Source organism: Methanococcoides sp. AM1, from assembly GCF_900774055.1.
In the GTDB taxonomy this organism is placed as follows: Archaea; Halobacteriota; Methanosarcinia; order Methanosarcinales; family Methanosarcinaceae; genus Methanococcoides.
Genome location: NZ_CAAGSW010000005.1, coordinates 113,619 through 170,965, shown reverse-complemented (window position 1 = coordinate 170,965; position 57,347 = coordinate 113,619). Strand labels below are relative to the sequence as shown.

At 42.9% G+C, this 57,347-nt stretch carries 60 protein-coding genes, 1 tRNA gene and 1 pseudogene (2 of these 62 cut by a window edge); 22 read left to right on the top strand and 40 right to left on the bottom strand.

Features of this window, described 5'->3' with window-relative positions; translation table 11 throughout:
• Positions 1-1,956, top strand: partial view of a NosD domain-containing protein gene (locus E7X57_RS10095; RefSeq protein ID WP_167880978.1) — the 3' portion only. It extends 600 nt beyond the left edge of the window; the window shows 1,956 of its 2,556 coding nt (coding positions 601-2,556); the start codon falls outside the window, past its left edge; its stop codon occupies positions 1,954-1,956.
• A 186-nt stretch (positions 1,957-2,142) separates the two neighbouring features.
• Entirely contained in the window at positions 2,143-2,325 is a 183-nt protein-coding gene (locus tag E7X57_RS10090; protein ID WP_135612842.1) for a DUF2769 domain-containing protein, read from the top strand.
• A gap of 28 nt (positions 2,326-2,353) precedes the next feature.
• Here E7X57_RS10090 and E7X57_RS10085 read toward each other — a convergent pair whose 3' ends face one another.
• Positions 2,354-3,334 carry a radical SAM protein gene (locus tag E7X57_RS10085; protein WP_135612841.1) on the bottom strand — a complete coding sequence of 327 codons (981 nt, stop codon included), beginning with the start codon at positions 3,332-3,334 and terminating at the stop codon, positions 2,354-2,356.
• Positions 3,335-3,401: 67 nt separating this feature from the next.
• Entirely contained in the window at positions 3,402-3,923 is a 522-nt protein-coding gene (locus E7X57_RS10080; protein WP_135612840.1) for a DUF134 domain-containing protein, read from the bottom strand.
• A 219-nt stretch (positions 3,924-4,142) separates the two neighbouring features.
• On the opposite strand from E7X57_RS10080, the gene E7X57_RS10075 reads away from it, so the two are divergent.
• The gene (locus tag E7X57_RS10075; RefSeq protein ID WP_135612839.1) at positions 4,143-5,243 is read left to right on the top strand and encodes a hypothetical protein; all 1,101 of its coding nucleotides are present in this window, start codon (positions 4,143-4,145) and stop codon (positions 5,241-5,243) included.
• A 55-nt stretch (positions 5,244-5,298) separates the two neighbouring features.
• On the opposite strand, the gene E7X57_RS10070 is transcribed toward E7X57_RS10075, so the two are convergent.
• The 5 genes from E7X57_RS10070 to E7X57_RS10050 form a co-directional block, all read right to left on the bottom strand.
• Positions 5,299-5,529: a hypothetical protein gene (locus tag E7X57_RS10070; protein ID WP_135612838.1), complete on the bottom strand. Its 231-nt coding sequence runs from the start codon at positions 5,527-5,529 to the stop codon at positions 5,299-5,301.
• 116 nt (positions 5,530-5,645) lie between these two features.
• Positions 5,646-7,367: a hypothetical protein gene (locus tag E7X57_RS10065; RefSeq protein WP_135612837.1), complete on the bottom strand. Its 1,722-nt coding sequence runs from the start codon at positions 7,365-7,367 to the stop codon at positions 5,646-5,648.
• 262 nt (positions 7,368-7,629) lie between these two features.
• On the bottom strand, positions 7,630-8,205 hold the full coding sequence (locus tag E7X57_RS10060; RefSeq protein ID WP_135612836.1) for a flavodoxin family protein: 576 nt from the start codon (positions 8,203-8,205) through the stop codon (positions 7,630-7,632).
• A gap of 130 nt (positions 8,206-8,335) precedes the next feature.
• Positions 8,336-8,677, bottom strand: coding sequence for a hypothetical protein (locus E7X57_RS10055; RefSeq protein WP_135612835.1), 342 nt, complete (start codon positions 8,675-8,677; stop codon positions 8,336-8,338).
• A gap of 417 nt (positions 8,678-9,094) precedes the next feature.
• Positions 9,095-9,628: a J domain-containing protein gene (locus tag E7X57_RS10050; RefSeq protein WP_135612834.1), complete on the bottom strand. Its 534-nt coding sequence runs from the start codon at positions 9,626-9,628 to the stop codon at positions 9,095-9,097.
• A gap of 435 nt (positions 9,629-10,063) precedes the next feature.
• Between E7X57_RS10050 and E7X57_RS12895 the strand changes: the two genes are divergently transcribed.
• Positions 10,064-10,186, top strand: a complete 123-nt coding sequence (locus E7X57_RS12895; RefSeq protein WP_256369419.1) for a hypothetical protein — start codon at positions 10,064-10,066, stop codon at positions 10,184-10,186.
• A 237-nt stretch (positions 10,187-10,423) separates the two neighbouring features.
• On the opposite strand, the gene E7X57_RS10045 is transcribed toward E7X57_RS12895, so the two are convergent.
• The 4 genes from E7X57_RS10045 to purD form a co-directional block, all read right to left on the bottom strand.
• A tRNA-Leu gene (locus tag E7X57_RS10045) sits at positions 10,424-10,511 on the bottom strand.
• 190 nt (positions 10,512-10,701) lie between these two features.
• Positions 10,702-10,908 (bottom strand): hypothetical protein, encoded by a 207-nt coding sequence (locus E7X57_RS10040; RefSeq protein WP_244603674.1) that lies wholly within the window; start codon positions 10,906-10,908, stop codon positions 10,702-10,704.
• A gap of 382 nt (positions 10,909-11,290) precedes the next feature.
• Entirely contained in the window at positions 11,291-12,196 is a 906-nt protein-coding gene (gene argF / locus E7X57_RS10035) for an ornithine carbamoyltransferase (protein ID WP_135612833.1), read from the bottom strand.
• Positions 12,197-12,218: 22 nt separating this feature from the next.
• The gene (gene purD / locus E7X57_RS10030) at positions 12,219-13,520 is read right to left on the bottom strand and encodes a phosphoribosylamine--glycine ligase (protein WP_135612832.1); all 1,302 of its coding nucleotides are present in this window, start codon (positions 13,518-13,520) and stop codon (positions 12,219-12,221) included.
• Between the two features lie 281 nt (positions 13,521-13,801).
• On the opposite strand from purD, the gene E7X57_RS10025 reads away from it, so the two are divergent.
• The gene (locus E7X57_RS10025) at positions 13,802-14,206 is read left to right on the top strand and encodes a hypothetical protein (RefSeq protein ID WP_135612831.1); all 405 of its coding nucleotides are present in this window, start codon (positions 13,802-13,804) and stop codon (positions 14,204-14,206) included.
• A gap of 98 nt (positions 14,207-14,304) precedes the next feature.
• On the opposite strand, the gene E7X57_RS10020 is transcribed toward E7X57_RS10025, so the two are convergent.
• The 3 genes from E7X57_RS10020 to E7X57_RS10010 all read right to left on the bottom strand — a co-directional run bounded on the left by E7X57_RS10020 (position 14,305) and on the right by E7X57_RS10010 (position 16,776).
• Positions 14,305-14,619 carry a cupin domain-containing protein gene (locus E7X57_RS10020; protein ID WP_135612830.1) on the bottom strand — a complete coding sequence of 105 codons (315 nt, stop codon included), beginning with the start codon at positions 14,617-14,619 and terminating at the stop codon, positions 14,305-14,307.
• 27 nt (positions 14,620-14,646) lie between these two features.
• Positions 14,647-16,266 (bottom strand): hydroxylamine reductase, encoded by a 1,620-nt coding sequence (gene hcp, locus E7X57_RS10015; protein WP_135612829.1) that lies wholly within the window; start codon positions 16,264-16,266, stop codon positions 14,647-14,649.
• A gap of 267 nt (positions 16,267-16,533) precedes the next feature.
• A complete protein-coding gene (locus tag E7X57_RS10010; RefSeq protein ID WP_135612828.1) occupies positions 16,534-16,776 on the bottom strand; it encodes a hypothetical protein in 243 nt (80 codons plus the stop codon).
• Positions 16,777-16,894: 118 nt separating this feature from the next.
• Between E7X57_RS10010 and E7X57_RS12680 the strand changes: the two genes are divergently transcribed.
• Entirely contained in the window at positions 16,895-17,146 is a 252-nt protein-coding gene (locus tag E7X57_RS12680; protein WP_135612827.1) for a hypothetical protein, read from the top strand.
• Positions 17,147-17,180: 34 nt separating this feature from the next.
• Positions 17,181-17,672 (top strand): hypothetical protein, encoded by a 492-nt coding sequence (locus E7X57_RS10000; RefSeq protein ID WP_135612826.1) that lies wholly within the window; start codon positions 17,181-17,183, stop codon positions 17,670-17,672.
• A 61-nt stretch (positions 17,673-17,733) separates the two neighbouring features.
• On the opposite strand, the gene E7X57_RS09995 is transcribed toward E7X57_RS10000, so the two are convergent.
• The 4 genes from E7X57_RS09995 to E7X57_RS09980 form a co-directional block, all read right to left on the bottom strand.
• Positions 17,734-18,621 (bottom strand): hypothetical protein, encoded by an 888-nt coding sequence (locus E7X57_RS09995; protein WP_135612825.1) that lies wholly within the window; start codon positions 18,619-18,621, stop codon positions 17,734-17,736.
• 162 nt (positions 18,622-18,783) lie between these two features.
• On the bottom strand, positions 18,784-20,109 hold the full coding sequence (locus E7X57_RS09990) for a hypothetical protein (protein WP_135612824.1): 1,326 nt from the start codon (positions 20,107-20,109) through the stop codon (positions 18,784-18,786).
• Between the two features lie 410 nt (positions 20,110-20,519).
• Complete coding sequence (gene pyrE / locus E7X57_RS09985) at positions 20,520-21,065, bottom strand: orotate phosphoribosyltransferase (protein ID WP_135612823.1); 546 nt, start codon at positions 21,063-21,065, stop codon at positions 20,520-20,522.
• Between the two features lie 24 nt (positions 21,066-21,089).
• Positions 21,090-21,638, bottom strand: a complete 549-nt coding sequence (locus tag E7X57_RS09980; RefSeq protein WP_256369421.1) for a CDP-2,3-bis-(O-geranylgeranyl)-sn-glycerol synthase — start codon at positions 21,636-21,638, stop codon at positions 21,090-21,092.
• Between the two features lie 201 nt (positions 21,639-21,839).
• On the opposite strand from E7X57_RS09980, the gene E7X57_RS09975 reads away from it, so the two are divergent.
• From E7X57_RS09975 to ccsA, 4 genes are all read left to right on the top strand, one after another.
• Positions 21,840-22,331, top strand: a complete 492-nt coding sequence (locus tag E7X57_RS09975; RefSeq protein ID WP_135612821.1) for a rubrerythrin family protein — start codon at positions 21,840-21,842, stop codon at positions 22,329-22,331.
• 152 nt (positions 22,332-22,483) lie between these two features.
• Positions 22,484-23,017: a hypothetical protein gene (locus E7X57_RS12805; RefSeq protein WP_244603673.1), complete on the top strand. Its 534-nt coding sequence runs from the start codon at positions 22,484-22,486 to the stop codon at positions 23,015-23,017.
• Between the two features lie 18 nt (positions 23,018-23,035).
• Positions 23,036-23,470 (top strand): hypothetical protein, encoded by a 435-nt coding sequence (locus tag E7X57_RS12800; RefSeq protein WP_244603672.1) that lies wholly within the window; start codon positions 23,036-23,038, stop codon positions 23,468-23,470.
• A complete protein-coding gene (gene ccsA / locus E7X57_RS09965; protein WP_135612820.1) occupies positions 23,467-24,534 on the top strand; it encodes a cytochrome c biogenesis protein CcsA in 1,068 nt (355 codons plus the stop codon). The genes E7X57_RS12800 and ccsA overlap by 4 nt, the downstream gene beginning before the upstream one ends.
• Before the next feature lie 57 nt (positions 24,535-24,591).
• On the opposite strand, the gene alaXM is transcribed toward ccsA, so the two are convergent.
• From alaXM to E7X57_RS09915, 10 genes are all read right to left on the bottom strand, one after another.
• Positions 24,592-25,296, bottom strand: coding sequence for an alanyl-tRNA editing protein AlaXM (gene alaXM / locus E7X57_RS09960; protein WP_135612819.1), 705 nt, complete (start codon positions 25,294-25,296; stop codon positions 24,592-24,594).
• Between the two features lie 61 nt (positions 25,297-25,357).
• Positions 25,358-26,413, bottom strand: coding sequence for a tRNA-intron lyase (endA, locus tag E7X57_RS09955; RefSeq protein WP_135612818.1), 1,056 nt, complete (start codon positions 26,411-26,413; stop codon positions 25,358-25,360).
• Positions 26,410-27,882 (bottom strand): Ni-sirohydrochlorin a,c-diamide synthase, encoded by a 1,473-nt coding sequence (gene cfbB / locus E7X57_RS09950; RefSeq protein ID WP_135612817.1) that lies wholly within the window; start codon positions 27,880-27,882, stop codon positions 26,410-26,412. Before cfbB ends, endA begins: the two co-directional genes overlap by 4 nt.
• Before the next feature lie 14 nt (positions 27,883-27,896).
• Positions 27,897-28,691, bottom strand: coding sequence for a Ni-sirohydrochlorin a,c-diamide reductive cyclase ATP-dependent reductase subunit (gene cfbC, locus E7X57_RS09945; protein WP_135612816.1), 795 nt, complete (start codon positions 28,689-28,691; stop codon positions 27,897-27,899).
• 15 nt (positions 28,692-28,706) lie between these two features.
• On the bottom strand, positions 28,707-29,822 hold the full coding sequence (gene cfbD, locus E7X57_RS09940; protein WP_135612815.1) for a Ni-sirohydrochlorin a,c-diamide reductive cyclase catalytic subunit: 1,116 nt from the start codon (positions 29,820-29,822) through the stop codon (positions 28,707-28,709).
• A 29-nt stretch (positions 29,823-29,851) separates the two neighbouring features.
• Positions 29,852-31,249, bottom strand: coding sequence for a coenzyme F430 synthase (gene cfbE, locus E7X57_RS09935; RefSeq protein WP_167880975.1), 1,398 nt, complete (start codon positions 31,247-31,249; stop codon positions 29,852-29,854).
• A 16-nt stretch (positions 31,250-31,265) separates the two neighbouring features.
• A complete protein-coding gene (gene cfbA, locus E7X57_RS09930) occupies positions 31,266-31,661 on the bottom strand; it encodes a sirohydrochlorin nickelochelatase (protein ID WP_135612813.1) in 396 nt (131 codons plus the stop codon).
• Positions 31,662-31,986: 325 nt separating this feature from the next.
• Entirely contained in the window at positions 31,987-32,607 is a 621-nt protein-coding gene (locus E7X57_RS09925; protein WP_135612812.1) for a DUF2150 family protein, read from the bottom strand.
• 81 nt (positions 32,608-32,688) lie between these two features.
• Positions 32,689-33,141, bottom strand: a complete 453-nt coding sequence (locus E7X57_RS09920) for a UPF0179 family protein (RefSeq protein WP_135612811.1) — start codon at positions 33,139-33,141, stop codon at positions 32,689-32,691.
• Positions 33,142-33,262: 121 nt separating this feature from the next.
• Entirely contained in the window at positions 33,263-34,336 is a 1,074-nt protein-coding gene (locus tag E7X57_RS09915; protein WP_135613026.1) for an NAD(P)-dependent glycerol-1-phosphate dehydrogenase, read from the bottom strand.
• Between the two features lie 91 nt (positions 34,337-34,427).
• On the opposite strand from E7X57_RS09915, the gene E7X57_RS09910 reads away from it, so the two are divergent.
• The 6 genes from E7X57_RS09910 (at position 34,428) to E7X57_RS09885 (ending at position 39,056) form a co-directional block, all read left to right on the top strand.
• Positions 34,428-35,279, top strand: coding sequence for a DUF63 family protein (locus tag E7X57_RS09910; protein ID WP_135612810.1), 852 nt, complete (start codon positions 34,428-34,430; stop codon positions 35,277-35,279).
• Positions 35,243-35,974 carry a stage II sporulation protein M gene (locus tag E7X57_RS09905; RefSeq protein WP_244603671.1) on the top strand — a complete coding sequence of 244 codons (732 nt, stop codon included), beginning with the start codon at positions 35,243-35,245 and terminating at the stop codon, positions 35,972-35,974. Before E7X57_RS09910 ends, E7X57_RS09905 begins: the two co-directional genes overlap by 37 nt.
• Positions 35,975-36,124: 150 nt before the next feature.
• Positions 36,125-37,282 carry a formate--phosphoribosylaminoimidazolecarboxamide ligase family protein gene (locus E7X57_RS09900; RefSeq protein ID WP_135612809.1) on the top strand — a complete coding sequence of 386 codons (1,158 nt, stop codon included), beginning with the start codon at positions 36,125-36,127 and terminating at the stop codon, positions 37,280-37,282.
• Positions 37,283-37,595: 313 nt separating this feature from the next.
• Entirely contained in the window at positions 37,596-37,802 is a 207-nt protein-coding gene (locus E7X57_RS09895) for a DUF5371 family protein (RefSeq protein WP_135612808.1), read from the top strand.
• A gap of 41 nt (positions 37,803-37,843) precedes the next feature.
• Positions 37,844-38,314, top strand: a complete 471-nt coding sequence (locus E7X57_RS09890; protein WP_135612807.1) for a type IV pilin — start codon at positions 37,844-37,846, stop codon at positions 38,312-38,314.
• A gap of 241 nt (positions 38,315-38,555) precedes the next feature.
• Positions 38,556-39,056, top strand: a complete 501-nt coding sequence (locus tag E7X57_RS09885; RefSeq protein WP_135612806.1) for a type IV pilin — start codon at positions 38,556-38,558, stop codon at positions 39,054-39,056.
• Positions 39,057-39,067: 11 nt separating this feature from the next.
• Here E7X57_RS09885 and E7X57_RS12555 read toward each other — a convergent pair whose 3' ends face one another.
• From E7X57_RS12555 to E7X57_RS09850, 8 genes are all read right to left on the bottom strand, one after another.
• Positions 39,068-39,235, bottom strand: coding sequence for a hypothetical protein (locus E7X57_RS12555; RefSeq protein WP_167880974.1), 168 nt, complete (start codon positions 39,233-39,235; stop codon positions 39,068-39,070).
• 372 nt (positions 39,236-39,607) lie between these two features.
• Positions 39,608-40,858 carry a Glu-tRNA(Gln) amidotransferase subunit GatD gene (gene gatD, locus E7X57_RS09880; protein ID WP_135612805.1) on the bottom strand — a complete coding sequence of 417 codons (1,251 nt, stop codon included), beginning with the start codon at positions 40,856-40,858 and terminating at the stop codon, positions 39,608-39,610.
• A 43-nt stretch (positions 40,859-40,901) separates the two neighbouring features.
• Complete coding sequence (argH, locus tag E7X57_RS09875) at positions 40,902-42,377, bottom strand: argininosuccinate lyase (RefSeq protein ID WP_135612804.1); 1,476 nt, start codon at positions 42,375-42,377, stop codon at positions 40,902-40,904.
• A 179-nt stretch (positions 42,378-42,556) separates the two neighbouring features.
• Complete coding sequence (locus E7X57_RS09870; RefSeq protein ID WP_135612803.1) at positions 42,557-44,452, bottom strand: PAS domain S-box protein; 1,896 nt, start codon at positions 44,450-44,452, stop codon at positions 42,557-42,559.
• 164 nt (positions 44,453-44,616) lie between these two features.
• A complete protein-coding gene (locus E7X57_RS09865) occupies positions 44,617-46,779 on the bottom strand; it encodes an ATP-binding protein (RefSeq protein WP_167880972.1) in 2,163 nt (720 codons plus the stop codon).
• Positions 46,780-47,183: 404 nt separating this feature from the next.
• Positions 47,184-47,999, bottom strand: coding sequence for a metal ABC transporter permease (locus E7X57_RS09860; protein ID WP_135612801.1), 816 nt, complete (start codon positions 47,997-47,999; stop codon positions 47,184-47,186).
• 11 nt (positions 48,000-48,010) lie between these two features.
• Positions 48,011-48,760, bottom strand: a complete 750-nt coding sequence (locus E7X57_RS09855) for a metal ABC transporter ATP-binding protein (protein WP_135612800.1) — start codon at positions 48,758-48,760, stop codon at positions 48,011-48,013.
• Between the two features lie 8 nt (positions 48,761-48,768).
• Complete coding sequence (locus E7X57_RS09850; RefSeq protein WP_135612799.1) at positions 48,769-49,707, bottom strand: metal ABC transporter solute-binding protein, Zn/Mn family; 939 nt, start codon at positions 49,705-49,707, stop codon at positions 48,769-48,771.
• 411 nt (positions 49,708-50,118) lie between these two features.
• Here E7X57_RS09850 and budA point away from each other — a divergent pair, with 411 nt between their 5' ends.
• Both budA and E7X57_RS09840 read left to right on the top strand, forming a co-directional pair.
• Complete coding sequence (gene budA, locus E7X57_RS09845; RefSeq protein WP_135612798.1) at positions 50,119-50,910, top strand: acetolactate decarboxylase; 792 nt, start codon at positions 50,119-50,121, stop codon at positions 50,908-50,910.
• A 104-nt stretch (positions 50,911-51,014) separates the two neighbouring features.
• Positions 51,015-52,172, top strand: coding sequence for an LL-diaminopimelate aminotransferase (locus E7X57_RS09840; protein WP_135612797.1), 1,158 nt, complete (start codon positions 51,015-51,017; stop codon positions 52,170-52,172).
• 192 nt (positions 52,173-52,364) lie between these two features.
• On the opposite strand, the pseudogene aroC reads toward E7X57_RS09840, so the two are convergent.
• Together aroC and E7X57_RS09830 are read right to left on the bottom strand one after the other, a co-directional pair.
• A pseudogene (gene aroC, locus E7X57_RS09835) lies at positions 52,365-53,462 on the bottom strand (chorismate synthase).
• A gap of 26 nt (positions 53,463-53,488) precedes the next feature.
• Positions 53,489-54,358, bottom strand: coding sequence for a cation diffusion facilitator family transporter (locus tag E7X57_RS09830; RefSeq protein WP_135612796.1), 870 nt, complete (start codon positions 54,356-54,358; stop codon positions 53,489-53,491).
• 170 nt (positions 54,359-54,528) lie between these two features.
• On the opposite strand from E7X57_RS09830, the gene E7X57_RS09825 reads away from it, so the two are divergent.
• Positions 54,529-55,305, top strand: a complete 777-nt coding sequence (locus E7X57_RS09825) for an AAA family ATPase (protein WP_135612795.1) — start codon at positions 54,529-54,531, stop codon at positions 55,303-55,305.
• Positions 55,292-55,654 (top strand): cupin domain-containing protein, encoded by a 363-nt coding sequence (locus tag E7X57_RS09820; protein WP_135612794.1) that lies wholly within the window; start codon positions 55,292-55,294, stop codon positions 55,652-55,654. Before E7X57_RS09825 ends, E7X57_RS09820 begins: the two co-directional genes overlap by 14 nt.
• Positions 55,655-55,713: 59 nt before the next feature.
• On the opposite strand, the gene E7X57_RS09815 is transcribed toward E7X57_RS09820, so the two are convergent.
• Positions 55,714-56,319, bottom strand: coding sequence for a YbhB/YbcL family Raf kinase inhibitor-like protein (locus E7X57_RS09815; RefSeq protein ID WP_135612793.1), 606 nt, complete (start codon positions 56,317-56,319; stop codon positions 55,714-55,716).
• 143 nt (positions 56,320-56,462) lie between these two features.
• On the opposite strand from E7X57_RS09815, the gene E7X57_RS09810 reads away from it, so the two are divergent.
• Positions 56,463-57,107 carry a 4Fe-4S binding protein gene (locus E7X57_RS09810; RefSeq protein ID WP_167880970.1) on the top strand — a complete coding sequence of 215 codons (645 nt, stop codon included), beginning with the start codon at positions 56,463-56,465 and terminating at the stop codon, positions 57,105-57,107.
• A gap of 53 nt (positions 57,108-57,160) precedes the next feature.
• On the opposite strand, the gene E7X57_RS09805 is transcribed toward E7X57_RS09810, so the two are convergent.
• Positions 57,161-57,347, bottom strand: partial view of a class II SORL domain-containing protein gene (locus tag E7X57_RS09805; protein ID WP_135612791.1) — the 3' portion only. The gene runs 176 nt beyond the window's last position; 187 of the gene's 363 nt are visible here — the last part of the coding sequence; its start codon lies beyond the right edge, outside the window; the stop codon is at positions 57,161-57,163.

Sequence of the window (57,347 nt, the reverse complement as noted above, 5' to 3'; positions counted from 1 at the left end):
TCCGACATCAACACGTTGAGCAGTAACATTGTGTCGAATAACTCTGAAGGTATTGATTTTGAAATTTCCAGCGGCAACACGCTGAGCAGTAACAGTGTGTCGAATAACTCTGAAGGTATTAATTTTGAAATTTCCAGCGGCAACACGCTGAATGGTAACATTGTGTCATATAACCTCGATGATGGTATTTATCTTGGGAATTCCAACGACAACGAGCTGGTCAATAACATTGCAAACTGGAACGGTGACGAAAGCGACCTTGCCGCTCACTATGCAGGTATCAAGCTGGTACAGTCCATTAACAACACGCTGAGTAGTAACACTGCAAACTGGAACGACGACACAGGCATTGGTCTGTTGAATTCCAGCGGCAACACGCTGAACAGTAACATTTTGTCGTATAACCTCGATGATGGTATTTATTTAGAGAATTCCAGCTACAACGACCTGGTCAATAACACTGCGACCTGGAACACTTTTTACGGCATCAGAATACTACAGTCCAGCTACAACGACCTGGTCAATAACACTGCAAATTGGAACAGCCATGTAGGTATCAGTCTGCGACAGTCCAGCACTATAAACACGCTGAGCAATAATACTGCAAACTCGAACGCTGACATAGGTATCGGTCTGTTGAATTCTATTGACAACACGCTGAGCAGTAACATCGTGTCGAATAACTCTGATGGTATTTATTTTGAAAATTCCAACAACAGTCTCCTCTATAACAATTACTTCAACAATACAAATAACACTAGATACAGTGGCAACAATACCGGCAACATCTGGAACATCACCATGACTGCTGGAACAAACATTGTTGGAGGTCATCTCCTTGGTGGAAACTACTGGGTACATCCTGATGGAACAGGATTCAGTGTTAACCCAGTAGATATTAACAAGGATGGGATCTGCGATGAGCAATATAATCTTTCAGTAAATGAATCTGATCACCTGCCACTTACCATTGTCGTTGACACTCTCATGCCAGTGATCAGTATAACCTCACCGGCAGATGGATCATCCACAACGGCAAGTTCTGTTACTGTCTCAGGCCTTGTCAATGGAACCGGATCTCTGCCATTGGTTACAGTGAATGACATTAATGCAGAAACCACAATCATAGATTTCAACGGCACTTTCACGGCAACGGTACCTCTGGCCATAGGTGCTAACACCATTTATGCAAATGTTACCGATGCCGCTGGAAACACCAACACAACATCTGTGAATGTTACACGAACTTCTTCATCCTCCAGAGGTGGAAGCAGTGGTGGAAGTAGTGGAGGCGGTGGTGGAAGTGGAGCAACCGGCGAAGCTTTTGAGAACATCATGTTTAAAGAAGTGAAAACAGAGAACATCGTAGGTGGACTTGAAATTAGTTACAAATTCGATGCTGAGCAGAATGCAATTGAGAACATTAACTTCTCTGCACTGAGAAATTATGGAAGGATTTCAACAACGATCGAAGTTCTTAAGAACAAATCTGCAATGGTTAATAATAGTGCTCCGGGCATTGTCTATAGCAATCTTAACATCTGGGTTGGTATGTCAGGATTTGCTACTGAAGACAATATTGCTGATCCTGTAATAAGTTTCAGCGTAGCAAAAGACTGGTTGGTAGAGAATGGTATTGATGAGAATTCAATAGCATTATATCGACACAGTGAAGGCAAATGGAATGCCCTCAATACCATGAAGGTTGGAGAAGATGATTCATATCTCTACTTCGAGGCAAAAACTCCGGGATTCTCGCCATTTGCGATAGTCGGTTTTGCAGAAGAGGATGAAAGTGTATCCATACAAGATGGTACATCTCCCTCAGAGGATGATATATCTGAAGTAGGGGATGAAGATACACAAACAGAGTCCAATGGAATACCCTGGATCTCAACAGGATCATTGGTAATGATACTGGTTGGAGTTCATCTGCTAATGAGGAAGAGAAGTTAATACTTCACTTCCCCTTTTCTTTTTTATGAAGTTGTTTGGTCTTTTGATGGTAGAACAGAACTCCGCCATTCTTGTAGCGGATCTCTACAGATATTTGGCAGATATTTACCGGATGGGCTGCAGTTTTCCACAGCATTTTAGTGTAGCAGGACCTGAGGAGATTCCTATGAATAGTCCAGGGATCGTATGAATGATAAAATAGGAAGAAACGAATCGGGCGGATATTGTTTCCATACGATCGGTAAATGTGGCTTTATTAACGAGGAAAATGGTTGTATCTGTGGTGTTTGTCCCATGACCGAAAAACTGGGTATTAAGCACGGATACTATTGCATACGTGGTTTTGAAAAAGAACAGCTTGGGATGTAATGTTCATCCCTTTAAAAATCTTTTTTAGTTATGCTGCACGGTAATAAGTCCTGTTCTCAGACAAGATCTCAGTGATCTTCTGTTCCCCGACCAGCCCTTCAATTATCGGGGTGAGTTCCACCTTATTGATATCCAGTGACTGCACCACCTGCTCAAATGTGCAGGGCCTGCGAAGTATGAGGTCATAGACCTCGTCCACAATGTTCTCATGCTTTATGTTCGACCTCTTTCGTTTCAGTCCCTTAAGCACAAGTCTGACCCTCTCCATTCCAAGTTCCTCGTCGAACCTTTTTGCGATCTCCTTGAGCCTTGTTTCAGGAACAGGTACAGTAAAATCCTCTGCCGGAGGTCGGCTGGTGGTCAGCACTTCGATCTCATCCGGATCGATGTACTTGAGGACTTCAGCCAGCTTAGTGACCTCCTCATCGCTTGAATTAGTAGGATAGCCGTTGTTCGAATCAAGCAGCATGACCTCTATGGCGACCTTCGGACCTTTCATTTTCTGCAGTTCCCGAAGTCCTTTGATTATATCCTGAAGTTCGATCCCGGGTGCAGGTCTGTTGATGGCCTGAAATGTATCTTCATTTCCTGACACCAGTGTAGCAACCACAAGATCTGCTTTTGAAAGGTTTTCTCTGACATCCTCCCTGCTCACGAGGGATGAGTTGGTGATCACACAAATGGGAACATCGCTGATCTTTCTTATCTGTCCGATCATGTTACCCAGTTCCAGGTTCAGTGTTGGTTCACATGTTCCTGAAAATGTTATGTAATCAAGATCATCCACTTTCTTGTGGTAGTTGGTGATGCCATCGATCACTTCTTCAGTTGTTACAGGATCTGCAACTTCCGTTGGGTTTGATATCTTCCAGTCCACATGCCCAAGTTGACAGTAGACACAATCGAAATTGCAGTTCTTCCTGAACTCGCCCTTTTTGATAATATCAATTCCAAGTGACCTTCCAAGTCTTCTTGAAAGAATTGGTCCGTAGATGATCCTTGACTTCATTTTGATCACATTTGTTGATGGCATTCTGTTTTTTTAATATGATTCTGCAGTTTACTTGTCTGCCTGATCATTTCCTGACCATAGGTTTCCCGCATTCCGGACAGGTCATCTGGGCACAGGGAACTCCTGGCTGGTGAGCTTGTTCATAACCACAGCTCGTACACTTGCATTCTCCACCGGGCCCGGCAGTTCCTGCTCCTTTACCTCCGCGGAATCCTCTCTGTCCTCTACCCTGACCCTGACCCTGGCTCTGTCCTCCAGCTGGTCCCTGACCCATCGGTCCTGTTCCGTCCTTTCCTGGCATTGTATAGTCTCCTCCTTCTACTCGAATTGATTTTCCATTTACAAGAGCATCTGCGATCTTCTGCAGTGTTCTCTGGAGCGTCCTTTGAAAGGTAGACTGGTGTATTTCCATCGTCTGAGCTGCATTTTCCTGTTTCATCTTTTCAAGATAGCTCAGCCTGAGGGTTTCCAGTTCATCAATAGTTATGTTGACCTCTTCCAGATCTTTCAGGCAAGTGCCTGATGGTTTGAAATGCCTTACATTGTGGTCGAAATTAACCATTCTTCTTTTTCTAGGGCGTCCCATAGTTATGCATTATAATGCATAATATACATAAAGGTTTTGATTTTATTCTATGGGTGTATTGGTTAATGGGAGTGAGTCGGGAGGTTCAAATATTATCCTTCTCACAGCAAGTCGGGGATATAGGTAACTCTAAAAAAGTGTACGCTATTTTTTATGTCAATCTTATACCAGAAACCTTTAGAAAAATTTATTTACGTATAAATTAATTATTTGCGATTGGTGGGAGGAAACAATATGCTTAAATTTCGTACAATTGGACAACTTTTAAATTTGTATATTTTGCCTGAAATTGAAAAACGAATTGATGAAGGTACTATTGAAGAAAATGAATTACCCTTTAATGTTTTTCAATTTAGAATAATTCTAAAGAAGATATCTGAAGATAAAGTATCTCCAATTGTTGAAATTAACGAAGAAGTCAACGTCGTAGTTAATGTAACAGCTAAAAGAAAAACCATTCCAGGTGAAATTGTAACTTTAAATGATATTGATCCTGATCAAAGTTATATTGTTCCACCTGTTTATGATGGAAAGCCAGCAGCATATTTTTTATGTCAATCTTCATTCTTTGATTATTTTTTGACATTTGACTGTCGTCCAAACTTTCCAGATATCACAGAAGATTTTCAAGAAATGAAAAATGCCTATCCCATACTAGATTTTATTAACAATATAAAATTATATAAGGATATAAAACCAATTGAAAAAATAGAAAATCTCTCTAAAAATAACTGGCCTCCTGCACCGGGATATTATCCACATGTTTTATTAGAATTACATAAAGACTCATGTGTAATTGATAATCCCGAGCTTCTTGAAATTGTTTCTGATGCTTACGGAACGTCTTATTGGGAAAGACGATTTGCTTTTTGGGAAGAAACTAATTTTTTTCCAGAAAGGCTACTTTATATAAAAAAAGCTGTGGATGCCCATTTTTCTAAGGATTACATTGCCTCAATCTATGTTCTTGTTCCCCAATTTGAAGGAATAATTGTAGATTACTTAAGTGAATGTAATCAAAGAACTGGTGGTACTTTTAAAGACAAGATTGAAACCTTTAAAGAGTTGATTTTCTCAAGAAAAATCTTGATGTTTCCTAAACAGGTTTTTGATACGGCATTTGAGTATCTTAACACGGGTTCATTCTGGGAAAACTCCTATAAAATAAAAAATCCTTCAACTACCATAAATCGTCATGGCATAGCACATGGAAACTTTAAAGGATTTGAATGCGAAGAGATTTCGTTAAAGTACTTAATTTTGCTCGATTTGTTATCATATATCATTCTTCACGATAAAATGCTTAGAGAAAAAATATAAAGTTTATTTCACAAAATCCCATATTTTCACTAAAAAATGAGTATCAAAAGACTTGTTATAATATCTTCCTCATCTCCTTCGTATTCAGGTTAAACTCCCTTTCCCTTCCCCTCTTTTTTAATTTACTCAATGTACTCCTGTACTTAATCCCAATCTTCCTAGCTTCAGCAGGAGTAAGCTCCAGAACAAATTCCCTCAGCTTTTCAATATCATGATACATCTCAACATGGTTGCTTTCCAATTCCTGTTCATCAATATTGTTAGCTTCTTTCCCAATATAAACCACAGAATCAGCACAAACATGCTTTCTTTCAAGAATCTCAATCTCTTGTTGCTAACCAGCACAACTAAAAAAGAAACCGGATGGCCAAAGAACCACCCAGCATTAATTCACAAAAATCCTTAGTACCCGAGTGCCATCCGGATCAGCACTATCAGTCCGACCAGCAGGTTGAGCACGACCAATCCGCCGATCACCATGGCACCCAGCTTGATCTTTCCGGTATCCATGTCCATGAAGGACAGGGCGTTCTGGACGGAATCCATTGTGTTATTTGCTTTTGAAAGGGTCTCCTGGGATTCGGTCAGGTTCGCGTTCAGGTTGTCAAGGAGCTGGTCTATGCGTGGTTGTTCTTCTGTCCTGACGTTCTCCAGCACTCCGTGAAGCTCATCCAGTGTCTTTGGGATTATTCCGGGCTCTTCCACCCACTTATTTGATAGGAGTTCGTACTTCCTTTCAAGCTTCAGGGACTGCCTGTAGTAGAAGGTCTTCTGGGCTTTTAGTAAATCATAGTTTCTCTGGTAGCCATCGAATTTTGTGCTTAAGGATGCAGATATCCTGGCACCGTGTGGCTGCATTGTGAGCATTGAGTATTTAGGACCCTTCACAACAGCCCTTTTCATGCTTGAAATAGCTTCCATGCTGGGTTTTGCTGTTTCGGGGGTGTAAGCGGCTGATGCTGAACGCATTTCGCGGTCTTCAACGGCCATGTCCCTTGAGATCTCCCTGTCAATGTCCGTTCCGGTGATGCTTTCTGCTCTCTTGATGAAATGATTATCAGTTATCTTTTCATGCCTGATCGCGGTCCCCGCTCTTTCGATCTCGGCTCGGTGTGGTTCTTCCTTTTCGATGAGATCCTCGTCAGTTATTCTTTCATGCCTGATATCCAAATCTGCTCTTATGATATCGGTTCGATCTTCTTCCCTGACAATATCGTCCTTGTGGGGTCTTTCTGCCACGATGTCTCCGATATTTCCTACATTTCCGACATGGGTCCCTTCATGTACAATATCCCCTGCATTGATGTGTGCTCCGGCGATACCAATGGACCCCATGTTTATATCGAACTTCTTCTCAGGGAACTTTTCGATGACATTTGCAAGCTGGGCAGTGACTGTGTCCTTCCTCGTGATCAGGCCCTGATAATACAGCTTGTCCTTCTGGAGCATTTCCAGGTGAGCCTGTATGCCGGGACTGAGATCGGCTATTGAAACCGGGACCTTCTTTTTCGTAATGAAAAGCTTCTTGACCTCCTGAAGCACTTCCTCACTGATTTCCAGGTTATCATCAAGGGAGTCCAGTATGTCCTCGATCATTGGCTGCTCAATGGTATTGAACCGCTCAAGTGATTCTTTGGCATTGTAGATAGTATTTGAAAGGACGCCCGGCTCCTGATAGAATATGTCATGGATCTCTTTCCTGACAGTTGCAAGCCTTGCCATTATCTGGAATTTCTCCAGGACATCCTGAATATCATTGATCATGTCCCAGAAATCAACGCTGAAATCGTTTACGTCTTCGACTCCCATTTCAGAAAGTTTGTTCAAAAGGCGTGTCTCTTCCTGCCTAAGTCCATTCAACCTGTCCTTTTCCTCATCCCAAAGATCCTCTTCATCCCTTGGGGTCATTCTTGTTATTACCAGCAGTTCTTCTGCTTCCTGAAGTGTTGATTCAAGCTGTTCGCCCACAGCTTCGATCGTCGAACCAATTACAGCGATTGCCAGTCCTGCCTTTTCGGCTGCATCTCCGGCAGACTCCGAAGAATCGTATATAGATTTTCCAATAGTGTACAGGCCGCCTGTGCAAACACCCGCAGTAATATCAAAAGCTTTTCCCCAATCCATAATATTTTCCTCCTGTTCTATGATATATCTACAGAATACGATACAAATCTTCTGTAGAACTACAAATTGAAACGATAAATTACAGCATATATAAGTACCCTGTTTTCCTCCCTGTAAATAGGGATAATAATCTTTAAATTTATATTTTTATTAACATATAAACATGGTGACTGTTAGTATAAATTTCAACAAATGCTTTCAAAAAGATGATGGGGAGGCATTTCCCCTGCTTAAACAATCTGTATGCCTGCTTTTCCAGACTTCAATCCCTGATCTTTTCCATCAGCCACGCCATGTTCTTACCAAGGGTTTCCATGGTCTGCATGCCTTCTCCGTCTGACTCAACATCTCCCGGCGTGAGTCCTATTCCTACGTTCCAGTAACTTGAACCCGGAATAATCATTTCAGAGATCGTGAAGAAATGGTTGATGGAATCAAAAGCATGGATTCCCCCTGCTCTCCTTACAGCCACTACAGCTGCTCCGACCTTGCGTTTGAAAAGCTCTCCATTTGCTTTACCAACAAATCCGGCTCTTTCGACCAGGGCTTTTGTTTCTGCACTCAGGTCTGCAAAATATGTAGGTGTTGCAATGATGATGCCATCGGCTTCGATCATCTTTTCAATACATTCATTGATAATATCATTCTCAATGACACAACGCTTGTCCTTTTTATCAAAACATTTCATGCAGGCGGTACAGCCACGAATAGCACTACCACCAAGCTGGATCATTTCAGTCTCAATTCCTTCCTTCTCAAGTTCTTCCAGTACATGTCCGATAAGGCGTGATGTATTCCCTTCTTTTCTGGGACTTCCATTGAATGCAACAACTTTCATGATTATCCTCCACTTTTCTGAATGAATGGAATTTACAATATGGTAAGAAAATATTGATATTAAATAGGATCAATAAAAAAAGGAAAAGTAAGTGATTTTACTATAGATCTACTATCAGTAGATTGATAATTTAATTTTTTGCCTTCCTCATAGATTTCATTTTTTCAAGCTCAGATTCAAGTTCCTGGATCTTCATCTCATCGATCTTATCTGAAAGATTTTCCAGTTCCTTATCAGCCATCTGGATAGTGCCGTGGAGCTTTTCAATGATATTCTTCTCCAGATTAAGCCTCTGCTTCTTCGTTTCACTCACAAGGTCTTCAACAAGGATCTTTCCTTCTTCTTTGCTCATTGCACCCTGTTCGATCTTTTCCTTAACGCACTCCTTGATCCTGTCTTCAGATAATGCTGCCAGTCCTGCACCGATCAAAGCTGTTGCCCCTAATAGACCTACTTTCTTCATCTTGTCCATATATTTTCACTCCCATTGTTATTTATGAAAAATTTAATCTCATTCAATATTTTATTGGAACTAATTATTAAATTTGCTTGCAGGGTGCAATATGTTGGTAATAACGCATATGATGGCCACGATCGCTCTGCCAGACACTGATCTCTGCATCATGTTCATTTGTTAATTTAAGTATAAATATGAACATCAGTACTGTATTGATACAGAAAATCTGCAATACTCCAAATTGTATTTCCCCGCTAAAAAAAGGTGTGTAATTTAATATATATCTATTGGAAGATTCCAAGACAGATATGTTGGGGTGAGAAAGTTATTGACCGATTTTGTACCCATCAAAACAGCAAAATTAGAAGTAACCACATAATTAGAAAATGAAGCATTGAAATAAGTTTCAATGCCTTGGGATATGAAGAGATATTATGTCAATTCTCTCTTCAGTATCTTATGTGCAATATTTAGCTTCTTGAATTTCTCAGTGTCTCCGGTTGGCATATCCGGGTGCAACTCTTTTGCCATCAACTTATATTTTTTATTAATGACCTCAAAATCGCTCTCATCATGGTCACATTCAAAAAATTCCCGCGCCTCTTTGCGCTTATCATAAACATCGGAATCCTCTTTGAACTCTAATATAAAATCGGATAATGTGATGTCCCCGGAAATGACACGATTTGCTTCGATCTCGATTACCTTGAATAACATATGAAGATTTTCTACGTATCTACTTTGGAGATTATGGCTGTAGTGCATTCGATGGTCCGATAGGTACCAGGTTGCAGAAGCTTTAGCCTTTTTCATCGCGACACGTTCGAGAGGAATATCAACATCATTTTCGTTAATACCGATCTTTCTTAATACAGTAATAATATTATTCTTAAATTGCATAGCTCTTCGATTGCCAGCACTCTTTATTATGATGGGATCGATCTCGTGTCCTTTTATTTTTACCATTTAGTTCACTCATTTTCGTTTTTGAAGAATTCACTAGTACTATCCTCCTTTATATAATCATATGCATGTTGCTTTTCTTAAATGGTCATGGAATCAACATGGATACTGATGGTTACAAACTCCACATCAAAGATGTTAGATTCTCAGCAATTGATTATCCTCAGGAGTATGTGTTCTCTCATTGACGGATGCAACATTTCCAACAAGCATGGAACTTAAATTGTTCTATCTGCTTTTCAAATGGATTCCCTTAATTCATCTCCTCATGATAGAATCATGCGATCAGTTTGATCGTCAGAAACTAAAATAAAACCTCAGATTCACAAGATTTTAATAATTGTATCGCTTATATTTAAAGGGTAACTAGGCTTCCGGAATAATTGGAACAATATTGGGGAGCTATACTCTGATAAATGTGAACAGGAGGTGAAAGTGATGGTAAAATGTGGAATTTGTGGGGGAGAAGCACCAAGACAGCCAAGTGTTACAGATGAAGGAAAATGTGATCTTTGCGGTAAGAAGCTAGAACTTGCTAAAGAGGAAAAGGAGAAAAAGTAATTACTATACTCCTGCGGAAATTTTGAAAATTATTACTATGTGGGGTTACTTGTCCAGAAGGCAACTTCCACATTTTTGCTCTTGCCTTTGCGATGTTGAGCACTTCTGTTTAAAACTACTATAAGACGTTCTCTTCCTGAAAGTACCAATGTTAAAACAAAGTTTGCTCAATACCATTCTCATGAAGACAGGATGCAGGGTAAAACTTGTCAAGATCACTATGTCCAAAAAAAGATTTGGTGCGAGAGAAGGGATTCGAACCCTTGTACTCCTACGAGACTAGGCTCTGAACCTAGCGCCTTTGGCCTGGCTGGGCAACCCTCGCAACGCGGTTAGCCAATAGTAGTGTTTTTCATTATTAAGCGTTGTGGTTATGGGGACCTGTTGGCTTAATTTGATTGTCTGGAACAGCGATAGAATATGAACAACTGCTCTTTTCTTTATTATCTGGAGAAATAGGCCTTTGATGTTGGAAAAATAAGAAAAAAGGTGGGTGTAAGGTGTTACATCCATTTTTAGTCTGTTTCAAGAGCTACAAGAGAAAGGCCTAATTTTTTTTCCAGCTCTTTTACTTCTTTGACAGCGTCATCGGCGAGAGCTGCATATTTGATATCCTCATCAGAAAAAGCAATGAGGGTTACGCCCAACTTTCCTTCTGCAGCGCTAATTGCATCCATATTTTCTTTACTTAATTTTGAGAATGTCCACATATCTATCACCATTCACTATATATTGCCTTTCTTACTAATAATTATTTCCCTCATTTTAGACAGTTATCGTTGTTAACAATATTATTATATGTTAAAAAGATTACAAGTAACAGTTTTATATGTCAAAAAAGAAGTAATGGGGCCTTATCAAAAGAAGTTTGGAGGTTGTCTTGAGTGCCCCGGTCTTCGAAAGAGTCAACAAAGGAGTCGATCAAGAGAAGAAGAAACAGGAACTCTTGATCTAATTTATAGATTGTTGTCGTTAATATATAGTATAATCCACTTCTAATCGGCTACCGATGCGTAAAATGGAATGCGGTCTCAAAATGGACAACGGCTTTAAAATTGTACAAAGCCTTTTGAATGGCCTGAAAAAAAGAAGGTGGATGGCATATTATGCCATCAGTTTAAGGATAAGGGCCTTCTGTGCGTGCAGGCGGTTCTCTGCCTGGTCAAATACCACGGAATGTGGTCCTTCCATGACATCTGCTGAGATCTCCTCGCCTCTATGTGCAGGAAGACAGTGCATTACGATCACATTGTGTTTTGAGAGGCCAACCAGTTTGGAATTGATCTGATAGTCTGCAAGGTCGCTTAGCCTTTTTTCCCTCTCTTCCTCATCGCCCATGGATACCCATACATCGGTATACAACACATCTGCATCCCTTGCAGCTTCCTGTGGATCGTTCGTGACGTTGATATGCCCACCCAGTTCCCTGCCCTTTGCTACGATATCTGCATTTGGTTCATATCCTTCAGGGCATGCAACAGCGATCTCCATGCCAACGAGAGCACAGCCGAGTATAAGTGAATTACATACGTTGTTACCGTCACCTATCCATGCGAACTTCAATCCTTTAAGGCTGTTCTTGTATTCGCGGATGGTAAGGAAATCTGCCAGGATCTGGCATGGGTGCTCAAGGTCGGAAAGTGCATTAATGACCGGCACCTGTGAATGTTCAGCCAGTTCCTCTACGGTCTTATGGCTGTTCACCCTTGCAGTAATTCCGGCAACATAGCGGGAAAGCACCTGGGCAGTGTCTGAAACAGTTTCACCGCGTCCGATCTGTATATCCCTTGAATTAAGGTAAATTGAGTGTCCGCCAAGATCGCTCATGGCAACCTCGAATGAAACCCTTGTTCTTGTGGATGACTTTTCGAATATCATCGCAAGGCTTTTGTTCTTAAGCAGGTCTGTGACCTTTCCGCGTACCCTCTTCTCCTTGAGGTCTTCTGCCATATCAAGGATCTCGATGATCTCATCGGATGTCAGGTCGGTCATTGATAGTAAATGTTTCATGTTATCAACTCAGGTTTGAGAATTAACCACGGATCTCTTCCATGTGGTCTATTCTTCTCTGGATAAGCTCAGGCTTTCCAATATCACTTCTGAAATGGAGGTCTCCAATAATGTTCTCAAGTGCGTTCTGGGCGATCTTCTCAGCTTCATCGATGGTATTCTCGATACCAACAACAGCTACAGCCCTTGAACCGGTAGTATAGACCTTTCCGTCTTTCTCATATACGCTTGAATAGAATAATAGCGCATCGCCAATATCGCCAACGATGACTTCCTTGTCCTTTGTAGGTTCGTCAGGATAGCCTGCAGGTACTGCATACTTGCAAACGGTTGCCTTGTGAGCGAACTTCACATCCAGCTCATCAAGTGTTCCATTGGCAACTGCGGACATGACATCAACCATGTCGGTATCAAGCAGTGGAAGTACGTTCATTGCTTCAGGGTCACCAAATCTTGCATTGAACTCGATGACTTTTGCTCCGTCCTTTGTAAGGATGAACTGCCCGTAAAGGATTCCCTTGAATGGTGTGCCTGTTGCTTCATGGAGAGCTTTCACGGTTGCCTTCATGATCTCCCTTGCAGGTTCGATGTCATCGACGTTCATGAAAGGAAGAAGCTCGTCGGAGCTGGAATATGATCCCATTCCACCGGTGTTTGGTCCGAGGTCGTTCTCAAAGGCACGCTTGTGGTCCTGCACGCATGGTGTGAATGCAAGGTTCTTTCCATCGACAAATGCCTGTAACGTGAACTCCTCACCGATCAGGTTCTCTTCAACAACGACATTGTCACCATCGAGTAATGATCTTGAATATTCAAAAGCAGCCTTTGTGTCAGGTAACTGGTCACCCATGACCTTGACCCCCTTTCCGCCTGTAAGTCCTGCTGGTTTGATGGCAACATTGCCCAATTCCTCAATGTAGTCCTCAAGTCCTTCTTCACTGGAGAACACCTTGAATGCAGGACAGCCATCGATGTTGTTGTCCTTCATGAAATTGCGTGCCCATGCCTTGTCGAACTCGATGCGTGCGACATCTTTCCTTGGACCGACCGCTCCGATCCCTGCATCCTCAAGGGCATCGGCAAGACCGGCTGCAAGAGGTGCTTCCGGTCCGATAAAAGCGACTTCTATGTTCTTTGATATTGCGTACTCGACTACCTTTTCAACTTCTGTCTCTTTAACCAGAAGGACATCTTCACACAAGCCGGCAATTCCCGGATTCTTCTTTGCCATAACTGAGAAAATAGTGGGTTTGCGTTCACTTCTTGCAACAGCATCTGCAATAGCATTTTCTCTGCCGCCGCCACCAACGATTAGAACATTCATCTGTATAACCTCATTTGATCAAAAAATGTATTGATGTTAATAATAAATTTATTTTATTATATTATTAAAAAATAACGTTGATCTGTTTATTTAGATATGTTAAGGGAGCTAGTTTTCTTTGTATTAAATAAATAGTTTCCGACATGGTTGCTTTGTTAATGCAGATATTTTGTCGTTTTTAGCTGACATTCATGTTTCATTACAAAAAAAGAATGATTTGCAGTACATTTTTATTAAATGATGTCCAATAGCTTTCCAATTAGTTCCGGACTGGACACAAAATGGTTTCCCGCAAAACACTGGTCATAGGTATTCTGGTTGCATTGTTGATCTTACTGTTCCCTTTCTGGTTCACTTTTTTTATCGCAGGTTCTCCTACTCCTCTATTTACAGTATACAATTCCGATCCGATTTCACATACAGTAGGTGTTGATATCGTCGGACCTGATAACAAATCGATCTTTAATGATTCCAGGACCTTAGGTCCGGGTGAGCACTGGTCACATAAAAAACCGCTATGGATGGTGCCCAGGTCGTTTTTTGCTTGGGCGGAGGACAAATACACGGTCTATGCTACGTTGGATAACAATACCACCAAAAATATGACAATAAATTATCATCTATGGAACGATCCTGGCATACATATCTATAATGGCAATATGAGCATAGGAGAGATAACGGTCTGATATTAAAAAATTATAAAAACGAATCCGATCATAGATTCAACAAAAAAAGATCCAGAGGTCTTCTTAAATTCAAGACTGACCTCTACCAGATGATTTCTTCACTCTTTCAGTTTCACAACGAGGAAACGGAAAAGGCTGTCACTTTCATTTCTCAGCAAGTGGGGAATGGCTTTAGGGCTTTCGATGAGCATGTCCTTTGAAACAGTCTCTTCCTCATCTCCGATCACAACAATGCCGGTTCCTTCGAGAACGTAGAAGAACACGTTCATTGGTGTCTTGTGTAACTTAAGTGACTCTCCGGGTTTAAGTTCAAGGTGTACGACCTGTACTTGCTCTGTGTCGAAAAGTCCTTTTGCAAGTACATTGTGAGGGTTCTCTTTCTCAGGTGCTTTATCTAATTCTATGATCTTCATGGTTTTCTCGTCTCCATTGATGAATGTTTATTTTAACAGTCTCTCCATGTCCTCTTCTACTGTGGTGTTAGGTGTTATGTTGAACTCCTCAACCAGTACTTTGAGTACATTCGGTGAGACAAATGCCGGAAGTTTCGGGCCAAGGGTAATATCCTGTATTCCCATCCTCAGGAGGGCAAGCAACACAAGGACTGCTTTTTGTTCGTACCATGCGATATTGTACGATATCGGTGCTTCGTTAACATCTATAAATCCAAGTCTGGCCATAAGTCCTTGTGCAATGATGACAAGTGAAAATGAATCATTACACTGTCCTGCATCCAGTACTCTTGGAATTCCATCAATGTCTCCAAGGTTAAGTTTATTGTAACGATATTTTGCACAGCCTGCGGTAAGTATGACAGTATCCTTTGGCAGTGCTTCTGCAAAATCCGTGTAGTACTGCCTGTCCTTGTGGCGACCGTCACATCCTGCCATGACAATGAACTTCTTTATCTTGCCTGCTTTGACGGCATCAACGATCTTGTCTGCATTGGATAGTACAGAGTTGTAAGCAAAGCCGCCCATGATGGTACCTTCTTCAAGTTGTACCGGAGGTTCACAGGTCTTTGCCTGCTCGATGATAGCCGAGAAATCTTTCTTACCATCTTTAGCTACGAGGTGTGTGACGCCATCAAATCCAACAGAACCGGTAGTGTATATTCTGTCAGTGTAGGTTTTCTTTGGAGGGACTATACAGTTGCTTGTCATCAGTATAGGTCCGTTGAAGCTTTCGAATTCCTGTTTCTGGTGCCACCAGGATCCACCGTAGTTTCCGACAAGGTGTTCGTATTTCTTAAATTCAGGATATGAGTTTGCAGGAAGCATCTCACCGTGAGTATAGACATCGACGCCTGTCCCTTCAGTCTGATCCAATAGTTGTTTCAGGTCATTCAGGTCATGTCCGCTGATGAGTATTCCCGGCTTGTCCCTTGTTCCAATATTAACCTCTGTAGGTTCCGGATTTCCAAATGCAGTGGTATTTGCCGTATCAAGTGCTGCCATTGCATCAAAGCCTTTTTCCCCGCATTTCAGGACAAGTGAGACGAGGTTCTTATCGGTCAGGCTGTCATCCGTAGTTGCCACAAGCCCCTCTTCTATGAATGAATTGACTTTTTTATTGGTCTGTCCAAGCATCATGGCATGATGTGCATATGCTGCAATTCCTTTGATACCAAAGATCAGCAGTTCTCTTAATGATCGGATATCTTCGTTCTCTGTTGCAAGTATGCCGGTATCCCTGTCTTTGAGGTTTTCCGGGCTTAAGGTTGCGATCTCGGGAAGATCGCTCTCATCAAGTGCATTGTTGTCCAGAAGTTTCTGCCTGATCTCATTCTGAAGCTCGAAGCCTCTGTCAATGCGTTCCTGAATTCCGCTCGCTCTGAAATCGGTATTCGTTATGGTGGAGAACAGTGCATCGAGCATAAAATCATCAGTGCTTTCTTCTGAAATTTTTGCATTTCTTGCTTTCTGGTTGTAAAATGAAATGCTCTTAAGCACATAGATGAGATCGTCCTGAAGGTCAGAGACCTCACCTTTTTTACCACACATGCCGTTCTTTGTGCAGCCTTCCCCGTTCATTGTTTCTTCACACTGGTAACAGAACATTTTATCACCTTGATCTTTAGGTATGATGTGTATTTATGCAGGTATCTATCTGTCTGAAATTGTAGTTAGCATCTCTAGTTAACACTGGTATATCCGGGATACTGCTACTTATAGAGGTAGTTTCCACTTTGATACTTCAAAATGAATACTTCTAACCCGCTCCTCTATAGGCTATGTTTTTAAACCTATTTATAATGTGAGTGGTAGCGAAGAAATTCTTTGCCAATCTGTTGTGAGTTCTGACAAAGTACCTCTCCAAAAAACGTTTTACACCCCGCTTCGCTTCTGCCCCCGCCTCAGAGCGATATCTTTCTCTTTGATCTGATGATTGAGTGTTGTGATTTTGCCTTTCCATGATTCTGCAGCGGATTCCAGTGCGCTTTTCGTGAGTGTGAACTCGTTCCCATCTGCACTATAGGTCTTTGTATCTACTTTGACGATGGGGATTGTAACAGAATTGCCTTCGATGACCGACTTTTCAGAAAGAAGAGTAGACTGAATTTGTGACATAGCATAAGCTGTCACATCGAGTTATAAAAAGGAAAGTTGAATTGTACATAATCACAAAACGTTATAATACATTAGCTGCAACTTCATAAACATCGTAATTTTGCTTGTGGTGATAGGGATGAGATATGGAATAATCGATGGCCTTATTGAATATTACAAAGTTGAAATAATACTTTCAATATTGACAATGTTCATTTATGGTCTAAAATTCATCACATGGGTCCTGCAACTTATTCCAGAAAGTCATCAAACCTCTGTATTCTTGATTCTCTGTATAATCATTCCATTAATTGTCGCAGTTTTTTGGTGGGCAGTAATTGAGATTATCGGGAACCTGCCTGCTTTCGGTAGAGGTTTCAGCAGACGATAATATCTTATTTAAGGCGGACAGGAAACGAGACAACATGTCAAATTTGATATCAATATTAAATGCTAACTCTGGGTTAATAACCGCAATCGCCACAGTAGTGCTTGTAATTATCACAGGAGTGTATGCGTGGTTAACTCATAAAACCGTTGAACAATCAAAGAAGCAACAAAAGGCGTCATATATCGAAAAGCGACTTGAGAAGTTTTACAACCCATTAAATGATGTTTTAAATTCATCCGACTTGCATTTCTTCACCCACCCCGATGCCTATATCTCTGGTGAATACGATGGCCTTTATAATGCTAGTACGAAATGGCATAGTGCTGATGATCTAGTCAAGTACCAACACCTCGCTAGTGCCCACTTAGAAAGTACCCTTAATGATTTTCTAGAAATAGTGAGAAAAGAAAATCCATGGGAAACCGCTAAAGGCGACTATTTGGAGGAATGTATTAACGATTTGAAGAAAATGGTGGCATCAGATGTTACAGAACTAAAAAAGGATTTAAAACATTTAAATAACTGAAAAAATCAAACTCCCGACCCACCGCTCATGAAAAGGAAAGTTGGAAATCAGGGGTTATGAATCATATATCTGTTAATCTAAATTGGTATACATTTCTCGCTACAGAGCGTCTTTTATCCTCTAAAAACTCAAGCTGAGTCTTCAAATGTTGAGTTTTCTTAGCAATCTGTGATAACTCTTCTCCACTGGCCCCATTCTGTTCCATTTCATCAAGCAATTCACGATATTTCTGATACTTTTCCATTAAATAATCAATATGTTCCTCCAATTCCAAACTGGCTCTTTCTGGGCCGGGGCCTTTAAGAGACTTTGGAAAATCTGATGATCGTTTCAGATTAGAAATATCTGCCTTCATGCCATCCATCATCGTCATTAATTCTGAAACCGATTCAAGAAGAATGGTTGTTACATTGTCACTTTCAGTATCCACCTTTTCACTCAAAATCCTTTGAACGGCAGAAAAGTTATGTGCAAGTGTAATGGGGTTTGCAGCATTAAATTTACCCGATTGTATTGATTCTATTTGTTTATAAAGCTCATCTTTTGCATCGTTACCGTGATCCATTCTGAGATCAAAAAAGATCGTTCTCATGCCACTGATATCAAAAGGAATTGTTTGATTTAAATTTATCATCTGTATATAGGGTTTTTGTACAGAGTGACGTAGAGCTAGCTCATAGTATACATTTGGATTACTGTCGGTTAAATCCGCAATAACAAGCGCTGAATTAATAATGTGATCAATTATCTGAGTACTTATCATTCCTGATTCGCTTATGTGATCGGCACGGATCGGAGTGTATCCATGTTTTTCAACAACTGGCTTAATAATGTGCTCGAACGTTATATCAGACCTTTTTCGAGTATCGCTATCTTCGTTGCCTATGGGACATATAACAAAACAATTTTTGTTCTCATCTTCATTTGTAATATCGGACAAAATAACCATAAAATCACCTCATTTTCTATCAAAATTCAATTATTTCCCGAACCCGTTTCAGCTTTGTTTCAGTTTCTCTTTAGTGTGTTCTTCAGTTGCCATATTCTCAACTGCTTTTTCGATTGCATCAGTGTGATTCTTCGCTGCGCCGATATTCACAAGGTATGCGAGTTATTCCAAGTCCATTAGCGATTCCAACTTATTGTTTATCTCTTCAATGTCTCTATCTAGAGAATCAACTAATTTTTTATAAATTGCTATTAATTCAGTATTTGTTGAGCTTGGAGTAGCGTGTAGTTTACGAATGAACTCCTCAAATAGAGGTTTTGTTTTATTTTCTGCCAAATACTGGTGGCTTATTATTTTATTGTACGAGGTAAGCTCCCTCTTTTCAGAATTATCAAGATGAAAATTGACATGGAACATCATTATTTTCTTATTGTTTTTTTCTTTTTCTTCTGTGAGGGTCGTATATGTTTTTAGAAAATCAAATAGTGGATAATAGAATAACTCTAGCTTCCTTTGTAACAAAGCAATTTGTTGGGAACTTGAAATAAGTTTAATATTTTTATCATTCTGTTCTGTCACTTTACTACTATATTTTACTTGTCTCCATGTGACACCCACAAGTACTGCTGTAGCAACTGCAATAATAAAACTAGAAATAGCATTTATTTTGTCAGTTTGTTGATCGAACCAATATGAAATGAAATTAACCATTATGTCTTCATCATTCAAAAATGCAGATTCTATCTCTCCATTAAACCTTATTTCTTCATCAGTCACTCGGAATAAAGATGCATGTGAGTTGGATATTTCAATTTTATCTACAGTTTCAACAAAATATTTGTGATCATCCAATCTTAATGTGCCCTCTGAATTAATTGTTGCTTTTTTTAAGGAAGTAGAGTAGATGAGATAATTAGAACTTTGATAAGCACTCAAACCTATTTGAGCTGAATGTAACTCGACATAGCTGTCATCATCTACTACAAGTTCAATGGTTTGAAAATCATATATTTTTCTTCCATTGAAAAAAACAGAACTCGTTATATGTGAAGGTATTATGATATTTTCGTTAATTGATGTTATAGTATTGTATCCGATGTTATCCGACTCACCTTTAATTATTATAGTATTATATTCATTTGGTTTTTCAAAAGTGATATTGTTAAATGTAGCTTCTAAGTGTGTACCGGGAAAGCTCCAGCTATATTTTTCTCGATAGTTCACTTGAATCTCTGCCGCCTTTGCATTATATGTGGTTCCATCCCTTTCTGTTACGATTATATTGTTGATGTTCCTAAAAACGGTTTGATTCACATTTAGCCTGAAACTACTGGCATTAAGTTCGACTACACCTTCTTCTGCTATTAATTCAAAATTACCAGTAGTTCCTTCAAAGGAACAATATTGACCTGTAGCAGCAATCGAGTAAGTAAAAAGTAAAATTAGTAAAAAAACAATTAACTTCAAGCCTATTTTCCGACTGTTCATTAGAAACCATTCCCCTATTAATTTGTACTCTGGCAGAAAACGCTGATAATTGTATCACAGAATAGGGCCAATTCAGATCTGTTATAAGACAATAACAATAAACACGGCAAATCGATTTTATGACACATTCAAACCATTAATCCAAAAGTGTTTAATGTTTTCTGCCTTCATCTCAATACAGGCAAGCTATCTAATACATTATAAAGTTTTACTTTTTTAATCTGAATCCCCAAGCTTTACCTTTCATAACGTCTTTTCAATGCCTTCATCGATCAAAGTTTCCACTTTGGTACTTCAAAACGAATGCTACTAAACCCCAATTCTGTGCAGGCCATGTGGGTACAGCCATTTACAACGTGAGTAAAAAAAGTTCGTTGCAGCAGTACAAAATCACTGCTGCAGTTATATTTTCACTTATCAGCAAGCAGATCGCTTGCACGTACAAGAGGTACCAGCTTAACATCGATCTCACCGAGGTTCTCTGTTGCACCATCTTCACGGTCAACAACGGTGATCACTTTATCAATGATGCATCCAGCTTCACGTATGGCACCTATCGCTTCTAGGACAGAACCGCCACTGGTGGTCACATCTTCCAGCAGGATGATCCTGTCACCTTCTTCAGCATCACCTACGAACCTTCCGCCGGTACCATACTCTTTGGCAGATTTACGTATCAACAGGAGTGGCATGTTTGTCTCAAGGGATACGGCTGTGGCAATTGGGACACCACCCAGTGCAACACCTCCGACGATATCGATGTCCATTGCCTTGATCAGTGAAGCTGCCTGTTTTGCAATGATCTTCAATGTGCCGGGGTCGGAACTGGCCTTTTTGATGTCGATGTAATATTTGCTCTTCTTTCCTGATGCGAGGGTAAAATCCCCGAACTTAACAGCTCCGCAGGCTTTGAGTGCATCTATAATCTCTTCTTTGTCATTTGATGATGTTGTCATTGTGATCCTTTCCTTTTTCTGGTATTACCATGGTTCTTTCTTGACACCCATGAAATATCCTATAACATTTGTCACAAGGTGAAGCAGGGGTGTGATGATCAGTATAACTAATATGATCGTGAATGTGAATTGTTCGGAGAACCAGTATGGGGATGCAAGGTAGGCAAATAACAGTGCTCCCATGACGAAATCAAGCTGGTCTACAACAGGTAGCGGAGCTCCGCGTTTTAATCCCATACGCCGCTTGAAGAAGCTCATGAACATATCTCCGAAAAGGGAGCCAAAAGCAAGCGCGAATACAACGATGGTCGAGTTCAGTCCACCTGTTCCGAATGTTGGTAGTTGTGCTCCCAATATTACAGGATAGCTTTCGATCAGTCGCATCTGTAATAGTCCTGCAAGAGTACCGCATATAAGGCCTGCAAAGAAACCACGGAAGGTCTTTCCATCTCCAAGGATGCGCCTGCCATCAGACATTGTTTTTCCTCCGTCGATAGGCCTGCCGCCTCCAAAGACAGCTGCAAAAGGATTCGGAAGATATGCAGGAAGCATTAACCATATTGCAAGAACAATTAGCTCGATCGTGTTATCAACTCATTAGATTTTGCTCTAATCTGCTTCATTGATATATAAAACCAACTCAAACCATTGCCTTTCATCCTTTCATCGATTAGTTCTCTTTAACATGCTCTTCCTCATATCCTTCCTTCCATTAATCATATATTTGATATGTACCCAGTTATCTTACAATATAATAAAAAATGGAGGAATCTCATGAGTACCATCGAAAATCTAAATGAAGCGTTTGCCGGTGAATCAATGGCAAACAGGAAGTACCTTGCTTTTGCAAAAATGGCTGATAAAGAGGGTTTCGCGAAGATCGCCAAACTATTCCGGGCTGCAGCATATGCAGAAACAGTACATGCTCACAATCACCTGAGGGTACTGGGAGAGGTAAAAAGCACTGAGGAGAACCTTCAGGAAGCAATAGCCGGTGAAACCATGGAATTCAACGAGATGTACCCTGCCTTCATCGAGGAAGCAGAAAAGGAAGGCAACAAGAAGGCTGTACGCAGCTTTGATCTTGCAAACCAGGTCGAAAAGGTCCATGCTGAGCTTTACCAGAAAGCACTGGACGACATGGATGATAATGAAGATGCAGATTACTATGTCTGTGAGGTCTGTGGTTATACCGTGGAAGGCGAAGCGCCAGAAAGGTGTCCTGTCTGTGGTGCTGTTCATTCAAAGTTCAGCAAGGTGGAGTGAACAACAGGAAATTTCTCTAAGGCGGGCCATGCCGCCTTTCAACCTTTCTTTTCCAGAAACAATTATCTCGGCAATATTCTATCATTATTGATCCTGCATTTTTAATGTCAGTACCGATACATATTTGAACAGACATAACGATTGTGAATTTCATGAAAAAAAGCAAAGACCTCGTAAACAGCAGTAACATTATGCTGGCAGCGGTTTTGACCATGCTGCTCCTTGCTGCTCTTATAACGGTGGGTATGCTGACTCCACTGATCGTCAGGCTGACCACGGGTGTTGAGATGGGCATGACTGCCGAATATTTCAACAATAGGAGTGCTCTTCCCACAGCAGCGTTGGTAATACTGCTTACGATGGGTTTGCTGTATGGTTATTTCGGTGCTAAGAAAACATTGTTCGTTGGTGGTCTTACTGTGGCGATCTCCATTGCATTTGCTTTTCTATCTCCTTTTGGAAACCTTCCTCTTGATGTGACCGTGCCTCTGGTAAGTATGGCTCTGGTCGCGACATCCTATAAGATATATATGTCTCTGCAAAGGGATTCACGTGCAATGAAACTGCGTGGTGTCAGTGCACATGTGATCCATCTGGGGATCATTCTGATCCTCATAGGGATCGTTGCCAGTAGTAATTTGAAGGTAGATGGTTCTGCTGTGGTTTCAATGGATTCTGCCGGCTAGTTCGAAGGGCAGAACTATATGATATCTGTTACTGGAATGGATTCCACTTTCGAAGGCTCTCACTATAAGGAGTATCACGGTTCTTCTTATGCAACATATGTGGATTTCGATGTCTACAAAAAGGGCACTTATTTTGATAGCGGACAGATCAAATACATAACTGATTTCAAATGGGGGCAGACGTACACAACTACCTATGTACATCGTGGTATTTTCGAAGAACTGTTCATCGCCCCTAAAGCACTTAACGAAACCAGTGGAGAGGTAAGCATATATGTGAGGACCGTGCCTTTCATCACATTTATCTGGGGTGGCCTGTTCCTGATGCTCGCCGGTATAATCGTACTTGGATTGATAGATTATTCAGCTGACGGAAAGGGTACAACTCCTGTGGCTAAGATAAAAGGAAAAAGAAACAAGGCTTCAGAAAGCCGGAAGGGGGGAAATAAATGAACTTTGGAATGATCCTCATATGGATAGCCTTTATCCTGGGCACCGTCTCAACGATATATTCCGTCATCCACCTGCGTACAAATAGTGCTCATGCCGGTTCACTTTCCAGAAACCTTGAGCTTGGTTGTGCCGCAGTCATCACACTAGCAATTCTGATGCTTACCTACTATCTGCTCACGGTATCAGCATCCTATGTTTATGTTTATATGCATTCAAGCATCGACCTTGAATTTGTCTATCGTCTTTCCGCATTGTGGGCAGGTCAGGAAGGCTCGTTCCTGCTCTGGACATGGTTCACCCTGCTGATGCTTCTGGCAATGCAGTATACAGGGCACACAAAAGAGCTGTCCGACACAAGGCTAATGAACATCACGCGTGCAATATGCCTGTGCATCGTTACAGTTTTCCTTATGTTGCTGGTATTGAAGAACCCGTTCTCCATGTATTACGGAGATGTGGGCGCATACGTCGAAATTTCCAACTGGAATCCATTTGTATCAGCATACCCGCTTGTGGACGGGCAGGGTATGAACCCGCTTCTGAGAAACCCCTGGATGGCAGTCCATCCTCCGGTACTGTTCCTTGGATATGCAGCTTTCACCCTTCCATTTGCAGCTGCTCTTGCTACTCTCCTCATCGATGATGAGAGGTGGGTAAAGATCTCGCGTGACTGGATGAGAATGGCATGGCTTTTCCTTACAGCAGGTATTGGCCTTGGCGGCTTTTGGGCATACGAGGTCCTTGGATGGGGTGCATGGTACTGGACATGGGACCCTGTGGAGACATCATCATTGATCCCATGGATAACTGCGACTGCTTACTTGCATTCTCAGACAAGGGTCAAACATGGTGAATACAGATTCCTTGCACCGATGCTTGCAGTGGCATCTTTCATACTGGTCATATTCGCAACATTCGTTACCCGCAGCGGGATGTGGGTCTCGGTCCACTCCTGGCAGGACTTCACCCTCGAAGGTATGATCATCGCGATCTTCCTGCTGGTACTGCTTGGTTCAAGTCTTGTACTGCTTGTAAGGAGATACTTCGAGGAAAATGAAGATTAATCCAATACAAAAATAATGTCAATATAAAAAATGAAGTGACAAATTTCGAAAAGATGTTCAGGTAAATCTAAAATAGATTCGCCTGTTGTTCTTCCCTTTGTTCTCTGCCTTGAAGATCTCGATGTGTGGGATCTCTCCTGTATTTTTTACATGTGTTCCACCACATGCCTGGTCATCAACATCAGGGATCCTGATAACACGTATTTCCTCTATCTCCGGGGGGAAAGCATCCTTGAGCTTGACCACAGAAGGTATTGTAAGTGCTTCTTCTCTTGGAAGGATGTCTATTTTTACATCCAGTACTCTGTCGATCACTTCGTTGACCTTTGCTTCGTATGAGCCGATCAGCTCCCTGTCGAAGTTCTCCAGATTGAAATCCACACGTGTCTTATCTTCTGCGATCTGGTTTCCTGAGATCTTCGCACCGGTCTCATTGTGTATGATGGCACTGAGGATGTGGGATGCGGTATGGTAGTTCATGAACAGGGTACGCCTGTCCCAGTCGATGATGCCCTTTACCTTATCTCCCTCTTTTAGTCCCGGTTCACTGACCTCATGGCTGATCTGCTTGTCGAACTTCCCGACGAAGACAACTTTGTATTCCTTCCCCTCATTGATCAGAACTCCGGTATCATGTGGCTGGCCACCGGATTTTGGATAGAATGCAGTTCTGTCAAGGACCACGAATTTGTCATCCTTCACACTCATGACAGTAGCTTCGAATTCTTTGATGTAACAGTCTTTCAGATAAAGTGCTTCCATGCTAAATAATTCAAAAAGGTAGTTAATAAATGTTATTTTAGAAAAGTGATCCCGGGCAGGATCACATCTTCACTCTTCCGATATCGATGTAGTCAATACCATCATCAGTAGGGATCGCATATAGCATACTTTTCCTGACACTGTTCGCAAGGCGGATAGCCCTTGACATTACAGGTAGTCTGAATTCATGGTCTGACGGAATTGAATGTACCAGATATTCCGAGTGAGGTATCTTTGAAGGGGACTCCACCTGTGCATAAACACGGAAATGACTGCCGAACTTGAATCCGGTTTTAGGCACGACTCCTTTCTCACGAAGGTCAGTGTACACACTGCTCTTCAGGAGGAATTCCGGTTCTATCTTCGAAGCGATCTCTGTGAATGACTCGCTATCCAGAGCATTATCCTGGCGGTCTGTGATATTAATGACACCGTTCTCCATCAGGTATCGTGATTCCACAAGTGAAAGCTGGAGCCTTTGATTATCAAGTGGCTTTCCATAGAAGCCATTTTCAAAGAGTGTGTTGGATGCATCTTCATCCCAGATAATGACCCTGTCCTCGAGGAACGTGGCATCGGTAGTGATGTCCGGGTAAAGTGTATCTCCCATCCCTCCTTTTATTCTAGGTCTCTTTACCTCGTAGAAAGTGATGTCACTCTCTTCATCCACGATCGCGAGTATCATCTGTTTGCGAACATTTTCTGCTGCATTCAGCGATCGGAGGAGGTCTTTGAGTGGCATTGGTACCCTCTCAGATCGGACGTAGACGAACTGTTTTGCAGCTCCTTTTCCAGGATGGCTTCCACGTGGGTAGACACGGAAATCAGTAACTCCGGGCTGGACGTAGAATCCTCTTTCCCTTATATCCTTGTAAACAATATATTTTAGCTCGAATGCTGGTTGCAGGGTTGAAGCCTTTTTGAAAAATTCGGCAAAATCAAGCACTTTGCCCTCATTCTCCACTTCGATCTTCCCGCGGTATGCAAGATATGCAGCTTCAATAAGTGTAAGTTCCAGCCCGTTGTCCTTGGGCCTGCCGTAGTAACCTGTATTGTAAAGTTCGTTTATTGCCTTTTTCTCTACAAGTACACGGTCTTTGATTATCTCTGCTCTCAAGCTTTTTCACTCCTGTATTTTGCTGCGGAATCTACAAAAGATGTAGCAAATTCCCTGTATGAAACTGCTTCCAGATGGGCATATGCTCCAAGCGTATTATTTGTGATCAATCCGTCCCATCCGTCTTTTATCCCGGTTCCCCGTGAAAGCTTTATCGCGAACTTTGCGTCGGATGGTATCTCAGTTATCTCAGAATGGTGGAACTCATGCCCGATAAAAGAATTTCCGGACTTGCCGATGATCGTATCCACATCAAGCGCTCCGATATTGTAGCTGACCACACGCTTGTGGCCCATGAGCGAGTGTCCCGGAAGTGCTCCCACCATCTCATGCGTGGACTCAGGCATCTCTGCCATGTGGTATGTGCCTTTCCCCTTTACTCCGGTGGTGATGCGCTCTGTGAGGTACATCAGGCCACCGCATTCTCCGTATATGGGGAGTCCGTTCTCGGATGCCTGTTTGATATCCTTTCTCATGCTTTCGTTAGCTTCCAGCTCGGACGCGAACAGTTCAGGATAGCCGCCTCCAAGATAGAGGGCATCTACTTTCGGCAGGTGACTGTCATGAATAGGACTGAAATACTCGATCCTGGCTCCGGCAAGCTCTAGGAGTTCAAGATTGTTGTGATAGTAAAAGTTGAATGCTTCATCAAGTGCAATACCGATAACCGGTGATTCGCCTTTCGGTTTGCGCGATGTGAATACGGAAGTTTCCGGTCTTTCCACGGCTTCAGCCTGTCTTGCAAGCTCCAGCACTTTATCGATGTCTATGCCTTCAGATACCCTCTTTTCAATGGCAGCGATACGCTCATCAAGGTCATTTATCCGGCGTCTCTCTTCAATGGCCGGAACAAGTCCCAGATGACGCATGGATATCTGCATTGCATTGTCCCTTGGGATTATTCCCAGCACAGGGAGGCCTGTGAAGTGTTCCACAGCTTCCTTTGCTTTGCTGGCATGTCTCATGCCGCCGATGTTGTTCAGTATCACACCAACGATGTTAACGTCGGGATCGAAGTTCTTGTATCCGTTGACAAGAGCAGCGGCAGAACGTGTTATACTGCGGGCATTAATTATCAGTATGACCGGGCAGTTCAGCATCTTGGCGATCTGGGCAGTGCTTCCCGTATCTCCAAGGCTTTCCAGCCCTTCAAAAAGTCCTCTCACACCTTCTATAACAGCAATATCAGCTTTCCCGTCAACTTCGCAGGCATGTGTGAATACGTCAAGCACGCCTTCCTCTTCCATGAGGTAGCCGTCAAGGTTGCGTGCCCGTCGGCCGGTGATCTCTGAATGATAACTGGGATCAATGTAGTCAAGGGCGACCTTGAATGGCTGAACGCTGTAGCCTCTTGAAGTGAGGGATGCAAGAAGTCCTGCTGTGATGGTGGTCTTGCCTGAGGATGACCTGTCGGCTGCCAGGAGAATTCTTGGCATGTCCATTTTTCTGTCTGATGTTTCTGCTGGCATGAGCTGTTCTCTTTTTACTTTGTAAGTTCTCTCAGGCGCTCATCGTCAAGGGCTTCCGGCATGACCGAACTGTCCCTCTCCATGATGGTCTTTGCGAGTTTGCGATAGACCTGTGCTACATTAGAATCAGGTGCTTTTTCCATAACAGAGAAACCATCTCTCTCACAGTCCTGCACGATCTGTTCCTTCGGGATGAATGCCATAAGCTCGCTTCCGATCTCTGCTGCGAACTTTGTGACGATCTCTTCTTCACGGCTGACACTGCGAGAGTTGCAGATGATGCCGCTAAGCGGTGTATTGATCTTTGCAAGTCCCCTGCAGATGTTGTTCGCTGCATAGAGGGGCATGTATTCGCCGGATGTCAGCACGTAGGCTTCTTTCACAAGTCCTTTGCGTATAGGTGCGACAAAGCCGCCACATACGATATCTCCGGGAACGTCATAGATGATGAGGTCCATTTCGTTAAGTGACTTTGAGATCTTCTTAAGTGTCTGGATAGCAACGATAATACCGCGTCCTGCGCATCCTATTCCTGGTTCAGGGCCACCGACCTCTACGCATTTCACGCCTTTGTAACCTTCATAGATCACATCTTCTTCTTTCACATCGACCCCGTCACGCAGAAGGTCAAGGATCGTTGGTATGCGCTTGCCTCCAAGCAATGTGATGGATGAATCGCTCTTTGGGTCACAGCCGATGATCATTACTTTGTATCCTTCATCTGCACAGGCAGCTGCAACGTTGGATGCGGTGCTGGATTTGCCGATACCGCCTTTTCCATAGATGGCTATTCTTTTATGTACGTTCATCTGTGAATGCTCCATTTAAAGTGATTCCTTTGCAACTTCCCTTAATGTGGCTCCAAACTCTGATTCTACGATATGGTTAACACCAAGTGTCTTCGGATGAAGGTCGATCTCAACAAGCACATGGTCGTGTCCCAGTTCCTTGAGAGGAAGTACCTGCCTTGGACCATTGGTGACGGAGATGATCTCCATGCCGGAGAGATGGTCCATTGGTATGGCGTGTGGAACTCCGGTAATGACCGCAAAGTCATAGTCGCTGTATTTCTCCTCTATCAGTTGATTAATTATAGCTCCTGTGATCGGATACTCGTCAAGTCCGCCGATGATCTCATGGACCTTCAGTTCCTTTTCCTTAAAGTCCTTCATGATGCATTCTGCATGGTGGCGCACCCTTGGAAGTCCAAGATCAACGTCAGTGTTGGACATATTTATTATATTGTCAGCTTTGCCAAGTTGTTCAGCGACCTCGTTCACAGCGAGTGTGATATCTGCGAACATGTATCCGGTCTCTTTCTTGGCGTTCATGATTGTAATTCCGCGCTTCCCCTCTTTGAGAAGCTCGATGATCCTTTGTGCAACTTTGTATTTCACATCACCGCGGGATGGTGCAAGGTATTCCTTACTTGCAGCACCGTGGCGCAGTTCGACATTGGTGGCTTCTTCCAGAAGGTGCTGCTGTCTTTTGAACTCCTCCCTGTCGATTATACCTGCATCAAGAGCAGATTCCAGTGCAAAGAGTACACCCTTGGTGTTGTTCCTGTATCCTGCATGAACTTCCACTTCAATGACAGGCACGTCAAGATTTGCTTCCATTACAGGTTCGCGCATTTCTTCGCCTATGATCATGCTTGCACAGGTTCCCACAACTCCGATGAGCTTGGGGTGGAACATGTCGTTTACCTTGTGGAGGATGTTGACAAGTGCATCATGTCCTCCGAAAACGAAGCCACTCTCATCAAGTGCTGTTGTTACAACATGTATTCCATCCTCTTCCAGCAATCTTGCGTGCTTGAAAGAGCATCCTGGCGGGCCGTGAAGTATTGCAACATCAACGTTCAGGTCCCTCAAAGTATACAATGCAGCCACAATAGAGCTTGGCCGTGGGTGTATGATCGAAATATTCTTGTTATCCATGACAGGTCCTCATTTTTCATTGATTCGTTTTATCTGAAACATTTAACACATAATATAATGATATCGCCAAATTTGGTATGTTGTAAAGCTGCGGACAGTCCATCCTCAAAAGTTCTCGCATAACATGCGCCATCATATTTTATATCAAGCATCCGCCTTCCTACTAGGGTGATCATGTCCAGTGACTTTCCGTTTTTCAGTAGGAAGTCCGATACATCTTCAGGTGGAAGTCCTTCGCATACCTGTTCAGCTTCTTCTCCAAGCACCATGATGACGTTTCTATTGTTGTTATTATCTGAAGAAATGCTGAAAGCATAATCAAGGGCTCTTTTTACAGATCGGATGTCCATACCCGAATTTGAATTATCTATCAATATCCTGCCTTCGAGCTCTCCTTTCACCATTCTTCCTGTAAGGCCCCTGAAACTCCGGAAAGTATCAATGATATCTTTTTCCTCAATTCCTATTGAAATTGATGTGGCAGCAGCGGCGGAAAGTGCGGTTGTATATGCGGAGATGTCGAATCCGTCCTCCATGGTCGCGTCTATTGTCCGATCCTCTGTGGTAATGACAACACGATCGTCCTCGATCTCAAGATTCACATCTGAAGTTGTCTTGCTAGTATCACTAGATCGCTTTCCATCACGAAATGTGATCGTCTTAAGATCTTTCTCCGCTGCCCTTTTGAGTGCTTTTTCAGCACTGAGGTTGATGATGGCTATACTCTCATCCTTCGCATTGTCCAACATTTGTAGTTTAGCATCGCTTGCAAGGGCAGTATTATTTGCGATTCCATAATCCTGTTCAAGAGATGTTATGATGCCTATATCAGCACATCCTGTGCCGCCTATGGACGTCTCAAAAATGAATACTTCCGGTCTGATCTTAGCTTCCTCGATCTTTTCGATGGCAGAAAGAATACTTCCGGGAGCTATGCTTAAGCCTTTATGAATGATGGTCGCAACACCGTCCTTCCAGTGTTCCAGTCCTCTTGATGTGTGGAGCACAACATCCATACTTAGTGAAAGGATGTCTGCAAGGATCGAAGCTGTACTTGTCTTGGCTTTTGTACCGGTAAGTTCGATGACCTTTGAACCCGAAAGCCTGCCACTTTCCAGAATAAGCTTTCCTACCATCGTATGATGGGTAATGACATTGTTCCCTTTTTCCTTTGCACTTTTCAGTACATGGTATTCGGGATTGAGATGCACAGGTGCAACTACTATTTCTGCAGGTTTAAGTTCAAAAGTTTCATTTGAAGAAAGAACAGGGAATATCTGCTGCAGGTCAGAAATTGTTGATTTGTCCAGTGTGTCATAGACATCAATGGCACGAACATTGTATCCAAGTCGCACCATTTCTTTTGCAATTGGTATGCCGGCGTGCGTCAGGTCGAGCACGACAGCATCCCTCTGACCTGCAGTCATATTCTGTATGTTGAAATTATAGCACTTCTGATGCTCTATCGAACACAAGGTCTGCAAGGAGTTCGTGGTGACCCAGTGGTTTACCATAGACGACAGGAACTTCCTTTCCATCTACTGCAAATTTACCTTCGTTTGTTTCAGGGTCAAGCTTAAGGATCTCAGGGATATCTTCTGTGATGTGTACGCCTGATGCAAGGAATATTGGTACTGCTGCGATCTTTGTAACACCTGTACCTTCAAAAGATGCAAGTCCTTCTTCTACGGATGGGCCGCAGTTCTCCATGAAGCCTGTTTTGATGACATATTCAGGGTGCTTCTTTGCAATTGTTTCTGCGATCTCTGTAACAACTTCCTTGTTGTAAGGCAGTCTGCTTCCGTGTCCAATAGCTAAGATTCCGATTTTTTCGCTCATTTTTATTACCTCTGATATTTTAATTTTGATGTTAACGGTGTTCATACGTTTGTACACCATTTGTGTTACTCCATAGATAATTTAATTACATAAAAACAATTCGGATTTTATTCGCTGAATATCTGGGAAACTGATTGATTGATTGATTGATTGATTGATTGATTGTTGGTTGATCGGCCGATCGATTGATCAATCTATCGATTATTGTTCAATTGTTAAACTGAACGAAATATAACTATGCAAATAAGTAAGTAAACAACGAAAAAAGAAACAACCAACAAAAGGATCACTTAAAAAAACATAAAAAATAAAAGATTAAAAAAGATCAGGCGTCGTCGTATTTGCCATCATCTTCTTTATAGCTGTCAGACCCTATCATGGCGGCTTCGATAGAATCAATACCATCGAGCCATTCTGCAACAAGTCCGTATGGTAGCTCTTCCATTGAAGATTCGGGGAGTTTTTTACCGTCAAGTACAAGTGCTCCTACCTGGGCTACACAGTAAATCGCAGAATCAATTTCTTCTGCTTCTTCTGATTCCACTGCTGCGTTGATAAGTTCGCCGATATCTGTTTCCTTGTCGAAGTCTTTGCTAATGTAACATTCAAATCCAGCAAAACTTCCCATGAGCGATGTCTGAAGAGATTCGATCATTAGGTCAATATCTTCGGATATTGGTTCGACCTCTGTCAGTGCTATCTCCTTGATATCATCAAGTATTGCCATGGCATCTTCTGCAGGGAGTGCATTGCTTTCATACTTTGCAATTACTTTGAGACATGCCAGAATTATATCATCTGTCATGTTCACAAAAACAGCACCTTCCTTTTCAGAGCTTTCTTCTTCCTTAAATTCGAATCCGCTTTCCTTTACCTGGCCAAGCCAGTTGTTCCAGCGGTCGGTTGTATAAAATTCATGATCGATCTTTTCATGAGATTCTGGCATCTTGATACCTCGTTTTATTGTCACTTATAGGTTTATGTAGGACATGTTTCCAGTATTCATATAAAAGACATTCGAATCGTTTCAAAGTAGTAGTTCTACTTTTTTAAGTGAACCCGGTTGTTCTGATTCGATATCCACACTCTCCATCACTTTGTTGATGGTGCATTTGTCCCCATTACGAAGGCCTTTTGGATAACAGAGGTCATATGTCTCAGAATCCAGTTCACCATCGCAATTAGGGGCTTGGTATCGGATAGTTGCGCCCTTAACCGCCTTTTTGGAATCAATTGCTGCAATTATGGGTGCTTTAATGACATCCACTACCAATGCGCCGGTATCATGGACAAAGCACTCATGGGTGGTCTGGTTCCTTACATTGACTATCCTGTACTTTCTTCCTTTTTCAAGACCCATGCAGGTGTTCTTCAACTTGCAATGTTCGCATTCGGGTGTCTCACCTTCGAAAAAGAACTCTTCGCCTTCCTTTGCAAGCCTGGTTCCAATGAGTGTTATAGCGGTATCCATGTCCTCCATTTAATCACCTTGTGTATTATGAAACTGTAATAATGTATGTAAGTATGATGTTTATTGTAAGTATTATGTCCCATGTTCCGATAATATTGCTTATCCTGTCTTCTCTGCTTATCGTAGCGCTTTAGGATATTACCTTTGTTTTCCTCGCAACGATCTCGGCAGCATCAGGTGTCAGGCCTGTGGCAAGTATCGTATATCTTTCGGGACGGATGGTATGTGAGAGTACAAGTGCTTCTAATATATACTTATCTTCAATTCCCATCTCCTCTGCGCTTACCGGGGCGTTTATGATCTTAAGTGCATCCCGTATCCTTTTCCAGTCACCACCATGCAGGTACATCATCATTATGGTTCCAACACCACACTGTTCGCCGTGAAGTGCCGGTATGGGTGCTACCTTGTTAAGTGCATGGCTGAACATGTGCTCGGATCCAGATGCAGGTCTTGAAGAACCTGCAATGCTCATTGCAACACCACTCGAAACAAGTGCTTTGACCACCATGCGAACAGAACTTTCAAGTTCCGGTTTTATGGTATCTGCAGAATCGATCAGTATCTGTGCTGTCATGCTTGAGAGTGCTGCAGCATATTCGCTGAATGGCACATTTTGCAGGCGATTTGCAAGTTGCCAGTCCAGAACTGCTGTACAGTTGGAAATAATATCTCCGCACCCGGATGCCAGCAGCCGGTAGGGTGCATTTGCAATGATCTCTGTATCAGCTATGACCGCCATGGGTGCATTTGCCTGGATGGATGCTGTTTTTGTCCCATCTTTTATGGATGCTCTGGATGAGACTATACCATCGTGTGATGCAGCTGTTGGCACACTTATGAATGGTACTTCGATCTCAGTTGCTGCCAGTTTTGCAACATCAATGGATTTGCCGCTGCCAACTCCAAGAAGGTATTTCACGTCGGAATCGATCGCCTGTTTTCTTACTCTGTCAACTTCTTTCATGGAAGCAGATTCAGAAACGATCATTTCCACATTCTGTCCGCTGTCTACCAATGAATCATGGACAATGTCGCCTGCTATCTTTCTGGTGCTCTTGCCTGTTACTATCAATGCATTGTCAGTAAGTTTGAGGTCTGCGCAGACATTCTTAACATCATCGATGACACCATGTCCGATCACGACATCCCTTGGGAGCTGCATCCATTTCTTCTGTGCGTTCATATCCTGCGTCACGTCCATATGTATATGGTTTTCTGATATTCCTGAAACCATATATTAATAAGTATTAGTGTTATTAGGTTGTTCCTATAACTCTGTCAAGTGATAACCAATGTGTCCGTTCGTAGATAAAATTATGCAATTTGTTAACGAGTACTATCTTGATCCCATTTTTCAGGATAGTGGATATAATCCGGTAAATACTCTTACATGGGCACTGATCCTTGGTATCTGTGTATTTGCAGTGGCAAAACTGCTCGACAAATGGAATGTTAAGGTGGATGAAAGATTCGTCTTCTCCATTGTTCCCTTTGTGCTAGCAGGGTCTTCACTAAGGGTCATGGAGGATGCCGGTATCTTTGACCCTCCTTTTAGTTACCTGTTCATAACCCCGAACATCTATTTCGTGGTGTTCGTTGGTACTGTTATATGCCTTCTTTTTTCAAGATGGCTTTATTCATCAGGCAGGGTCACTGACTGGAACAGGTCCTTTGCATTACTGGGACTTGGCTGGTTCGTACTGAACATAATAGCTCTTCTTGTTGTAGAAGATATGGAGCGTCCGTTCAGTCTTATTGCAATTGTTTCCTCAGGAACACTGTTTGCCGGAGCGATCTATTTCCTATTGGAAAAGGTCGGCTGGCCTTACATAAATGACCATCTCAATCTGATGATCATCTGGGCACATCTGCTTGATGCATCCTCAACCTTTATTGGAGTTGACACCCTTGGTTATTATGAGAAACATGTCGTACCTGCCTATCTTATTGATCTGACAGGGACCGCTCTGGTGATGTATCCTCTGAAACTGGCTATATTCCTGCCAGTGATCTATATTCTGGACACACAGTTCACTGCAGACGAAGAGTCAAGGAATCTGAGGACATTTGTAAAAATGGTGATAATAATACTGGGCCTTTCTCCTGCATGCAGGAACACTATTCGTATGGCTCTTGGGATATGATGGCAATGGACGACACTACAATTGATGAGGTCGTGATGGACGATGCTGCAGTGAAAGATGCTGAAAATTTGGCTTTTGAGGATGGGCAGATATGTGCAAGAGGTTTGTGCAATGTAGGTAACTACCTTTCCGGATTGATACCTGAGATCTCTGCAGTTGTCGTGCTTTTCGTATTATCTGGTATTGCCGGCTATTTCTACACTGCATTGAACCCTGCATCTTCTGATATTGCGCTGGAAGGTCTGGAGGGGCTTGTTGAACTTATCATGAGCATGACGCCTTTAGAGATCATGCTGTTCATTTTCTTTAACAATGCGATCAAGAGCCTGATGGCCTTTGTACTGGGGTTGGGTTTTGGTCTGATTCCCTTGTTGTTCGTTATCTCCAATGGCTATATCCTTGGGGTCGTGACCTATCTTGAATCTCAGGAGAACGGGTTTACCTACATATTACTGGGGATCATGCCTCATGGTATCATCGAGCTTCCGATGATACTGATCTCCGCAGCTATGGGTTTGAGGATGGGGATCAATGTCCTGAAAGCTCTGGCAGGTAGGTATGTCGATATTAAAGATGAATTTAAGCAGGGGATAAATGTGTTCTTCCGTTTTATCATGCCTATGCTTTTGCTGGCAGCCGGAATTGAGACTTTTATTACGCCTGTTGTGATCGGTCTATATACCGGCACTATCTGATCACAATTTGATCACAATTTGGATGACCCGTCTTTGTGATCTTCTCTTTTTGTTATTTTTGTATTGGAATGCAGTGCTTTATCTGATATGCAAGAATAAGTCTTTTATAACCACTTAACTATTGTATCACAAAAACCCGGAGAACAAAGGATGATCGACAGGAAAGAGATTATTGAGATTGCTGAAAGCTATTACACTGATAATATCAAGATCGGAGCAGTTGCTTCCCATTCAGGGCTGGATGTTTATGACGGCGCTATCGAGGAAGGGTTTGAGACCTTCGCGATATGCCAGTCCGGCCGTGAGAAGACATATACTGATTACTTCAAGTCCAAGAGGGACGCTGACAATAATGTTGTACGCGGCATTGTTGATGATTATGCTGTATATGACAGGTTCGATGAGATACTGCGTCCTGAGAACCAGCAGAAACTCGTGGATGACAACATTCTTTTCGTTCCTAACAGGTCATTCACATCATACTGTGACATCGATGCGGTGGAGGACGATTTCCGTGTACCGATGGTCGGTAGCAGGAATATGCTCCGCAGTGAGGAAAGAGGTCTTGACCAGGATTACTACTGGCTTCTGGAAAAGGCAGGTCTCCCCTTCCCTGAGCGCATCAACGATCCTGAAGACATCGACGAGCTTGTGATGGTAAAGCTCCCTCACGCAGTTAAAAAGCTTGAGCGCGGTTTCTTCACAGCAGGAACCTATAGCGAATATGTGGAGAAATCCGAGTCCCTGATCAAGCAGGGCGTAATCACAAGAGAAGCTCTCAAAGATGCGAGGATCGAGCGCTACATCATTGGTCCTGTGTTCAATTTCGACCTGTTCTACTCCCCTATAGAAGAAGAGATGAACAAGACAGAACTGCTCGGTATTGACTGGAGGTTCGAGACAAGCCTTGACGGTCATGTCAGGCTCCCTGCACCACAGCAGATGACCCTCGCAGAGCACCAGCTTACTCCTGAGTATACAGTCTGCGGACACAATTCTGCAACACTTCGTGAATCTCTCCTCGAGGAAGTCTTCAAGCTCTCAGAGGCATACATAAAAGCATCCAAGGAATACTATGACCCTGGAGTTATCGGTCCGTTCTGTCTCCAGACCTGCATTGACAAGGACCTGAACTTCTACATATATGATGTTGCCCCAAGAGTGGGTGGCGGCACCAATGTTCACATGTCCGTAGGTCATCCATACGGCAACACCCTCTGGCGCAAGCCAATGAGCACCGGAAGGCGTGTGGCTTTCGAGATCCGCCGCGCCATCGAATCCGGTCAGCTCGATAAGATCATTACATAAGTTCATTACATCAGATCAAAAGCTCCTTTCTAAGGAGCTTTTCTATTTTTTTGGTTGCTGTGTTTTATTTATTGACAGTTCTATTATTACTTGTCCTACTCCTAAATTCGTTCGATTGACACTGTTTTTGAATATATGTACGTTTGTCAGTATGCAATAGTTATTATATTTATTCTTCATATCTATTAATTGGATTTTATTTGTCTGATTTTGTTTGGCGAAATAGTTTTATACTTATATTATCATTATTATTATTATGATGAGAGCTATGATGTGTATGTTCTCATGATTATCTTATCAGGAGACAGTTCTCATGAAAATAGTACATGCACAAACTGTGCTTACTGAGGATCAGCTTGAAGAACTTAAGAAAAAGACCAAAGAACCCTCTACAAAGGATGCCCTGAGTACAGCGGTTCAGCACTATCTTGAGTGCGAGTACACTGAAATGAGTGATGAGATGTGGACTCACAAGCTAGAGAAAGTAGTACAGAAGAAGCAACAGAAAAGTATTAATTAAACTAAGCCTATATAAAAGTGGAGGAATATAATTTGTTTAAAATGAACAGAAATGAAGATGCAGTGTCTCCGGTCATCGGTGTAATCCTGATGGTCGCAATCACTGTGATCCTTGCTGCTGTTATCGCAGCATTCGTGTTTGGAATGGGACCATCCGAGATGGCACCACAGTCAAGTGTAAGGGCAAGTGCAGAAGTTGATAACAGTACTAGTGTCGTACTTATTGAGCACCAGGGTGGAGATGAAATTAATCTTGCTTCATCAAACACAAGAGTTAGCATTGCTGGTGATGTTGTAGGTCTTGATCTTGTAAGCGATGATTCTTTGACTTTTGAAGCTGGAGAAACTCTATATCTGTATAATAATGGTACTGCTGATGTTTTAGGAAACAGCACTACTTTTGCCGCAATTGGAACGCCAGCTGATGTTGCAGCCTCTGGTGATACAATTAACGTAAAGTTCATCGATGTTGCCAGCCAGCAGATGATTGCTGACCTTGATGTCAGGTTCTAAATTCAATGAAACCATGGTGCTAAAATTAGCACCATTCTTTTTTTTTAAATTTTATTAATTTCCAAAAATAAACTAATCATTAAAATCGATTGTTTTAATTAATTTCACCCTTCTTCATTCTTACTCAACAATTGTTTTGATTTCTAAATGAATCTTCATATAATTGAGTAAAAGAAACAACCTACAAATACTTATATTCCTATTTATACATATATTCTATATAATATCGGAGAATCTCCAAATGTTCAACATTAATGTAAATGAAGACGCAGTGTCACCAGTAGTCGCTGAAATCATGATGGTTGCAGTAGGAATCATCGTTGCTACTATCATCATAGCATTCTCTCTCGGATTGGGTACCGGCGATGTGGCACCTCAGGCAGGTGTCAGGGCAAGTTCGTACAGTATGGGTGACCATTCTGTCATCATGCTCGAACATCAGGGCGGTGATGAACTTTACCTCGCTTCCTCAAACACAAAGATGGTTGTTGACGGTGAAGTGGTTGATGTGACCCTGTTGACAACTGACGATGATCTGGAATTCAAAGCCGGTGAATCCCTGTACATTTTCAATGAGGTCGATGAGATTGGTGGGTTTGCAATTGGTACCGCTACGCACCTTACTAATGAAAATGCTGAAGGGGATCTGGCTGATATCGTTGCCTTTGGGGAAACTGGAACGGTTAAGTTCGTTGACGTTTCCAGTCAGCAGATGATAACTGACATCGATGTCAGGTTCTAAGTATGGTGCAGTCATGCATCATCCTTTTTCTTTAATTCCAGCTTAATGCCGCAACAACATGCTTTCATCGATTTATTGATGTGCTCTGTTTGAATAAATGAACCACTCCAAACCGTCGGGTCTTTTTTGAGATTCATAATTTGATGTCTAATAACTGAAATAATTTCTATTTTTCCCATTATCTATCTGGATTTTTACACGATTTGTTCTTAGCTTACATCTAATGACAATTAGAAATGAATTATTAATTTCTGAAGATGTGCCAATGTTTAAATGGGAATTATACATTGTACACATATTGGAGGACATAAAATGTTTAAAATAATAAATAACGAAAATGCAGCATCTTTAGCTATTGCTGAGATCACGATGCTTGCGATTGGTATAATTGTTGCTGCTGTTCTTGCAGCGTACGCACTTGGAATGTGAGCACTCGATGTAGTGCCACAGTCGAATATTCTAAAATTTAGAAAATAATGGTGCATAACTGCACCGAATACTCTCTTTTTAATTCAATTTACTTAAAAAAAGAATCAGTTGAAGCAATTCCCTCACTTCAACGTACATTCTGTTATCTCGTTCTCAACACTTGTCCCCATAGCCGCAGCGATTTCACTAGCATCTCTGTCTTGTCCAAGTGCCCACATAAGCTTCACCAAAGCGACCTCTGGAAGCATATCTTCTCCTTCTATTGCACCGGCTTTCAGGATATCTCTTCCAGTGTCGTAGACGCGGTCGCATACACGCCCGTTGAGGCACTGTGATGTCATGACCACTGGGAGTCCTGCTTCTGTAGCGCGCCTGATATTCGGGATCCAGTCGGTGGATACATGGCCCAGTCCGGTTCCTTCTATGACGAGTCCCTTGTAGCCGGAGTCGATGTAGTACGAGAGGATGTCCGGGTCTGCACCGGGTACGAATTTTACCAGGGCGCATTTTGGTTCAAGGGTGGCTTTAACTTCCAGTTCATGGGTGCCGCGTTTTGTGTATGGCATGACCGTCTCGATTCTTTTTGTGGAATAGTCCACATAGCCGATAGGGTCGGAATTGATGGAACGGAATGCATCTCTTCTGGATGTGTGCATCTTCCTGACCTTTGTACCGTAATGGATGGCACACCTGTCGTCACAGGCGGTGTCGTGCATGACCACGCATACTTCGGCAATGTCACTGACAGCGACCTTTGTGGCACAAATGGCATTCATAGCGTTATCGCTGCTTGGTCTGTCAGCACTGCGCTGGGAGCCCACGAAGACGATGGGTACCGGGGTCTTGAGCATAAACGACAGGGCTGCTGCGGAGTACATCATGGTGTCAGTTCCGTGGGCAACGATGATGCCGTCAGCACCGTTCTCGATCTCTTCGGCGACAGCGCGGGCGAGTTCTGTCCAGTATTCGGTCTTCATGTTCTCGGACAGGATGTTGTAAACAACCCTTCCGCTGATGTTTGCGATCTCTGTGATCTCCGGGATGGCATCAACGATATCGTCAGCAGAGAATTGTGCGGTAACAGCGCCTGTGCGGTAGTCCACTTTACTGGCTATCGTTCCGCCGGTGGAAAGGATGGTGACCTTTGGGAGTTTCTTTGATGGTTTGACTTTTCCTTCTTTCTCTTTCTTCGATGCTTTTTTCGGATCAGCTTTCTCAAGCAGTGTTATCGTTGCGCCTTCGGGGTTGATACCTGCATTGTATCCACTGACCATCTTGATCACAACATGATCGGTCGTTGTTGGCATCACGATGCCTTCGTAAACATTTCTGTCCTTCTCTATCCTTATCCTGTCGCCAAGTTCAAAATCCATCATAATCCCTCATCAATATGATCGTTCGTAATTTTCACACTTCTCAGGTATTCCTGCAGTCATCTACGACGCCGAACAGTGTTTCCATAGCGCTGTCAACATTAGTTTTCAGTTCATTGAGGCTGTCCTCATCCTCTGTTGATCTTGCCTTGCAATTGCTGATCAACTGCTGCATGGCATCAGGGGATGGTCCGCCGGTCACAGTTCGCTTCCTGACGTTCAGTATCGGGTCAAGCGCCTCGGTGACCATCTGCTCGGTAAGTCCTCTTCCGCTTAAGCTCTCTCCAATGACATTGTGGGCGACTGCATCTATCTCACCAAGTGTCGGTTCTCCATTTCCACGTGCAAGCACGCCAACGATCTGATGTGCTGTCCTGAATGGAATGTCACAGACACGCACCATGGTATCTGCAAGTTCGGTTGCAGTTGTAAAACCTGCTGTTGCCAGGCCTGCCATGTTTTCCTTGTTGATATTCATAGTTGCTATCATTCCGCTCATGACCCTGACCGATGTCCTCGTTGTCTTCAAGGAGCGCCAGATGTTCGGCGTTGCTTCCTGCAGGTCGCGGTTATAGCTTAATGGCAATCCCTTGCAGATTGATATCAGCGACATCAATGAACCTATGGCAACACCGCTCTTTCCTCTCAACAGTTCAGCAGTATCAGGATTTTTCTTCTGAGGCATTATGGATGAAGTGGATGCATACCTGTCATCCAGTTCAATGAACGCGAATTCGGATGTGGACCAGATCACAAGCTCTTCGGCCATTTTGCTAAGGTTTATCATGAGATTTGCGAAAACCGATGCTGTCTCTATCAGGAAATCCCGGGAGCTTACGGCATCCATGGAGTTCTCAACGATACCGTCGAAACCTAGAAGTGTTCTTGTCCTCTCCCTGTCAAGGTCAAAGCCTGTGGATGCAAAAGCAGCAGCACCAAGCGGGCTTCTGTTCACGCGTGAGTAGCAGTCCCTTGTGCGCTCAAAGTCACGACCGATGGCATTTGCATGTGCTGTAAGGTGGTGCGCCAGTGTGGTTGGCTGTGCGTGTTGCAGGTGTGTGAATCCCGGCATGAGCGTTTCGACGTTTTCCGAAGCTACATCTATCAGCGTGTTGCGCAGTCCGATCAGGTCTTCCATGATCAATAAGAGTTCATCCCTGAGCGTAAGCCTGATGCAGGTAGCAACCTCGTCGTTGCGTGACCTTCCGGAGTGCATACGTCCCCCGGTATCTTCTCCTACCATGTCAATGAGCCTTGATTCAAGTGAAATGTGAATATCCTCATAAGTGTGGTCGAGCTTCTCGATGCCTTCCTCTCTGATCTTAAGGAGACCTTCCAGTATCTTCCGGCAGTCCTCTGCCTTTATCACATTTCTCTCTTTGAGCATGACCGTGTGTGCAAGATCTACAAGGATATCAGAATTGAATATCCACCTGTCAGCGCTCATTGATGAGGTGTACTCTATGATCTCTTCATCAGGGACGGACGCCAGTCGTCCTCTTCTTAAAATATCGCTCATTAAATACCTCGGGATTATCTAATACCTACATATTTATCAGGTTATGTAGCGTGGTATGCCACAAAGACTTAAAAACGAATCGGTTTCCTTTAACATCCCGGTGTCTATTGATGAAACCAGGGATAAATGGGTATTAAATGAAAAAAGGGGAAGCTTTAGCAGAAGCCAGGAAATCCTACTTATTTAGGCAACTGGATATGGATCTCCGTTCCTTTGTTCTCACCTTCGCTTTTTGCCCACACCTTGCCTTTGTGGGCTGTAACGATCTCCTTACAAATATATAGCCCAAGACCTGTACCACCATATTTGCGTGTTCTGGTGGCATCTATCTGGTAGAAACGCTGGAAGAGCATGGGGATGAGGTCGGGGGGTATTCCGATGCCTGTATCTTTCAGGATAATGTGCAGGTATTCCTCTTCCTCTATAACAGTGCAGGTAAGTGTTCCGCCTTCGGGTGTGAATTTGATGGAATTGTCCACGATATTGGTGATCATGTCTGTGAGCTTGTCCTTATCACCGTTTATTAACGGTAGATTGTCCGGGATCCTCCTCTTCACATTGAGTTTATTCTGATCGATCTGTATCTTAAGGTCAAGGAGTGTCATGTCGATGATCTCTGCAATCGAGGTTGGCTCAAACACGTATTTCACATTGCCGGACTGTACCCTGCTTATGAATAACAGCGATTCCACAAGTCTCTTAAGTCTTTCAGCATTTCGAAGTACGGTGGTTTCCACTTCTTTCTGCTTATCGGTCAGAGGTCCGAGAGATTCTTCGGAGATAAGTTCGGTATAACCTTTGATCGATGTAAGAGGCGTTTTCAGCTCATGGCTTACATTGGACAGGAACTGGTCCTTCATCCTGTCGAGGGTCTTGAGTTCCTCATTGGCAGCTGCAAGTTCCTCTGCATACTTCTTCAGTGCTTCTTCTGCTTCTATGCGGGCTGTGATATCCTCAACGATCCCTACACCACCCAGCAGTTTTCCATCATCTGAGATGTTCGGACTGTAATCGGCTTTTATAGGCGTGACCTTTCCGCTTAAGGGGTTCCTGTACTTTCCCTCGTAATGCCCGGACTTTCTCGAGAAAATCGCCTTGACAGCTTCTTTCATCTCCCTATCATCGATGTCTCTTATCATGTTCATACCGATGACCCTGTCCTTTGGAATACCCATGATTTTTACAATATTATCATTACAATGGCTTATGTTTGCATTATCGTCGAAATTGAGTATTCCAAGTGGCGAGTTCTCGAAAATGAACCTGTACTTTTTCTCACTTTCAAGAAGGGCTTCTTCGGCCAGTTTACGTTCGGTAATGTCTATGAAGATGCCCTGGTAATAGGATGGCCTCTTCTCCTCATCAAATCCAAGTAGCGATCTTTCAACTACCCATCTTATCTCACTGGACTTGGTCAGCATGCGATATTCCATTGAAAAGAACTGCTTTCCTTCACCTTCAAGTTTTGAGACATCCATGCGTACAAGATCAAGATCATCCGGATGGATTAAATCTCCGAATATAAGTCGCCCTGATGTAAAATCTTCGGGTGTGTATCCAAATTGGGATATGTTATCTGAAATGAATTCAATCGGCCAGTCCTTTTCTGCTGTACAGAGGAATGCAACCACGGGACTGTTCTTGTAGATATCTTCAAGTTTTTTCTTTGAGCTTAACATATCCTTGAAGGTCTTTTCACGGATCTTCTGCTCTGAAAAGCTCTCCACAGTACATATTATTCCGGAGTACTTGTCATCCCTGTTTATCATCGGGAAAATATGCCCGCTCTGGATGCTAAGCTTCCCTTCGGGTGTCAGAAATTGTAATGAGTGGTAACGGGAAGGTTTCAGCGTATCTTTTACACGAACTGCCAATTCCCTGAAATGTCCTTCATCCCCCACACTGAGCTGTGCCAGCTCCATGAAGTATTTAAGATCCTTTCCAATGATCTTATTTCGTGAAAGGCCGGTTATTTCTTCCATTCCTTCATTGAAATAGATGAATTTGTTGTTGATATCAACAGCCCAGATTCCTTTATACAGGCTATTAAGCAGTTTGTCTGGCAAACCTTTCATAAAATCTCCCCGCACATATTCAGTTACTTATTGAAGCTACTGCTAGTGGGTATGGGACATCAATCTTCGTAGGCAATGATCATATTATGTGGATATCCGCTTGAATAGCTACAACTTATCCCATAATTAAATTGATCTTGTTCGAATTAATAAGTTTTGCCAGTTTAATCTTCGAGCTCATCGGTATATCTTTTCAACTTCACAAAGAATACAGAACCTTTTCCTGAAGGATTATCTCTCACGCCAACATCTCCTCCATGGAGCTCAATGGTTCTCTTGACGATGGCAAGCCCAAGTCCTGATCCCTTTACTCCTGTTTTGTTCACTCTCTTGAAGCGATCAAAGACAGTTGTTTTATGTTCATCCTTGATACCCTCGCCAAAGTCAGTGACCGTGATTTCTGTGAATTCCCCGCTTTCTTTGATCTCGATGACAACTTCGCTTTTTTCAGGACTGTATTTGATCGCATTTGAGATCAGGTTAGTGAACACAGTTTCAATGATCGGGTTGGCCAGCACATAATGTGGTTCCTTTTCATTGAATTCGATGACCATCTCTTTGTTACTGGCTTGTGTGGTCAGTATCTCCATTGAATGTTCGATGATATTTGTTATATCCTGTAACTTGAGTTCAAGTTCATCGGAGCTTTCCACTTTAGCAAACTCTGCAGCGGAGTGGATCATTTCAATGAGATTATTATTGTTATTCCATATCCTTTCGAGGAACCGTTTTGTCTGCTCATTCTCCTCGGTCATAAGAAGCAGTTCTGTAAATCCTTTTATGACACTTGCAGGGTTTAACAGATCGTGACGCATAATGTCTGTGAACATGTCTTTAAGCTCATTGGACTGTTCTAGCTTCCGTGCATACTCTTTAAGTTCCTGTTCCGCTATCTGGCGATCGATACTTGCCTGTTGTAGTGACAGGCGTGTCTGTTCGATACCTTCTGTAAGTAATTTCAGGTCGCCATGACCGTGGAAATGTACTCTCCGGGAGAAATCCTCCTTTTCCATTGCTGAAAGAACTTCATTAGACTCATTTATGATGACATCTAAAAGTTTAGCGAAATAATTGATCGATTGGGCGAGTTGATTGAATTCTCCTTCAGTTTCACCTTCGAACCGGGCATCTAAATGCCCTTTTGAAAGTTCAACTGCAACTCTTGTAGTTTCATGTATCGGCACCACTACTCCATCGAGGATATGGTTGAGACCTTCCGGTATCTTCTTGAAATCCTCGTCGATATGCGTGTTAGCCCTGATGTTCAATTCTCCATCAGCTACGGAATCCGCCATTTCCTTAAAATCATTTACAATATCGTCTATAGATCCGGTTACAGTTCGTGAAGCAAGGTATGCTGCAATACTTGTAAAGAAAATCGAAAGGATTCCGATCGCTATCAGCTTATCCCTGATTGCAAAAGTACCTTCAAGCATTTCCTCTTTTGGTATTACGAGGAAAAAACCATAGTTCTTAGACTCTATTGGCTCGTAGAAAACTACGATCTCTTTGCCGGTGACCGGATCGATCGTATTGACGTAACCACTTTTCTTATGTTTGATATCCTCTGCAGCCTTGGAGAGTTCATCATTTCCATAATCATAGATCGTCTTGTATCCGATCCAGTCCTTATTATGTGGCTGGGAGAGTATAAGCCCGGAACTGCCGGTCATGATGGCATACCCTGTGTCGAATGCTGTGACCTGACTTACGATCTCATCCATATAGTCCAATGAGACGTCAACTCCTCCGACACCTATGAATTCTCCGTCTTTTATTATGGGCGATGCATAGCTGACCATAAATATTCCGTCGTAGAAGTATGGATCGGTGATCACAGCCTCTTTGAAGACCTTTGGATAGAGGTAGTAATCATAACTTTCGCAATCCTGCAAATAGTCCTGTCCAATGCTTTCATTGATCTTGTGCCAGTATGGTGCAAACCTGCCGGTGCTGTCATAACCTTCAAAGTTTGCAAAATCAGTATCCTTGCTATCAAAAGCATTTGGCTCATAGCACACATAGGTTCCCAAAAGATGTGGGTTATCTTCCAGGATCGCGTATAGTATCCTGTTAATCTCATCCCTGTCCGATGACTCGTATTCACTCAGCGTGGAGCTGATCGAACGAGCGATCGCAAGGTCGGAACGCATGTCTCCATCGAACTTGTTCGCATAGCTCTTTGTGATCTCAATGGCTTGCTGATGAGCAAGCTCTTCCTGCACTGAGATCTGAGTTGTTATCGTGATAGTAGTTGTCAGTACCATTACAAGAAGAACTCCTGCAACAGCAGCAAGAACAAGTTTAGATCTTAATGGGATCTGCATCCAATTCATATGACTCCAATCTTAAAAGCGGATAATGCGATATTAACGTTACTGAAAAAATATTTAATTTTCTAATTTTAATATTACTAATAGAATTATTATATTTAAGATCGTCACATCTTTTTGTATTTTAATTTATACATAATTGTCAAATTTCATGCACATTATGCAAAAAAAGAGTATTTCCAGGACTAAAATTTTGTTGGAAACATGCTGAATCATCAAGTAAATGCTTCAATGGCGGTATGAATGTCCGTGTTTATAATACATTTCAAGCTTTTCGATCTCAATTCCGTAAAGCTTGAACACATCTGTTGCAAAGGTATCCGGAACATTCAGAAGCTAATCTTTCTACATGTTCGATATTGATTGTCATTACACCTTTTAATATCTAGGCTATCATATCAGTTGTCTGAAACTGTTTTCCATTTCTGTAATGCTATGTTTAAAAGGTATGCAGTGGCCATTACTATAATGATGGTCGCACCGGATGCGATATCAAAATAGTATGATAATATCAATCCGGTTATGGTGAATGTAGCACCGAACAGTATGGAGAGATACATCATGGTCTTCATGTTGCTGGTATACTGACGGCTCAATGCTGCAGGGATCGTAAGAAGGGCTATCACAAGTATCAGTCCGACCACGCGTATCATCACTACGACTGTCAGTGCAATAAGGCATAGTAGCAAAAGGTATAATTTTTCCGTAGGAACTCCTGATACTTTGGAGAACTCCTCATCATAGCACAGTGCCATGAACTCTTTATAAAGTACATATACAGTACCTATTATCACTGCATCGAGTGCCAGCATCAGGTAGATATCCGAACCTGGCACGGTCAATATATTACCGAACAGGTATGTCATAAGGTCAGGTGCATAACCGGGTGTCCATCCGATGAATATGATCCCTATCGCCATTCCAAGAGACCAGAGAATTCCAATGATAGTGTCTTCCGGAACATCCGATCTTTTACTGATGGTTCCCATTGTCAGGGCTGAGAAAAGGCTGAAGGGGAGAACACCGAATATTGGGTTGATCCCGAGGAAGTAGCTGATACCAATACCTCCGAAGGAAGCGTGTGCGATACCGCCACTGATGAATACGATCTTCTTTACCACAACATAAACGCCAATTATCCCGCATGCGATACTTGCCAGCAAGCCTGCAATAAGGGCATTTGTCATAAACTCGTATTGTAAAAGCTCTATCATTGAAGTTCCTCTCAATGTTTATGTAATACCCTGTGTGGGACTCCGTGCGCAATAAGCTCTACAGGACATCCGTAGGATTGTTCAATATCTTCGGGTATAAGCTCCTTTGAGCCATGGTAATGTAGTTTCCCATTAAGGCATGCGATCTTGTTAACAAGGACCGATACTGCGCTTATGTCGTGGGATACCATGATAATTGTCACCTCTGACTTAAGCTTCTCCAGAAGTTCGTAGAACTCTTTTTGCATCCTGGTATCAATACCTGTTGCAGGTTCATCTAAAAGAAGGACCTTTGGATCACTTACAAGAGAACGTGCAATGAATACTCTCTGGCGCTGGCCGCCCGAAAGCTCTCCTATCTGCCTGTCGCGAAACTCGAGCATATCAACAATTTCGAGTGCTTCATGTGTTGCTTTCAGGTCCTCGTCATTGTAATGCCGGAACAATCCTTTCGTTCCCAGGCGTCCCATAAGAACGACTTCCCACACACTTATAGGGAAATCAATGTTAGAGGGGCCGTACTGTGGCACATATCCGATGGTACGGTGTGCCTTCTTCGGATTTTTGCCGAGAACTTTCACTTCTCCCTTTTGTGGTTTTATCAATCCCAGGATGACTTTTAATAATGTACTTTTCCCACCACCGTTGGGTCCTATTATTCCCAGGAAGTCTCCTTCTTCAACGGTCAGGTTCACATCTTCCAGTACGGTGAGCTTGTCATATTTTACCCATACATCCTTGAGGCTGATAACTTCTGTCATTTGATCCCTCAGTCTTTTGTAATGCCCTGTGAAAATGCTTCGGTGATAATGTCAAGATTATTTATGTAATCTTTTGCCAGCGGGTCCACTGTTACAACTTCGCCACCGATTTCAGATGCTATCGCTCCAGCGCTCTGTGTGCTGAATTGTGCCTGCACGAATATCACTTTGATATTTTTCTCTTCGGCTTCATCAATAAGCCTTTGCATGTCCTTTGGGCTTGGCTCCTTTCCTTCTTCCTCGATAGTTATCATATCGAGTCCATATTCAGTTGCAAAGTAGTCCCAGGAAGGGTGGTATGTCATGAAACTGCCGCCGTCTCCTCCAAGAGTGGCTCTGATTCTGGCATCAGCTTCGTCCAGTTCTTTCAGGTAAGCATCTTTGTTCTGCAAGTAGAAGTCGCGGTTATCAGGATCTATCTTTATAAGGCCAAGGTATGTGTTCTCTACCATTATCTTAGCATTCATTGGGGATGTCCAGATATGAGGGTCAACTCCTCCATGGTCGTGACCAGTTTCTTCCTCGTTTACCTCAGTATCTTGTTCCTCTTCATGCTCTTCTTCATGCATTTCAATTATCGGGATCCCTTCTGAGCAGTCTACGATCAGCATGTCCTCGTTCACTGTCTCGATCTTCTCAAGCCAGACGTTCTCAAAAGGCAATCCTGATCCCACTGTAAAATATGCTCTTGCATCAGCTACATCCCTCAGTTGACCTGCGGTTGGTTCATGGGTGGCAGGACTTGCTCCGGGTGGAATCAGGACAACGACATTTATCCTGTCTCCGGCAATTTTTTCTACAAATTCCTGTTGTGGTAATATGCTTACTGCAACAACGAGAACATCTTCCTGACTGGCATTCTCTTCTGTCTGGTCGATGCAACCGGACATGAATACAGCTACAAATAAAGTACAGATACTTAATATGAGTTTGATATTTCTGTTCATGCTATCCATCCTGCGGCGGGGATCATTTCAGCTTTTTCTTTTCGTGCACATCTTTGGTATCATACCAAAAAAGCCAATATATATCTTTTCATTTTATCAGTAAATGCATATTACTTATATATGTTTCGTATTTTAAATAAAGATGTCCTATTTTTCATCTACTAATTTTGCCATACTCCAAATTTGGCAGGTACAACTGCTTTTGCTATTGTGAGCCGTTTTATTAGAATTATACGTTATTTTTTAGATACACTTTCATATGTTTCACATTTATTTTCCAGACTTCAAGAGCCAAACAACGATTGCGATCAGATTAGTTATTTATAAACATATTAATTATGTTATACTGAAAGAGGTTCAAAAATGAAAAAGGCAGTTCAATTATTTGTTTGTTTATTGTTTGTATCCGGAATGTTGGTGTTATCCGGTTGTGTTGATGATGCTCCGAATACTCCGGATACCCCGAATATTGACCAAAGCAATTTGCAGGATGATGTCCTGTTCCAGGCATCGACCATCGATGCACTGCTTGAAGGTCTCTATGAAGGGCAAATGACTATCGGTGAACTGAAAGAGCAAGGGGATCTTGGTCTTGGGACATTCGATGCTTTAGATGGCGAAATGATCGTTATTGATGGTGAGGTCTACCAGATGAAGACCGATGGGTATGCCTATTCTGTGAATGATTTCGACACTACGCCCTTTGCCGCTGTAACTTATTTTGAGACGGATGAGTCCATTATACTGGATGAATCATTGAACTCCTCTGAAGTTGGTTCATTGATAGGGGAAATGCTTCCATCAAAAAACCTGATGTACGCCATCCGAATTGACGGCACGTTTGAGCATATGAAAGTGCGTAGTGTTCCTGCCCAGGAAGAGCCATATCCTTTGCTGATCGATGTGATCGCTGACGAACAAGTTGTGTTCGAGCTTGAGGATGTTGAGGGTAGTATTGTAGGTTTCTGGCTGCCTTACTATGTTGAAGGCATAAATGTACCTGGTTATCATTTCCATTTCATTGATGCTGGCAGAGAAAAAGGTGGCCATGTGCTTGATTATGTCATTCTGAATGGTACTATCTATATAGATCAGACCGCAGGGTTCGAACTGTCCCTTCCCGAGTCAGCTGAATTCATGAATGAGGACCTTTCGCGTGACAAAGGTGATGAATTGCATACAGTGGAAAAGGATGAGAAATGAAGGTGACCTGTTTTCCGGTCACCCATGATTTTTAAATAGGTTTGTAGCAATAGAAGCGCTACATTACCTAAGTGAATATTTTAATTTAAAACCAAGGTGAACATATGTACGCAGACAGAATCAATGCATTACCCCCTTATTTATTTGCAACTATCGATGAAGCAAAGGCAGCCCAGAGGGCAAAAGGTGTCGATGTTATCGACCTCGGTGTGGGTGACCCGGACCAGCCAACCCCTTCTCACATCGTTGATGCAATGTGTGAAGCGGTCAGGGACCCTGGTACCCACAGGTATCCATCTTACACCGGTATGATGGAGTTCAGGGAATCAGTAGCAGACTGGTGCAAGGAATCCCGCGGTCTTGAGCTTGATGCTGCAACAGAGACCCTTACACTTATCGGATCAAAGGAAGGTGTTGCACACATTCCTCTTGCATTCATCAATCCAGGTGATGTGGCATTGATCCCGGATCCTGCATATCCTGTTTACAAGATCGGAACACAGTTTGCCGGTGGGGAACCACACATCATGCCTCTTCTTGAGGAGAATGGCTTCCTTCCTGACCTTGAAGCTATCCCTGCAGATAAGCTTGCAAAGGCTAAGCTAATGTTCCTGAACTATCCAAACAACCCAACATCTGCAACTGCTGATGTCAAGTTCTTTGAAGAGGTCGTTGAATTTGCTAAAGAGAACGACGTTGTTGTGGTTCATGACAATGCTTACTCTGAGATGGTCTATGATGATTACAAGGCACCAAGTTTCCTTAGCGTAGATGGTGCAATGGATGTTGGAATGGAACTTTACTCCATGTCCAAGACCTACAACATGACCGGCTGGAGACTTGCATTCGCTGTTGGCAATAAGGATCTCATCACAGGATTTGGAAAGGCTAAGTCCAACATCGATTCCGGTGCATTCGATGCTATCCAGAGGGCAGGTATCACAGCTCTGTCAAGCTCACAGCAGTGTGTTGCAGATATGAACACTATGTATGAGGAGAGGCGAGACGTACTTCTTAAAGGCTTAAGGGGCATTGGTCTTGATGCAAAAGCACCAAAGGCAACATTCTACATGTGGGTACCAGTACCTGATGGATATGACTCTATCGGATTCTCCAAGCTTTTGCTTGAGGAAGCAGGAATTGTAGCAACACCTGGTGTCGGCTTTGGTGAATACGGAGAAGGTTATGTGAGATTTGCTCTTACACAGTCCGTTGACCGCCTCGAAGAAGCTGTTGGAAGAATGGAAAAACTGACCATTTAAGGTCAGATCGAATTTATATAAAAATGAGTAATGCCGCCGAGGTCGGTGGCATAATTTCTTCTTTTTTAGTTGTTTATGAATTAGGACCAACCGCGGGTTTGTTTGATTGGTCAACTTATGGTCTATTGATCGTTTGTCCTTCTATCTCTGAATAATCGATAGCAGTCTTTTTTTGTTTAATTTCGATTCTTATCACTTCAACATCGAATTAGGATGAATATGACCACTTCTGATCATGTGGTCAACAATAACCAGTGCCATCATGGCTTCTGCTACCGGTACCATTCTTGGTGGGATCGTCGGGTCGTGACGCCCCTGGATATTGATCTCAGCATCCTTCATCTCTTTCATGTCCACAGTTTTCTGTGGCTATGAAATGGATGGTGTTGGCTTGACCGTAGTGCGGCAGACAATTGGCATTCCTGTGGACAATCCCCCGAGTATTCCGCCTGCATTGTTGGTCTTAGTTTCTACCATTGCATCTTCCATGACAAAAGGATCGTTCATCTGGCTTCCTTTCATCTGTGAAGCCTCATAACCTGCACCGATCTCCACAGCTTTGACCGCACCGATGCTCATCATGGCCTTTGCGATATCGGCATCCAGTTTGTCAAAGACAGGTTCTCCGATACCCGCCGGAACGCCGGTTGCGATTATCTCAACGACTCCTCCGATGCTGTCATGCTCTTCTCTTGCTGCTTCGACCTCTTTGAGCATCTTTTCTGCAGCTTCAATATCTGCACACCTTACAGGTGTCTTTTCCAGATTGTCCCTGATAGCATCAAGGGGCATTGGTCTTGCACATACTGTGCCAAGTGCTATTACGTGGGCAATGACCTCTATCCCGAATTTTGCAAGTATCTCTTTTGCGATAGCTCCGGCGGCTACCCTGCCAATGGTCTCACGGGCTGATGAACGGCCGCCACCACGGTAGTCGCGGATGCCGTACTTTTTCATGTATGGATAATCGGCATGTCCTGGTCTTGCAAGGTCTTTGATATTATCGTAAGAACTTGATCTTGCATCCTTGTTCCACACCATCATGGAAATTGGTGTGCCGGTTGTTTTGCCTTCGAAAATACCTGAAAGTATCTCAACGCTGTCTGCTTCGGAGCGAGGTGTGGAAACCTGACTCTGTCCGGGGCGTCTCCTGTCCAGTTCTTTCTGGATCATCTGCGGCTCAAGAGGAAGTCCTGCCGGGACTCCGTCGACCACGACTCCCAATGCTTTTCCATGTGATTCTCCCCAGGTTGTGATCCTGAATGAGTGTCCAAAGGTATTTCCGGGCATGTTGATCAATTCCATTTAATATTATTTTATTTTTTTTCCGTAAATGGATCGATGTGAACCAATACTTCGGTCACACCTTCCAGTTTCTCTTTAAGGTAGTCCATGACCTGATGTGAGATCACATGAGCTTCGGACACGGTCAGTTCAGGTACTACCATGATGTGAAGGTCGATATGTATGTCGCCTTTACACCCTCTGGTCCTGATCTTGTGGCAGTCACGAACTCCGTCTATCTCAGAGGCAAGTGAACAGATAACTTCTTCTTCAAGCTGGGCGGCATCACATAATGTATTGGAACTTGCCATTATTATTTTGATACCTGCCCTGACAATTACGGCTGCTATTATCAGTGATATTAAAGGATCGACTATTGGATATCCTGCTTCGATTGCTACAAGTGCCACGAGTACTGAAAGTGAAACGAATATGTCACTTCTGGTATGGATGGAATCGGCCAGCAGGATATCGCTGTTAAGCTTTTCACCCTTTCTTCTTTCATATTCGGTTACCATCAGGTTAACAGCCATTGTGCTTATCATGACAATAAAGCTCAGACCGGTAACGCTGGGCTGTATGTCTGATGTGAACCTTGTTATAGAATTATGGATTATCTCGAACCCGACGAAGATTATCAGCACTGCAATGACGATGGATGCAAGGGTCTCGAACTTCTGGTGTCCATAAGGATGTGTCCGGTCAGGAGGTTTTGCTGCGACAAAGATAGCAACGATACCGACGATGTTCGATATCCCGTCAAAAAGGGAATGGTAGCCATCGGATTTCATGCTGAGCGTGTTTGTGATCGTACCATAGATTATCTTTGCAAAAGCTACCAGCAGATTCAGAGCTAATATAATTACCAGTATCTGCTGTATCTTCTTCGAACGCTCATCCATGGAAATCTTTCCAACAATATCTTTGACGTGACATATATAGTTATGTTGAACTTTCAGACCTGTTTAAATAATTATATCACTTATATGTCATTAATACAATATACCAACGAAAATAGAAGATAAAAAGATGATATACAGGAACATTATAGAATATCAATGAGGTCTTATTAATGGTAAAAATCGCAGTTACAGGCAAAGGGGGTGTTGGCAAGACCACCCTGTCCGGAACTCTGGCAAGGCTGCTTGCCAGGGACGGTTACGAGGTACTTGTCATTGATGCTGATTCGGATATGAACCTTGCATCTTCACTGGGTATAGCTGAACCACCACGTCCGCTCACGGATTATAAGGAGATGATCGACGAACGTGCCGGCGAGGTTGGTGGCATGTTCAAGTACAACCCAAAGGTGGACGATATTGTGAGCAAGTTCGGTGTTGTCGGGCCGGATGGTGTCAAGATGCTGGTAATGGGTACTGTAGAGCGTGGAGGAAGCGGTTGCATGTGCCCTGCATCTGCATTTTTGAGAGCACTTCTTCGCCATGTTGTGCTAAAGGACACCAGTGCACTGATCATGGATATGGAAGCAGGTATCGAGCACCTTGGTCGTGGAACTACTCGTGGTATCGATCTCATGATCATTGTGGTGGAACCGGGCATGCGCTCCATTGAGACTGCCGGAAGGATCAAGGAACTTGCAGGCGGTATCGGTGTGAAGAACCTTGCTGCGGTTGTCAACAAGGGCACTTCTTCTGATGTCAAGCCAAAACTTGCTGAGCTTGGAATTCCTGTCCTTGGTGAGATACCATTCTCTCCCGATCTTATGAATGCTGATTTTGAAGGCAAGTCTCCTATCGATACAGGCACTGAAAGCATTGCTTCCTTTGTGGAAATTAAGGAAAAAATGCTTGAAATGATAGAGAACTTTAGCAAGGATGAAGAGAACTGAATACTCGCGAGTCGAACCATTCACCACAAAGGATGGCTCGATAATACGTGAATTGATGCATCCGAACATCGGTGGCAAGAACAGTCAAAGCCTTGCCGAGGCAACCGTTCCGGTGGGATGCATGACTCTTGAACACCGGCATCATGAGTCTGAGGAGATCTACCATATAACAACTGGAAGCGGTCTCATGACTCTGGGGGATGAGGTGTTCGAAGTGAGTGTCGGCGATACCATACTGATCGATCCATGTGTTGCTCACAAGATCGAAAATACGGGGGCGGGGGAATTGAAGATACTATGTTGCTGTTCCCCGGCTTATTCTCATGAGGATACTGAACTGCTGGAATAAACCCGTCTTCTTATTGTTCTGTCTCTTTTTTCTTTTTCTATTCTTGTTCCCATTTCCTCTTACTCTCTGGAGTAAGTTCCCATTAGTTCGGCCTCTGCAATGATGTGATCCTGCATTGCCTGTTCCAGATCTGTTCTTGTGGAGCCTGATACAAGATCAAGCATGGTGTCCAGTGCATATATTCTGAAAAAGTAACGATGAGTTCCTGAAGGTGGACATGGTCCGGCGTAGTCTGTGGTCTTAAAGTCGTTAAGTCCCTGCACTCCCGGAATTGTGTTCTCCCTGATCATAGATCCCGGCTCAATGTTCCATACTATCCAGTGGGTGAACATCCCTCCCGGAGCATCGGTATCATCAACTATCAGGACAAGGTTCTCGGTACCTTTAGGCAGGATGCCGGGGATGAGTTCCGGATTAATGTTGTCCCCATCGCAGGTGTAACGTGAGGGAATCTCTCCGTTGTTCTCAAAGGCGCTGGTTGATATCTTGAATGTGCTCTGCTCTTTGTTGATGTTGTCAGTGCTATCTTGCTCTGCCACATGATCTTGGTTCTCAATTATGTCCGGTATTGGCTCAGGTTCATCAGTACCATTGGTTGCACAGCCTGATGTTGCTATGGATAGCATTATTGTGACCAATATAACGATCTTCGTAAATGTGTGCATTTCAATTACCCCTATCCTACATTTGGCTGTACCTTTAATAAATTATATATTGGATAGGCGTTTTTCAACTATATTGTTCGGCACACTCCTAACTATTATTGGAGGCAGCTCTGTTGAAAGCGGCAAGTAGTATAACATCAAGATTGCAAAAGAGCGAAAAGGGTGAGAGGTTCAGGCTGAGCCTACAGCTCGTTGGCCTTGCTATCTTCATCTATTTTGGTTCGCAGTCAACATTCTATGTTGTTCTCCTGTCCGTTCCCGTTGCTCTGCTATTCGGTCCGGTCTATTGTGGCTGGATGTGCCCAAGGGGCATGTTCCAGAACATCATTGGTTCTATGGGAAAAAGGGTCCTGGGTAAAAGATACAACACACTGGTTCCGAAAAGAGTCCATAAAACGTTACTGTATTTCCGCTACGTAGTATTACTCTTTTTATTAACCGCTCTGGTGCTGCATAAGTTTCAGTTTATTGATGATATCATTATGGAAACTGTGGTAATAGATGGTCTGCTACTGATCATGGCGGTGTCGATACTTCTTTCCTTTTTCGTGGACAGAGCTGCATGCAGGTATTTCTGTAAGGAAGGTGCAGCTGCCTCGTTGACGAACCTTGTTAAGATCAGGAAGATAAGGCGTGACCCTTCGCTCTGTAATTCATGTGGGATATGTGATAGGCTATGTCCCATGTGGATCGATGTGTCAGAAAAGGATGTTGTCAGGGACACTGCCTGCATCAGTTGTATGAAGTGTGTTCAAAAATGTCCTTTGGATGCGCTTAAAGTTGAATGAGTTAAATGAAGCTGAAAATTTAAGGAAAAAATATGATCAGGCATTAAACCCGATCATATCTCAATGCAGTTTTCCCACAGGCCGTGGATGTTACAATATCCAAGAGCACAGAATGCCTTGTATTCACCAATGTTCTCGAGCTTGAACCGGCAGTCAGGTCTTGTATTTCCCGGGCTGAAGTTAACTCTTCCGAGGTTAACGACTTCGCCGCTATCTTTCCTGCCATAAAGTTCTACCCAT

What these genes read in the sequence shown, in the direction of transcription:
- E7X57_RS10065 (WP_135612837.1), bottom strand. Translation starts at nt 7,367, where the DNA reads ATGGATTGGGGAAAAGCTTTTGATATTACTGCGGGTGTTTGCACAGGC.
- E7X57_RS12680 (WP_135612827.1), top strand. Translation starts at nt 16,895, where the DNA reads ATGAGATATGGAATAATCGATGGCCTTATTGAATATTACAAAGTTGAA.
- E7X57_RS09840 (WP_135612797.1), top strand. Translation starts at nt 51,015, where the DNA reads ATGTACGCAGACAGAATCAATGCATTACCCCCTTATTTATTTGCAACT.
- E7X57_RS09815 (WP_135612793.1), bottom strand. Translation starts at nt 56,319, where the DNA reads ATGCACACATTTACGAAGATCGTTATATTGGTCACAATAATGCTATCC.
- E7X57_RS09910 (WP_135612810.1), top strand. Translation starts at nt 34,428, where the DNA reads ATGTGTCCGTTCGTAGATAAAATTATGCAATTTGTTAACGAGTACTAT.
- E7X57_RS09900 (WP_135612809.1), top strand. Translation starts at nt 36,125, where the DNA reads ATGATCGACAGGAAAGAGATTATTGAGATTGCTGAAAGCTATTACACT.
- E7X57_RS09865 (WP_167880972.1), bottom strand. Translation starts at nt 46,779, where the DNA reads ATGCAGATCCCATTAAGATCTAAACTTGTTCTTGCTGCTGTTGCAGGA.
- purD (WP_135612832.1), bottom strand. Translation starts at nt 13,520, where the DNA reads ATGAATGTTCTAATCGTTGGTGGCGGCGGCAGAGAAAATGCTATTGCA.
- E7X57_RS10085 (WP_135612841.1), bottom strand. Translation starts at nt 3,334, where the DNA reads ATGAAGTCAAGGATCATCTACGGACCAATTCTTTCAAGAAGACTTGGA.
- E7X57_RS09920 (WP_135612811.1), bottom strand. Translation starts at nt 33,141, where the DNA reads ATGGAGGACATGGATACCGCTATAACACTCATTGGAACCAGGCTTGCA.
- E7X57_RS10010 (WP_135612828.1), bottom strand. Translation starts at nt 16,776, where the DNA reads ATGTCACAAATTCAGTCTACTCTTCTTTCTGAAAAGTCGGTCATCGAA.
- E7X57_RS10025 (WP_135612831.1), top strand. Translation starts at nt 13,802, where the DNA reads ATGGTTTCCCGCAAAACACTGGTCATAGGTATTCTGGTTGCATTGTTG.
- E7X57_RS10090 (WP_135612842.1), top strand. Translation starts at nt 2,143, where the DNA reads ATGAATGATAAAATAGGAAGAAACGAATCGGGCGGATATTGTTTCCAT.
- E7X57_RS09905 (WP_244603671.1), top strand. Translation starts at nt 35,243, where the DNA reads ATGCAGGAACACTATTCGTATGGCTCTTGGGATATGATGGCAATGGAC.
- E7X57_RS09820 (WP_135612794.1), top strand. Translation starts at nt 55,292, where the DNA reads ATGAAGAGAACTGAATACTCGCGAGTCGAACCATTCACCACAAAGGAT.
- E7X57_RS09860 (WP_135612801.1), bottom strand. Translation starts at nt 47,999, where the DNA reads ATGATAGAGCTTTTACAATACGAGTTTATGACAAATGCCCTTATTGCA.
- E7X57_RS10000 (WP_135612826.1), top strand. Translation starts at nt 17,181, where the DNA reads ATGTCAAATTTGATATCAATATTAAATGCTAACTCTGGGTTAATAACC.
- cfbD (WP_135612815.1), bottom strand. Translation starts at nt 29,822, where the DNA reads ATGGATAACAAGAATATTTCGATCATACACCCACGGCCAAGCTCTATT.
- E7X57_RS09825 (WP_135612795.1), top strand. Translation starts at nt 54,529, where the DNA reads ATGGTAAAAATCGCAGTTACAGGCAAAGGGGGTGTTGGCAAGACCACC.
- pyrE (WP_135612823.1), bottom strand. Translation starts at nt 21,065, where the DNA reads ATGACAACATCATCAAATGACAAAGAAGAGATTATAGATGCACTCAAA.
- E7X57_RS09995 (WP_135612825.1), bottom strand. Translation starts at nt 18,621, where the DNA reads ATGGTTATTTTGTCCGATATTACAAATGAAGATGAGAACAAAAATTGT.
- argF (WP_135612833.1), bottom strand. Translation starts at nt 12,196, where the DNA reads ATGAAACATTTACTATCAATGACCGACCTGACATCCGATGAGATCATC.
- E7X57_RS10020 (WP_135612830.1), bottom strand. Translation starts at nt 14,619, where the DNA reads ATGAAGATCATAGAATTAGATAAAGCACCTGAGAAAGAGAACCCTCAC.
- hcp (WP_135612829.1), bottom strand. Translation starts at nt 16,266, where the DNA reads ATGTTCTGTTACCAGTGTGAAGAAACAATGAACGGGGAAGGCTGCACA.
- argH (WP_135612804.1), bottom strand. Translation starts at nt 42,377, where the DNA reads ATGAGCGATATTTTAAGAAGAGGACGACTGGCGTCCGTCCCTGATGAA.
- E7X57_RS09890 (WP_135612807.1), top strand. Translation starts at nt 37,844, where the DNA reads ATGAACAGAAATGAAGATGCAGTGTCTCCGGTCATCGGTGTAATCCTG.
- cfbA (WP_135612813.1), bottom strand. Translation starts at nt 31,661, where the DNA reads ATGAGCGAAAAAATCGGAATCTTAGCTATTGGACACGGAAGCAGACTG.
- E7X57_RS10040 (WP_244603674.1), bottom strand. Translation starts at nt 10,908, where the DNA reads ATGGTGATAGATATGTGGACATTCTCAAAATTAAGTAAAGAAAATATG.
- E7X57_RS09855 (WP_135612800.1), bottom strand. Translation starts at nt 48,760, where the DNA reads ATGACAGAAGTTATCAGCCTCAAGGATGTATGGGTAAAATATGACAAG.
- E7X57_RS12805 (WP_244603673.1), top strand. Translation starts at nt 22,484, where the DNA reads ATGAAAAAAAGCAAAGACCTCGTAAACAGCAGTAACATTATGCTGGCA.
- ccsA (WP_135612820.1), top strand. Translation starts at nt 23,467, where the DNA reads ATGAACTTTGGAATGATCCTCATATGGATAGCCTTTATCCTGGGCACC.
- E7X57_RS09975 (WP_135612821.1), top strand. Translation starts at nt 21,840, where the DNA reads ATGAGTACCATCGAAAATCTAAATGAAGCGTTTGCCGGTGAATCAATG.
- cfbC (WP_135612816.1), bottom strand. Translation starts at nt 28,691, where the DNA reads ATGAACGTACATAAAAGAATAGCCATCTATGGAAAAGGCGGTATCGGC.
- alaXM (WP_135612819.1), bottom strand. Translation starts at nt 25,296, where the DNA reads ATGGAAGCACTTTATCTGAAAGACTGTTACATCAAAGAATTCGAAGCT.
- E7X57_RS09870 (WP_135612803.1), bottom strand. Translation starts at nt 44,452, where the DNA reads ATGAAAGGTTTGCCAGACAAACTGCTTAATAGCCTGTATAAAGGAATC.
- E7X57_RS12555 (WP_167880974.1), bottom strand. Translation starts at nt 39,235, where the DNA reads ATGGGAAAAATAGAAATTATTTCAGTTATTAGACATCAAATTATGAAT.
- E7X57_RS09830 (WP_135612796.1), bottom strand. Translation starts at nt 54,358, where the DNA reads ATGGATGAGCGTTCGAAGAAGATACAGCAGATACTGGTAATTATATTA.
- E7X57_RS09895 (WP_135612808.1), top strand. Translation starts at nt 37,596, where the DNA reads ATGAAAATAGTACATGCACAAACTGTGCTTACTGAGGATCAGCTTGAA.
- E7X57_RS09915 (WP_135613026.1), bottom strand. Translation starts at nt 34,336, where the DNA reads ATGGACGTGACGCAGGATATGAACGCACAGAAGAAATGGATGCAGCTC.
- E7X57_RS10080 (WP_135612840.1), bottom strand. Translation starts at nt 3,923, where the DNA reads ATGGGACGCCCTAGAAAAAGAAGAATGGTTAATTTCGACCACAATGTA.
- E7X57_RS09925 (WP_135612812.1), bottom strand. Translation starts at nt 32,607, where the DNA reads ATGCCAGAATCTCATGAAAAGATCGATCATGAATTTTATACAACCGAC.
- E7X57_RS12800 (WP_244603672.1), top strand. Translation starts at nt 23,036, where the DNA reads ATGATATCTGTTACTGGAATGGATTCCACTTTCGAAGGCTCTCACTAT.
- E7X57_RS09850 (WP_135612799.1), bottom strand. Translation starts at nt 49,707, where the DNA reads ATGAACAGAAATATCAAACTCATATTAAGTATCTGTACTTTATTTGTA.
- gatD (WP_135612805.1), bottom strand. Translation starts at nt 40,858, where the DNA reads ATGGATTTTGAACTTGGCGACAGGATAAGGATAGAGAAGGACAGAAAT.
- budA (WP_135612798.1), top strand. Translation starts at nt 50,119, where the DNA reads ATGTTGGTGTTATCCGGTTGTGTTGATGATGCTCCGAATACTCCGGAT.
- cfbB (WP_135612817.1), bottom strand. Translation starts at nt 27,882, where the DNA reads ATGCCAGCAGAAACATCAGACAGAAAAATGGACATGCCAAGAATTCTC.
- cfbE (WP_167880975.1), bottom strand. Translation starts at nt 31,249, where the DNA reads ATGACTGCAGGTCAGAGGGATGCTGTCGTGCTCGACCTGACGCACGCC.
- E7X57_RS09990 (WP_135612824.1), bottom strand. Translation starts at nt 20,109, where the DNA reads ATGAACAGTCGGAAAATAGGCTTGAAGTTAATTGTTTTTTTACTAATT.
- E7X57_RS09885 (WP_135612806.1), top strand. Translation starts at nt 38,556, where the DNA reads ATGTTCAACATTAATGTAAATGAAGACGCAGTGTCACCAGTAGTCGCT.
- E7X57_RS10050 (WP_135612834.1), bottom strand. Translation starts at nt 9,628, where the DNA reads ATGGTAAAAATAAAAGGACACGAGATCGATCCCATCATAATAAAGAGT.
- E7X57_RS12895 (WP_256369419.1), top strand. Translation starts at nt 10,064, where the DNA reads ATGGTAAAATGTGGAATTTGTGGGGGAGAAGCACCAAGACAGCCAAGT.
- E7X57_RS10060 (WP_135612836.1), bottom strand. Translation starts at nt 8,205, where the DNA reads ATGAAAGTTGTTGCATTCAATGGAAGTCCCAGAAAAGAAGGGAATACA.
- E7X57_RS10055 (WP_135612835.1), bottom strand. Translation starts at nt 8,677, where the DNA reads ATGGACAAGATGAAGAAAGTAGGTCTATTAGGGGCAACAGCTTTGATC.